Origin of the sequence: Pantoea sp. LS15, from assembly GCF_012241585.1 — a bacterium.
Taxonomy (GTDB): Bacteria; Pseudomonadota; Gammaproteobacteria; order Enterobacterales; family Enterobacteriaceae; genus Enterobacter.
The window spans coordinates 1-43,278 of record NZ_JAAVXA010000021.1 but is presented as its reverse complement, the minus strand read 5'-3'; the positions used below and the strand labels follow the sequence as shown (position 1 = coordinate 43,278).

Sequence of the window (43,278 nt, the reverse complement as noted above, 5' to 3'; positions counted from 1 at the left end):
GTACATCCACTACTACAACAACGAACGAATCAAGCTAAAACTAAACGGCCTGAGTCCGGTACAATACCGAACTCAGGCCATGTCAGCCGCCAGTTAAGAAAGTGTCCAATATATGGGGTTCACTTCACGGGGCGGCCTTAACGCTACTTGTCCTGCGCTATCGTGGTTAAAGCAACAAACGCATCCGGTTCATCACTCTTTACTACGAGTACGCTGGCGACAATGAACGCGATGCATATATAGCGTTTCATTATGCGGTCCCTGCAGCTAACCGCTCCACCGTTCACCACCGGTGATAAGTCGGTGGACACAAGCTCTGACGAAAGCCTGATTTACGGTTGTGGTGACGCCTTTCCCGGGACCGGTGCCCATGTGCGAGATGGCGGAAAGGGACGCTGCATACTAGTTGGCCGTAGCGTAAAACGTAACCCATGGAAGTGATTTCTAAGAATATATTTAGGGAGTTGCAGTTTGATTACATAAGGACCTGAGATATTCTTGTAAGCCTCTGACGAGAGCTTGAAAACCACCCAACGGACCGCGAATCCCGAGGGACAAAAAAACCGCCACATTGCTGTTGGCGGTTTTTTTATTGCTGTGTGTAATCTTTGTATCAGTAGAAATCGCAGGTCGCTTTCTCTGCCTGGTCCATCCACACCGGCTTCTCACTGGTTTTCGCCCAGACGCGGTGCAGATAGCTGTAAAAACGTGCGCGATCTTTCCAGAACAGCATCACCGGCAGAGCCAGCACACCAGCCACTACGGCGAAAGTGCGACGCATGAAAACGATATGAGCCGGAAACTCTTTATAAAGATCCATATTTTTCTCCCCTATAGTTGGCCGGAAACGTCATCCGGAAAATTCAAAATCTGTGACCTGGATAAAATAATATCGCTTTGTTTGTAATTTTACTACTCATCCGACCACTTATTTTTGTCCGTTTAGTGAAAATTTACACTCGCGCCGTAATTAAGTTACAAAAAAGTTAACAGTTTACTTATCAATGGTTAAATTGTGGGCTTTGTCATTTTTATACTTTTTTTACACCCGCCCTCCCCATTTTTGCGAAATCTTTGCGCCAGAAATCCTACCGTTAACACAACAACAAAAGTCACCCGGAGGTGGATTGTGAGTGCAGGTCTTATTGCCGGCATCGTGCTGGTGTTCCTGTTATTGGGTTATCTGGTTTATGCCCTGATTAATGCGGAGGCATTCTGATGGCTGCTCAGGCGTTTTTGCTTATTGCCAGCTTCTTAGTGGTATTGTTCGTTCTGGCAAGGCCAGTGGGAACAGGACTGGCACGGCTGATCAACAACGTACCTTTGCCGGGCACGGGAAGCGTTGAAAAAGGGATCTGGCGTGTACTGGGAGTACGTGATCAGGAAATGAACTGGCGTCAATATCTGACAGCCATTCTGCTGCTGAATATCGTTGGGCTTATTGCCCTTTTTGCCATGCTGATGTTGCAGGGTATCCTGCCGTTCAATCCGCAACAATTACCAGGCCTGTCCTGGCATCTTGCGTTGAACACGGCAGTCAGCTTTGTCACCAATACTAACTGGCAATCCTATGCCGGTGAAACCACGCTCAGCTATTTCAGCCAGATGGTCGGTTTAACCGTGCAGAACTTCCTCTCGGCGGCCACAGGTATCGCCGTTATCTTCGCGCTGACGCGTGCTTTTGCACGTCAAAAAATCAGTACGTTGGGTAACGCCTGGGTGGACCTGACGCGCATCACGCTGTGGATCCTGCTGCCGATTGCTCTGCTGATCGCGCTGTTCTTTATTCAGCAAGGCACCCTGCAAAACGTGCTGCCTTACGCGCCTTATACCTCACTGGAAGGTGCAAAACAGCTCCTGCCGATGGGGCCGGTAGCATCGCAGGAAGCCATTAAGATGCTCGGAACTAACGGTGGCGGCTTCTTTAATGCCAACTCGTCTCATCCGTTTGAAAACCCAACCGCCCTGACCAATTTTGTGCAGATACTGGCGATTTTCCTGATCCCTGCCGCACTCTGCTTTGCCTTTGGTGATGTGGTCAATGATCGCCGTCAGGGACGTACGCTGCTGTGGACCATGTCGCTGATCTTCGTGGTCTGTGTTGCGCTGGTCATGTGGGCAGAATGGCAGGGTAATCCACATTTCCTCTCACTGGGTGCTGATAGCGCGATCAACATGGAAGGTAAAGAGAGCCGCTTTGGCATTCTCGCCAGTAGCCTGTATGCCGTCGTCACCACAGCGGCATCCTGCGGGGCGGTAAATGCTATGCATGATTCCTTTACGGCACTGGGTGGCATGATCCCAATGTGGCTGATGCAGATAGGCGAAGTGGTATTTGGCGGGGTAGGTTCTGGTCTTTACGGCATGCTGCTGTTTGTGCTGCTGGCGGTGTTTATTGCCGGTCTGATGATTGGACGAACCCCGGAATATCTCGGTAAAAAAATCGACGTTCGCGAGATGAAATTAACTGCACTGGCGATTCTGGTCACCCCTGCTCTCGTGCTGCTCAGCGCGGCGCTGGCGCTGATGACCGAAGCCGGACGCAGCGGCATCTTTAATCCAGGTATTCACGGTTTTAGCGAAGTGCTGTATGCCGTCTCCTCTGCTGCTAACAACAACGGTAGCGCCTTTGCCGGCTTGAGCGCCAACTCGCCATTCTGGAACTGCCTGCTGGCGTTCTGCATGTTCTTTGGTCGCTTTGGCGTCATTGTGCCGGTCATGGCCATTGCCGGATCGCTGGTGAGTAAAAAAATTCAACCGACCACCACTGGCACATTGCCGACCCACGGCGCGCTGTTTATCGGCCTGTTGACAGGCACCGTGTTGCTGGTCGGCGCCCTGACCTTTATCCCCGCCCTCGCGTTAGGCCCGGTCGCGGAATTCCTCTCTTTACGCTGATTTTGCGGAGAAATTGTCATGAGTCGTAAACAACTGGCCCTGCTCGAACCGTCATTAGTTCGCCAGGCGCTTATGGATGCGGTGAAAAAGTTGAGTCCGCGCGTCCAGTGGCACAACCCGGTGATGTTTATTGTCTGGGCGGGCAGTGTTCTGACCACCGCCCTGGCGATTGCCATGGGAACGGGCCACATGCCGGGAAATACGATGTTTACCGGCGCCATCAGCCTGTGGCTGTGGTTTACCGTGCTGTTTGCCAACTTTGCAGAAGCACTGGCGGAAGGCCGGAGTAAAGCGCAGGCCAACAGCCTGAAAGGGGTAAAAAAGACCGCCTTCGCGCGCAAGTTGCGTGAACCGAAATACGGTGCACAGATGGATCACGTTCCGGCGGATGAACTGCGTAAGGGTGATGTGGTACTGGTGGAAGCCGGCGACATTATCCCTTGTGACGGTGAAGTGATTGAAGGCGGCGCATCTGTGGATGAAAGCGCCATCACCGGTGAATCCGCGCCGGTTATCCGTGAGTCCGGCGGTGATTTCGCCTCCGTGACGGGCGGGACGCGCATTCTCTCCGACTGGCTGGTGATCCAGTGTAGCGTTAACCCAGGGGAAACATTCCTCGACCGGATGATCGCCATGGTGGAAGGCGCGCAGCGTCGTAAAACACCTAACGAAATCGCACTGACCATTCTGCTCGTGGCCTTGACGATCGTCTTCCTGCTGGCAACCGCGACGCTGTGGCCGTTCTCCGCCTACGGTGGCACTGCGGTGACCATTACCGTTCTGGTGGCGCTGCTGGTCTGCTTGATCCCAACCACGATTGGCGGCCTGTTGTCGGCTATCGGTGTGGCAGGTATGAGCCGTATGCTTGGTGCCAACGTCATCGCTACCAGTGGACGTGCCGTTGAAGCCGCTGGTGACGTAGATGTGTTGCTGCTGGATAAAACCGGGACCATTACCCTCGGCAACCGCCAGGCATCAGAGTTTTTACCCGCCCCAGGCGTGGATGAAAAAACGCTGGCAGATGCCGCGCAACTCTCTTCTCTTGCCGATGAAACCCCGGAAGGCCGCAGTATCGTGATTCTCGCCAAGCAGCGCTTTAACCTGCGCCAGCGCGACGTTCAGAGTCTGCATGCCACTTTCGTGCCCTTCACGGCGCAAACCCGCATGAGTGGGATTAACATTCAGGATCGCATGATCCGTAAAGGCTCCGTTGATGCGATTCGTCGCCATATTGAAGCCAACAACGGTCATTTCCCACCGGAAGTAGACAACCTGGTTGAGAGCGTTGCTCGTCAGGGTGCCACACCGCTGGTGGTGGCAGAGGGAGCGCATGTTCTGGGGGTGATTGCCCTGAAGGATATCGTCAAAGGCGGCATCAAAGAACGTTTTGCCCAGTTGCGTAAAATGGGGATCAAAACGGTGATGATCACCGGGGACAACCGTCTTACTGCCGCGGCGATTGCCGCCGAAGCGGGAGTCGATGATTTTCTTTCCGAAGCAACACCGGAAGCCAAACTGGCATTAATTCGCCAGTACCAGGCGGAAGGTCGTCTGGTGGCAATGACCGGGGACGGTACCAACGATGCCCCGGCCCTGGCGCAGGCCGACGTGGCAGTGGCGATGAACTCCGGTACCCAGGCGGCAAAAGAGGCGGGCAACATGGTCGATCTCGACTCTAACCCGACCAAGCTAATTGAAGTGGTGCACATCGGCAAACAGATGCTGATGACGCGCGGTTCGTTGACCACGTTCAGTATCGCCAATGACGTGGCAAAATATTTCGCCATTATTCCGGCCGCATTTGCTGCGACCTATCCACAACTGAATGCGCTGAATGTGATGCACCTGCACTCTCCGGCCTCGGCCATTCTGAGCGCAGTGATCTTTAACGCCTTGATTATTGTCTTCCTGATCCCGCTGGCGCTGAAAGGCGTGAGCTATAAACCGCTCACTGCGGCCGCCATGCTGCGCCGCAACCTGTGGATTTACGGCCTGGGCGGACTGGTGGTGCCTTTCATCGGCATCAAGGTTATCGACCTGCTGTTGACGCTGTTCGGCCTGGTTTAAAAGGTGAATCAAATGACGATGTTACGCCCCGCTATACTTCTGTTTATTCTGCTGTCTCTTATTACTGGCGGGCTGTATCCGCTGGTGACCACCGCGCTGGGCCAGTGGTGGTTTAAGGATCAGGCCAATGGCTCGCTGATTATGCAAAACGGTGAAAATCGCGGTTCGCGCCTGATTGGACAGAACTTTACGGATGCCCGTTACTTCCAGGGACGCCCTTCCGCCACTGCCGAAAGCCCGTATAATCCGATGGCTTCCGGCGGCAGCAACCTGGCAGGCAGCAACCCAGAGCTGGACAAAGCCGTCGCTGAACGAGTGGCAGCCCTGCGCACCGCCAATCCGCAGGCCAGCCGTGAGGTTCCCGTGGAACTGGTGACGGCCTCTGCCAGCGGGCTGGACTATAGCCTGACGCCAGCAGCAGTGGCATGGCAGATCCCGCGCGTCGCCGCTGCCCGTCAGTTGACCGTCGAGCAGGTCAGCCAGCTGGTTGCTGAGCACACGCAGAAACCACTGGTCAGTTTCATTGGCATGCCTGTGGTAAATATTGTTGAGCTGAATCTGGCGCTGGACGCGCTAAGGAAAAACTAAATGACCGACGAGCCCATGCGCCCGGATCCGGACAGGCTGCTAGAACAGACGGCTGAAGCCCATCGTGGCAAATTGAAAATCTTCTTCGGTGCCTGTGCAGGCGTCGGGAAAACCTTTGCCATGCTGACAGAAGCCCAGCGGCTGCGGGCACAGGGGCTCGATATTCTGATCGGCGTGGTGGAAACCCACGGACGCAAGGAGACAGCCTCACTGCTGAAGGGGCTGGCTACCCAGCCGCCCCGACGCATTAGCCACCGTGGTCGGTTAGTCACTGAATTCGATCTCGATGCCGCCCTCGCCCGTCGTCCCGCGCTTATCCTGATGGACGAACTGGCGCACAGCAATGCGCCAGGCTCACGCCATCCGAAACGCTGGCAGGATGTTGAAGAGTTACTTGAAGCCGGTATCGATGTATTCACGACGGTAAATGTTCAGCACCTCGAAAGCCTGAACGACGTGGTCAGTGGCGTGACCGGTATTCAGGTACGTGAGACCGTGCCTGATCCTTTCTTCGATTCCGCGGACGAGGTGGTGCTGGTCGACCTTCCGCCAGATGATTTGCGCCAGCGCCTGCACGAAGGCAAAGTCTATATCGCCGGCCAGGCCGAGCGCGCTATCGAACATTTCTTCCGCAAAGGCAACCTGATTGCCCTGCGCGAACTGGCTTTACGCCGAACCGCTGACCGTGTTGACGATCAGATGCGTGCCTGGCGTGATCTGCAAGGCCAGGAACGCGTCTGGCATACGCGGGATGCCATCCTGCTGTGTATTGGTCACGGCAGCGGCAATGAAAAACTTGTCCGCACCGCCGCTCGCCTTGCGGCCAAATTTGGCAGTGTCTGGCATGCCGTGTATGTCGAAACGCCGCAGCTTCACGCGCTACCTGAAAACCAGCGCCGGGCAATTCTGAGTTCGCTGCGCCTGGCCCAGGAGCTGGGCGCGGAAACGGCGACCCTATCCGATCCTCAGGAAGATAAAGCTATTCTGCGCTACGCGCGTGAGCACAACCTAGGAAAAATCGTGATTGGTCGTCGCCAGAATCGTCGCTGGTTTAGCCGCGAATCTTTTGCCGACAAACTGGCCCGCCGAGCACCCGATCTTGATCTGGTAGTCGTGGCGCTGGATGACAAACCCACACCGTTACCCAACCGCGCGCCTGACAGCCGAACCTTTGCTGATAAATGGCGAATTCAGCTTCGCGGTTGCTTTGTCGCCGTGATGCTTTGCGCCCTGATTACCGTGATTGCCAGCCAGTGGCTGATTGCCTTCGACGCCGCTAACCTGGTGATGATTTATCTGCTCGGCGTGGTGGTGGTGGCGCTCTTTTACGGACGCTGGCCGTCAGTACTGGCGACAGTGATTAATGTCATCAGCTTTGATCTGTTCTTTATTGCCCCCAAGGGAACGCTTGCTGTGTCGGATGTGCAATACATCCTGACCTTTGCCGTGATGCTTACTGTCGGGCTGGTGATCGGTAATTTGACGGCGGGTGTACGCTATCAGGCGCGTATTGCCCGTTATCGCGAACAACGCACGCGTCATCTCTATGAGATGTCGAAATCGCTGGCGGTGGGCCGCACGCCGCTGGATATCGTGCAGACCAGTGAGCAGTTTATTCGCTCGACGTTTCATGCCAGCAACCTGATTTTACTCCCGGACGAACACGGCAAGCTGCGCCCACTGACGTCGGTCTCAGGCATGACCCCCTGGGATGAAGCCATCGCGCGCTGGAGCTTTGATAAGGGGTTACCTGCAGGCGCGGGGACAGACACCCTGCCCGGTGTGCCTTATCAAATTTTGCCGCTGCGCAGTGCCGATAAAAACCAGGGGCTGGTTATCGTTGAGCCGTCAAATCTGCGTCAACTGATGATCCCTGAGCAGCAACGACTGCTGGAAACCTTTACGCTGCTGGTTGCCAGCGCACTGGAACGGCTGGCGCTGACTGCCAGCGAAGAACAGGCTCGTCTGGCAAGCGAGCGTGAGAGTATTCGTAACTCATTGCTTGCGGCGCTCTCTCACGATCTGCGGACCCCGCTCACCGTCCTGTTTGGTCAGTCAGAAATCCTGACCCTGGATTTGGCGGCAGAAGGGTCTAAACATGCCCTTCAGGCCAGTGAGATCCGTCAGCATGTACTGAATACCACGCGTCTGGTGAATAACCTGCTTGATATGGCGCGTATTCAGTCAGGTGGATTTAACCTCAAAAAAGAGTGGCTCACGCTCGAAGAGGTAGTTGGCAGCGCGCTGAAAATGCTGGAGCCAGGCCTTGGCGGGCGCCATATTGCATTGAACATGCCCGAACCGCTTACCTTAATTCACGTTGATGGTCCGCTGTTTGAACGGGTGCTGATCAACTTGCTGGAAAATGCCGGTAAGTATGCGGGATCCAGCGCCCAGATTGGGGTCGATGCGACAGTGGAAGATCAGACGCTTCGTCTTGAAGTCTGGGATACCGGGCCAGGTATTCCTGCCGGACAAGAACTGGCCATTTTCGAAAAATTCGCGCGTGGTAATAAGGAGTCGGCCATTCCGGGCGTTGGGTTGGGTCTGGCCATTTGCCAGGCGATTATTGATGTCCATGGCGGGACCATTTCCGCAGAGAACCGTCCGGATGGGGGGGCGCGTTTTTGTGTTACACTTCCTCTGGAAACCCCACCAGAACTTAATGAATTACCAGAGGATTTGTGATCAACGTTCTGATTGTTGAAGATGAGATCGCCATTAGCCGGTTTCTGCGTGCTGCGCTGGAAGGAGATGGCTTGCGCGTTCATGATGCCGGCACACTCCAGCGAGGGTTGATTGAAGCCGCCACGCGCAAGCCGGACCTGGTGATACTCGATCTGGGGTTGCCGGATGGTGACGGTATCGATTTTATCCGTGAAGTACGTCAATGGAGCCAGATGCCCATTCTGGTGCTTTCAGCACGTACTGAAGAGACGGATAAAATCGCGGCGCTGGACGCCGGAGCAGATGACTACCTTATTAAACCTTTCGGCATAGGCGAGCTCCAGGCTCGCCTTCGTGTGGCGCTGCGTCGTCACAGCGCCACCACGCCCGCCGATCCCACCTACACGTTTGGTGATATCCAGGTTGACCTTGCCGCCCGGCGCATTGTGCGTGGTGAGGAGGAGATCCATCTTACCCCAATAGAATTTCGACTGCTTGCCGTGTTGCTCAATAACCACGGGAAGGTGCTCACCCAACGCCAACTACTGAGCCAGGTGTGGGGGCCAAATGCCGTGGAGCATAGTCACTATTTACGCATATATATGGGACACCTTCGTCAGAAACTCGAAGTCGACCCCGCTCGCCCTCGTCATTTATTAACTGAAACCGGTATCGGTTATCGGTTTATGCTTTGAATAACTATTCATTTTATTTATAAATAAAACCAAGCTCACTTATTAAATATTCGAAAAATAACCCACTGGTTATTTTTCTGTCTTATTTTTGCTCATTCAAAACATTAAAAGCACAACCCATTAACGCTTAACCAACAAATCAGCATTTTGATCTGCGATATTCATCAAAAACGAATATTTATTTCTGATTTGATCGGTTAATGGTGATCTTCTTCACAGTTCATAGCCCTTTCCTGGATAAAATGACCATGCTTTCAATTACTGAAAGGAAAATGAAACATGGAAAACAATAATCGTTTAATGCCCCATATAAGGCGGACAACACATATCATGATGTTTGCCCACCGAAACTGCTTTGACTTTCATCTCTTTAATGCCCGGTAGTCCTTCGACTTCTGGCGCACCCGCTTACAGGTTATCCTGAAACTCGTTTATTTACAGTCAATTGTCTGTGAACCCGTGCGCTTATTCATCTTAATTCAGACTCATCTGCAACCGGGCAGACTGAATTTCAATCATCAAAAAGCAATTCACTGATTTTAATCAGCGGTCACTCTTTGCTTTTTTTCCGGAAAATTATCGATTTCTTTTTTACAGGGAATCGAGGGACTTCTATTACCTAAAATAAAGAGAGAAAAATGAAAAATTTAAAAATCGCAGCCAGCCGTGCATGCCCGGATTGCTTTACCACCCAGCGTGAACTCGTGGATGTCAGAGCCTCTGATTATATTGATGTTGCCGCTATTGTTCTGGCGGTCAGCGATATTTCCAGCGGCATTCTGGAAGAAATAGAAGCCACCGGGTTTGGCATTCCTGTTTTTGTCGCAACGCACAAAGAAGAGATCATCCCGGCAGACTATTTATCGCGCATTCACGGCGTTTTCGAACATTCAGACACCAGCAACGACTATTATGGACGTCAACTGGAAGCGGCGGCCCAGAAGTATGAAACCCAGTTGCGCCCACCGTTTTTCCGCGCCCTGGTTGACTACGTGAAACAGGGCAACAGTGCATTTGACTGCCCGGGGCATCAGGGTGGGCAGTTCTTCCGCCGCCATCCTGCCGGTAATCAGTTTGTCGATTTCTTTGGCGAGACGCTCTTCCGTTCCGATCTGTGCAACGCCGACGTAGCGATGGGCGATCTGCTGATCCATGAAGGTGCACCGTGCATTGCACAGCAACATGCGGCGAAAGTCTTTAATGCTGATAAGACCTACTTCGTGCTGAATGGAACGTCATCATCCAACAAAGTGGTGCTTAACGCCCTGCTCACCCCTGGCGACCTGGTCCTGTTCGACCGTAACAACCATAAATCGAACCATCACGGTGCCCTCCTCCAGGCAGGTGCAACACCGGTCTATCTGGAAACTGCGCGTAACCCGTACGGCTTTATCGGGGGTATTGACGCCCACTGCTTTGAAGAGAGTTATCTGCGCGAGCTGGTATCAGAAGTCGCACCAGGCAGAGCACGTGATGCACGTCCGTTCCGCCTGGCTGTGATCCAGCTAGGTACTTACGATGGCACCATTTATAACGCTCGCCAGGTGGTGGATAAGATTGGCCCTCTGTGTGACTACATCCTGTTTGACTCGGCCTGGGTAGGTTACGAGCAGTTTATTCCGATGATGGCCGACTGCTCTCCACTGCTGCTGGAACTGAACGAAAACGACCCGGGCATTCTGGTGACCCAGTCCGTGCATAAACAGCAGGCTGGCTTCTCGCAAACCTCGCAGATCCACAAGAAAGACAGTCACATCAAAGGTCAACAGCGCTATGTGCCCCATAAGCGTCTGAATAATGCCTTTATGATGCACGCCTCCACCAGCCCGTTCTATCCGCTGTTTGCCGCACTGGATATCAACGCTCGCATGCATGAAGGCCAGAGTGGCCGCAACATGTGGATGGACTGCGTGGTCACCGGTATCGAAGCGCGTAAGCTGATCCTGCAGAACTGTCAGTATCTGCGTCCATTCGTGCCAGATATGGTGGATGGTCGTCCGTGGGAAAGCTGGGAGACGGCGGAAATCGCTACCGATCTGCGCTTCTTCCATTTTGTTCCCGGTGAGAACTGGCATGCTTTTGAGGGCTACGCCGAACATCAATATTTTATCGATCCGTGCAAACTGCTGCTGACCACGCCAGGCATTAACGCGCGTACCGGCGAGTATGAGGATTTCGGGGTACCTGCCACAATCCTTGCCAACTTCCTGCGTGAAAACGGCATTGTGCCGGAGAAATGTGACCTCAACTCGATCCTGTTCCTGCTCACCCCAGCAGAGGATATGGGCAAGCTCCAGCAACTGGTGGCACAGCTGGTGCGCTTCGAAAAACTGCTCGAGAGCGATGTTCCGCTGAAAGACGTCCTGCCTTCTCTTTACAAACAACATCCTGAGCGTTACGCAGATTACACCCTGCGCCAGATTTGCCAGGAGATGCATGACCTGTATGCCCGTCACAACGTGAAACAGCTGCAAAAAGAGATGTTCCGCAAATCTCACTTCCCACGCGTGATGATGAACCCACAAGACGCGAACTACGCCTATCTGCGCGGTGAAGTTGAACTGGTGTCCCTGCGCGACGCGGAAGGTCGCATCGCCGCCGAAGGTGCACTCCCTTATCCACCAGGAGTGTTGTGTGTTGTCCCAGGGGAAGTCTGGGGCGGTTCCGTACTGCGCTACTTTGCTGCACTGGAAGAAGGCATCAACCTTCTGCCGGGCTTCGCACCGGAACTGCAGGGTGTGTATGTCGAGGAGTGTGAAGGTCGCAAAGAGGTTCGTTGCAACGTCATCAAACAACCCACCGCTCAGCCTGCACTGCTGAAAGGAGAAAAATTATGAGTAAATCCAATAAAATGGGCGTGGTGCAGCTGACCATCCTCACCATGGTGAACATGATGGGGTCAGGGATCATCATGCTGCCGACCAAGCTTGCAGAAGTGGGAACCATTTCGATTATCTCCTGGCTGGTGACCGCCGTAGGGTCAATGGCACTGGCATGGGCCTTTGCCAAATGCGGGATGTTCAGCCGCAAGTCAGGCGGGATGGGGGGCTATGCAGAATACGCCTTTGGTAAGTCAGGCAACTTTATGGCCAACTATACCTATGGTGTGTCATTGCTGATCGCCAACGTGGCGATTGCCATTTCCGCTGTGGGTTACGGTACGGAGCTGTTTGGTGCCACTCTGAGCCCGGTACAAATTGGGCTGGCGACCATCGGTGTGCTGTGGATCTGCACCGTGGCTAACTTTGGCGGTGCGCGTATCACCGGGCAACTCAGCAGCATCACTGTCTGGGGCGTGATTATCCCGGTTGTTGGCCTGTGCATCATTGGCTGGTTCTGGTTTAGCCCAACGCTGTATGCTAATTCCTGGAACCCTCACCATGTACCGTTCTTTACCGCAGTGGGTTCTTCCATTGCCATGACGCTTTGGGCATTCCTCGGTCTGGAATCTGCCTGCGCGAATGCGGAAGTGGTTGAGAACCCTGAGAAGAACGTCCCGATTGCGGTCCTTGGCGGAACGCTGGGCGCGGCGGTGATCTATATCGTCTCGACTAACGTGATTGCCGGGATTGTGCCAAACATGGATCTGGCTAACTCTACGGCGCCGTTTGGTCTGGCCTTCGCGCAGATGTTCACCCCGGAAGTCGGGAAAGTGATCATGGGTCTGATGGTCATGTCCTGCTGCGGTTCACTCCTCGGCTGGCAGTTCACCATCGCTCAGGTCTTTAAATCCTCGGCTGACGAAGGGTATTTCCCGAAAATCTTCTCCCGCGTCACCAAAGCGGATGCACCGGTGCAGGGCATGCTGGCGATTGTCATCTTCCAGAGTGGATTATCGCTGATGACCATTAGCCCGTCGCTGAACAGCCAGTTCAACGTGCTGGTTAACCTGGCGGTCGTGACGAACATCATTCCGTATATTCTGTCGATGGCGGCGCTGGTGATTATTCAGAAGGTGGCGAAGGTGGATCCACGCAAAGCGCGGGCGGCCAATATCGTGGCGCTGATTGGGGCAATCTACAGCTTCTATGCACTCTACTCATCCGGCCAGGAAGCGATGCTTTACGGCGCAATGGTCACCTTTATGGGCTGGACGCTGTACGGTCTGGTGTCACCACGGTTCGAGTTAAAGAATAAGCACAGCTAAAAAAAAGGGAGCCATTCGGCTCCCTTTTTCATTCTTACGCGTTTTTCAACACTTCACTGACAATCTCTACCGCTTCTTTCTCAATCTGCTGACGATGTTCAGCGCCGAGGAAGCTTTCGCAATAGATCTTGTACGCATCTTCGGTACCGGATGGACGCGCGGCGAACCAGCCATTTTCAGTCATCACTTTCAGACCGCCAATAGAGGCTCCGTTACCCGGTGCAGCCGTCAGGCGTGCAGTGATCGGGTCGCCAGCCAGCGTGCTCGCACTGACCATCTCCGGAGAGAGTTTGGACAGGGCGGCTTTCTGAGCTGAAGTCGCGCTAGCCTGGATACGGTTATAGCTTGGTGCACCAAAGCGTGCAGCCAGCTCATTGTAGTGTTCCTGCGGGTTTTTACCGGTGACAGCGGTAATTTCCGCCGCCAGCAGGCACATAATGATGCCGTCTTTATCGGTTGACCATGGCGTGCCGTCGAAACGCAGGAAAGATGCCCCCGCGCTCTCTTCACCGCCAAAGCCGAAGCTGCCGTCATGCAGACCGTCAACAAACCATTTGAAACCAACAGGCACTTCCACCAGCTTACGACCCAGCGCGTCGACCACACGGTCGATCATCGCAGAGGAGACCAGCGTTTTACCCACAGCAACCTCTTTGCCCCACTGCGGACGGTGCTGGAACAGGTAGTTAATCGCCACCGCCAGGTAATGGTTCGGGTTCATCAGCCCTGCCGGGGTGACGATACCATGACGGTCGTAATCCGGGTCGTTGGCAAATGCCAGATCAAATTTGTCGCGCAGCGCCAGCAGACCCGCCATTGCACATTCTGAGGAGCAGTCCATACGGATTGCACCGTCTTTATCCAGATGCATAAAGCGGAAGGTCTGATCGACGTGATCGTTCACGATGGTCAGATCCAACTTGTAATGCTCAGCAATGCGTTTCCAGTACTCAATACCGGAGCCACCGAGCGGATCCACACCCAGTTTCAGACCGGCTTTCTGAATCGCCGCCATGTCGACGATATCCGCCAGCCCTTCAATAAACGGCTGCACCAGATCCTGCTCTTTCACATGACCTGATGCCATCGCAGCATCCAGAGAAATACGTTTCACACCTTTCAGGCCATCGGCTAACAAGGCGTTAGCACGATCTTCCACCACTTTGGTGACGTTAGTATCAGCCGGGCCGCCATTAGGCGGGTTGTATTTGATACCACCGTCTTCCGGCGGGTTATGGGATGGCGTGATAACGATCCCGTCAGCCAGCGCGCCCCCTTTCTTGTTGTGCACAAGAATGGCGTTAGACACCGCAGGCGTTGGCGTGAATCCGTTATTCTCCTGAATAATCACATCAACGCCGTTGGCGGCCAGCACTTCCAGAACAGAAATGAATGCCGGCTCAGACAAAGCATGGGTATCTTTTCCCACATAGCATGGACCGGTAACGCCATTTTTGGCGCGCTCTTCCGCAATGGCCTGAGCAATGGCCAGAATGTGCGGTTCGTTAAAGCTATGGCGCGCCGCGCTACCGCGGTGACCAGATGTACCAAACTTCACGGCGTGTTCTGCATTGCCCACAACCGGCTTCAGAACGTAATACTGCGCGGTCAGCTGAGCGACATTAATCAAATCGCTTTGTTGTGCAGGTTGGCCTGCACGGCTGTGATTTGCCATTACCGGGTCCTTCTGATGCAAGGGTTAAATTGTACCGCAAACCTTTTCAATCAATTCCGCCGGGAACTGCATAGACTGCATGATGTGTTCAATCATGCTGCACTTGCGGCCCGTATTGGTATTGGTGATCACCCAGTACGGAGTGCCAGGGACATGTTTGGGTTTGGTTTGGTTGCCATTTTGCAGCAGCGTCTGCTCGTCACCCGCGAAATAGACGCGAGTACGACCGTGCAGCGACTCGGTCGCTTCAGCAAACGCTTTGTTATCCAGTGAGTAGAGTGTAGACAGCACCAGCATAAAGCGGTTAACCGCCTTTTTTTGCTCCGCATATTCATCGGACAGCAGCAGCTCGCGCATCGCCCGCACTTTATCTTTTGCCGGTGTCACGGCAGGTTTTACTTGTGCAACAACGCTCGGCTGAGACACGACATCTTTGGTAACTGGGGTGACAGGCTGTGAAACGGCGGAAATTTTAAGCATACGCCGTAAAATGTCGGACGCACTCTCCCCGATATGCCGCGTCTGGCTGGCAATATACTGATAGAGTTCGTCATCAACTTCGATTGTTTTCATCTTAATCCAGTGCGATATCTTATCTGAATACAAGTCATTGGGATTATAAGGTCAAATCCCAACAGCGGATAGCGTCAAACCAGGTTGGCGGCAAAAGTCAGATTAAACTGGAACCTTGCAGCCGGGCGGCAGAATGGTCAACATGATACCCTAACCTGACATACGTAAAAAAAGAACTTTGCCATGAAATTGAATACCCGAGCGCAAACTGCACAATCGCCGAACAATAATTCTCCCATCGTACTGGTTCACGGACTTTTTGGCAGCCTGGATAACCTGGGCGTCCTGGCGCGCGATCTGGTTAGCGATCACGACATTTTGCAAGTCGACATGCGCAATCACGGCCTTTCAGAGCGCTCAGAAGAGATGACCTACGCGGCAATGGCGCAGGATCTGCTGGATACGCTGGATGCCAACAACCTGCAAAAAGTAACCCTCATCGGGCATTCAATGGGCGGTAAAGCGGTGATGGCCCTGACGGCGCTGGCACCTGAGAGAATTCAGGGTCTGGTGGTGATCGATGTTGCTCCGGTGGATTACGACGTTCGCCGCCATGACGAAATTTTCGCGGCGATCAACGCGGTAACAGCGGCTGGTGCCGCAACGCGTCAACAAGCGGCTGCCGTCATGCGTGAGCATCTTGATGAAGAAGGTGTCGTGCAGTTCCTGCTGAAGTCATTTGTTGACGGACAATGGCGTTTTAACGTGCCAGTGCTCTGGGAGCAGTACAACAATATCGTAGGCTGGGAAACGGTACCTACCTGGCCACACTCTACCCTCTTTATTCGTGGCGGCAACTCGCCTTACGTCACCGACGCGTACCGCGACGCATTGCTGGCACAATTCCCGCAGGCTCGTGCCCATGTCATCGCCGGGGCTGGACACTGGGTTCACGCGGAAAAACCTGACGCCGTATTGCGCGCCATTCGCCGCTATCTTGCTGATACTGCAAATTGATTAAAAAGAGAGCGACTGGAAGGCTGCAGGCTTCCAGTCGTTGGCGTGCCGTTTTTGGTGATGTATGATGGCGCGCTTATCGCCCGGGCATTAGCAGGGCGGCTTGTTTCCCCCGAAGTCTCAGAATCATGGCCAAAGAACAAACGGACCGTACGACACTAGATCTGTTCGCGAATGAGCGTCGCCCGGGACGACCGAAAACGAATCCGCTTTCGCGCGATGAACAGCTGCGTATCAATAAACGCAATCAGCTTAAACGCGATAAAAATCGTGGGCTTAAGCGTGTCGAACTGAAGCTCAACGCCGACGCCGTCGATGCGCTTAACGAGCTGGCTGAGGCGCGTAATATCAGCCGCAGCGAGCTCATTGAAGAGATGTTGATCGCTCAACTTGAGACATTGCGCAGCCAGGCATAAGTCTGAAAATCCCCTTTATCACCTTTTTCATGTAGCACAGAGTGCAGTCCTGCGCGATAGCTGTTTCCGCAGGGTTGCCAGTTCTGCTATTATTGCCCTTATCCGTGGCCGAATTGCGCCACCATACTATTAAGTTTCAAGAGGTTATTTTACTCATGGCAATCATCGGCATTTTCTTCGGCAGTGATACCGGCAATACCGAAAACATCGCAAAAAACATTCAAAAACAGCTCGGTAAAGACGTTGCTGATGTGCATGACATCGCCAAGAGCAGCAAAGAAGATCTCGAAGGCTATGACATTCTGCTGCTGGGTATTCCAACCTGGTACTACGGTGAAGCCCAGTGCGACTGGGATGATTTCTTCCCGACGCTGGAAGAAGTTGATTTCAACGGCAAGCTGGTTGCCCTGTTTGGCTGTGGCGATCAGGAAGACTACGCGGAATATTTCTGTGATGCGCTGGGTACCATCCGCGACATCATTGAGCCAAATGGTGCGGTTATCGTCGGCCACTGGCCAACGGCGGGCTACCACTTTGAAGCCTCTAAAGGCCTGGCTGATGATGATCATTTCGTGGGTCTGGCCATCGACGAAGACCGCCAGCCAGAACTGACCGCAGAACGCGTTGAGAAATGGGTTAAGCAGATCCGTGAAGAACTGCACCTGGATGATATTCTTAACGCTTGATTTTTATCGTGGCGCAACTGCGGTTGCGCCCGAGCCTCAGGTCGTACCGATTAAATTAATTGCTACAATCTTTTAACTTTTTCGCCCAGACCTGTACAATGTCTCCCTGATAAAATGTGGTTTCTATTGAGCAAGTTTGTCGGTGATACCCCATTTTTATAAGCATATTTTGCCTGAGACTTGCTGTTTTCATTTAGACATGGCAGTTCTATAATGAGACGCATTATCCAAGGTGCATTTTCTGTCACTTCCTACAGAAGTGATTCGTTTAGCAACAGGACAGATTCCGCATGACTGACAACAATACCGCATTAAAGAAGGCTGGCCTGAAAGTTACGCTTCCTCGGTTAAAAATCCTTGAAGTGCTTCAGGGTCCAGACAATCACCATGTCAGTGCGGAAGACCTTTATAAACGCCTTATTGACATGGGTGAAGAAATTGGGCTCGCTACCGTCTATCGCGTGCTGAACCAGTTTGATGACGCGGGCATTGTTACCCGTCATAATTTCGAAGGCGGTAAATCTGTATTCGAACTGACCCAGCAACAGCACCACGATCACCTGATCTGCCTCGACTGTGGCAAGGTCATTGAATTTAGCGATGACTCCATCGAAGCGCGTCAGCGTGAAATTGCGGCTCGTCATGGCATCCGCCTGACCAACCACAGCCTGTACCTGTATGGTCACTGTGCTGAAGGTGATTGCCGCGAAGACGATCACGCGCACGACGCTAAATAACTCAAGCTTTCATACTCTGAGCCAGCCGCAAGGTTGGCTTTTTTTTGCCTGCTATTTGACGCAAAAAAGCCCGGTAGCGTTGTGCTACCGGGCATGATGACAGCAAATTATTTGCTGTTGTTACTGCGGATCTCTTTCCAGATCTGGTCGCAACGCTTCGCCACTTCCTGATCGTTTCCGGTTTTACGTGCCTGAATACAGGCCTGGTAATCCATCACGCGAACGTTTTCCTGTGTGGCGAACTGCTCATGTGCCTTCTCTTTCTTCAGCACATTCAGCACACTCTGACAGGCTTCGATCTTCTCCGGTGAACCTTCCGCCGTGTTGATGCAGGCGCTATACGCCTCTTTAAGACGCGAGTCCTCTTTCGGTGCCTGCTCCTGCGCACACCCCACCAGCCCCGCAGCCAGCAACGCGACGATTACGATATTTTTCATCATGTTCAGTCTCCATTAGAAGATGGTGAATGGAGCGATAACCATGAATTTCACGTCACGCTCATCCTGGAAGATGTTGCCGTAACCACCCGCATAGCTTGGAATGTCGGAGTGATTGTCATACTGGGTGAAGTGCAGTTTGAACATCGTGCCTTTGGCGCGGCCGTCCTGCAGGGTATAGATGGCATCCAGGCTGTAAGAAGACTCTTTCAGGCGATAGTTTGGATCGTAGTAAGCATCCGGTGTGGCCATATCTGCAGGTTTTGCATCCCAGGCATAAGCGTACGATGCACCCACCGCCCAGCCAGGCAGATTCCAGTTTTTCAGGTCATACATTGCACCGAAGAACACCGCTTTTTCGCCGTCGGCGTTGAAGTCAGAGCGGTTATCCCACCAGATATCAAGACGACCGTTAGACGATGCATAGGTTGGGGTCATACGCTGCAGGAAGTACCCCTGCTGCCCTTCTGCCTTCACCCATGTTCCTTCCAGGCGCAAATCGACCTGACCGACTTTGTAGCCGAAGGTGAGAGCCTGCAACCACGCGGTGCCGTCATAGATATCATTGACGCCACCATTACTGACTTTGTCGCGCGTACCGTAGAACTGGTAGCTGGTGCTCAGCGGGCTACCCGCGATATCAAATTTATAGCTGGCCTTGGCAAAGTACTGATCGATGTAACCTTGAGCCTGGCCGAATGCCGCCTCAAGTACCAGGTCGTTTTTAAAGTCGTATTTAGCACCCAGTGAATGGAGATAATCTACTTTGGTTTTCTTATCGTTCTGGTAGAACTTGTCCATTTCAATGTGCCATGGTGCTTTGTACTCGTTGGTCCACATATAGGAGAAGCTCAACGCACCTGCATCACCGTAATCAAAGTTGGCACCCGCTTCCGCCCCCTGGTAAGTACCCGGCATAAAGCTCCAGTGTGGTGCTAACAATGTCTGACCGGTTGGCTGAATATAACCACCGCGCGCCCATACCGGGCCGTATTTGAATTTCGCTGCTGCCTTATACAGGCTGATACCGCTTTTATCTCCTGACCAGTCTTCTTTATAGGCTTTATTACTGGAGGAGAATGCGATTTCGTTCGGGTGGGCACTGTCGCCGTTTTCTGCCATTTCAATTGCCGTGAATGCAGCAATATCCAGACCAAACATATCGGCAGCATAACCAGACTGGAAATCCAGATTGGCGTTCCAGGTGGAGTGAGAAAGGTTGGTTTTGTATTTATCTTCAGTGACGTCTTTACGATCACGCTCACGCTGCCAGTAGTAGATCCCCCCTGTTAGGGTTGAGTCATCAATAAAACCTGCTGCCTTCGCCTCTGGTGCAATCACCAGACCCGACATTGCTGTCACACCGGCAATAGCCAGCGCCAGCGCACTACGTTTGCCACTGAACGTACGCATAGATTATTCCTCTTTGACGAATTAAAACGCCTTAAACGGCGAAAAATATAAAAGACCTAATGGTCAGGGGTAGTTAGAAATACCCTCGAATTAACTACCGCCTTTAGGTTATTTTTCGCGACGCGAATTATCAATGCTTTTCAGCGAGCAAAAGTCAGGATTATGACGAAGTGCACATAATTGGTAGTGATTTGTAACATCTGTGCCAATGCGAGGATTTACAGGGAATAACGCGTATTTTGAGGCTGCGTCGACCGTTTATTCTGTGTATTTTTTGTCCTTAAGGCTATTCGTAAATATTGAAACTTTTTTTGAGTAAAATAAGTAGCACCTCATTGACCTGAATTTCGCACATACTTTATTTGAGCTGCGCGTTAATGGCCTGATCGTTAAATAAAAAAACGCCGCTTATCGCGGCGTTTGTCTCTCATTGACCAGAATGGCAATATTATTCGCCGATCTTAGCCCAGGTGTCACGCAGACCAACAGTACGGTTAAACACCGGTTTTTCCGCCGTGCTGTAACGGCTATCCAGGCAGAAATAACCTTCGCGTTCGAACTGGAACGCTTTACCCGCTTCAGCCGCTTTTAAAGACGGCTCGGCATAACCCTGTTTAATCACCAGAGATTCCGGGTTGATCGTCGCCAGGAAGTCTTCGGCAGCACCAGGGTTAGGGACACTGAACAGACGATCGTACAGGCGAATTTCAACAGGCAGCGCGTGTGCAGCGCTTACCCAATGGATAACGCCTTTCACTTTGCGGCCATCTGCTGGATCTTTGCTCAGGGTTTCAGCATCATAAGAACAGAAGATGGTAGTGATATTACCTTCCGCATCTTTCTCTACGCGCTCGGCCTTGATGACGTAGGCATTACGCAGACGCACCTCTTTACCCAATACCAGGCGCTTGTACTGCTTGTTCGCTTCTTCGCGGAAGTCAGCACGATCGATCCAGATTTCAGCGCTGAACGGTACGTCACGGCTACCCATTTCCGGTTTACTCGGATGGTTAGGCATGGACACCAGCTCGCTTTCACCCTGCGGGTAGTTTTCGATAACCAGTTTCACTGGGTCGATAACCGCCATTGCGCGCGGTGCGTTTTCGTTGAGATCTTCACGAATGCAGGATTCCAGAGACGCCATTTCAATGGTGTTATCCTGCTTAGTCACACCGATGCGTTTGCAGAACTCACGAATAGAAGCCGCGGTGTAACCACGACGACGCAGACCAGAGATGGTCGGCATACGCGGATCGTCCCAGCCTTCAACGTGCTTGTCGGTCACCAGCAGGTTCAGCTTACGCTTGGACATCACGGTGTATTCCAGATTCAGACGAGAGAACTCGTACTGACGTGGATGCACAGGGATAGTGATGTTATCCAGTACCCAGTCGTACAGACGACGGTTGTCCTGGAACTCCAGCGTACACAGAGAGTGAGTAATGCCTTCCAGCGCATCGCTGATGCAGTGGGTAAAGTCGTACATCGGGTAGATGCACCACTTGTTACCGGTCTGGTGATGTTCCGCAAACTTAATGCGGTACAGCACCGGGTCGCGCATCACGATGAACGGAGATGCCATGTCGATTTTGGCACGCAGACAGGCTTTGCCTTCTTCGAAACCACCGGCACGCATTTTTTCAAACAGCGCCAGGTTCTCTTCCACGCTGCGATCGCGGTATGGGCTGTTTTTGCCCGGCGCGGTCAGCGAGCCGCGGTATTCACGGATCTCATCGGCAGACAGCTCGTCGACGTACGCCAGACCTTTGTTAATCAGCTCTACCGCATAGGCATACAGCTGATCAAAATAATCAGAGGAGTAGCAGATGTCGCCAGACCAGTTGAAGCCCAGCCATTGCACGTCATTCTTGATGGACTCAACGTATTCGATGTCTTCTTTTACTGGGTTGGTGTCATCGAAACGCAGGTTGCACTGCCCCTGGTAGTCCTGGGCAATGCCAAAGTTCAGGCAGATAGATTTCGCGTGACCAATATGCAGGTAACCGTTCGGCTCCGGCGGGAAACGCGTATGAATTGTGGTGTGCTTACCACTGGCCAGATCTTCATCGATGATCTGACGAATAAAGTTACTCGGGCGGGCTTCTGCCTCACTCATCGTGGATTCCTCAAAGCGTAAACAACGTATAACGGCATATGATCTTATAAGCCGGACGTAGTGACAACCCTTAAAACGGCTCTGAAGAAAATAATGGGGGCATTTGCTGCAAAAAAAAGCGGCGAGGGATATCCCCCGCCGCTTAAGGCATGACTCTACTCAGGAGCGATTACTTGCCTTTAATCTCATACAGTGGTGTTTGACCCGCAACCACCTGACCTTTCGCCTGAATGACCAGGCCACTGAAGTCATCAATGTTGCTGCAAACAACCGGACTAATCATTGAGCGCGCGTTGGCGTTCAGGAAGTCCAGATCCATTTCCAGGATTGGCTGCCCTGCGACCACTTCAGCACCCTCTTCCACCAAGCGAGTAAAGCCCTGGCCGTTCAGCGCAACGGTATCAATACCCATGTGGACAACGATCTCAGCACCATTCTCGGTTTCGAGGCAGAACGCATGGTTGGTATTGAAGATTTTTACGATGGTACCGGCTGCTGGTGACACCACGGTTTTTTCCGTTGGCTTCACAGCGACACCGTCACCGACCGCTTTGCTGGCGAAGGCTTCGTCAGGTACCTGCTCAATGGCAACCACGTCACCAGTCACTGGGGAAACCAGTGCGGCAATCGTTTTAGCATTTGGTACTGCCTGCGGTTTTACTGCAGCAGGTGAAGCGGCTGGCGCAGCACTTGCTTCCGCAGCGGCTACCGGACCTGTCGTTTTCATGGCATTGGCAATTTTTTCCGCCACAAAGCCAACGATAATCTGCACGCTGGTTTTGTTCAGACGGATAACACCGGATGCACCCAAGCGTTTAGCCAGCGCTTCGTTCACCAGAGAAGAGTCTTTTACGTTCAGACGCAGACGGGTGATACATGCGTCGATACCGGTCAGGTTGTCAGAACCACCGACAGCGGCGATGTATTGACGCGCCAGACCTGCAACATCCTGGTCTTTGTCCGCACTCACATTCACATCCTGACCATCCGCTTCGCTACCGGCAACAGCCAGCTCACGACCCGGGGTCATCAGGTTGAATTTGGTGATAGTGAAACGGAACACCATGTAGTAGATCGCGAAGAACACCAGACCTTGCGGGATCAGCATCCACCAGTGGGTCGCCAGTGGGTTACGGGACGACAGCACCATATCCACCAGACCGGCACTGAAGCCGAAGCCCGCAATCCAGTGCATGCTGGCAGCAATGAACACAGAGATACCCGTCAGCACAGCGTGGATCACATACAGCACAGGTGCCACGAACATGAAGGAGAATTCCAGCGGTTCAGTGATACCGGTGAAGAAAGCTGCAAATGCACCCGCCATCATGATACCCAGAACTTTCGCTTTGTTCTCTGGACGTGCGCAGTGGTAGATAGCCAGCGCTGCACCTGGCAGGCCGAACATCATGATTGGGAAGAAGCCCGCCTGGTAACGACCGGTGATACCGACAACCGCTTTACCTGCTTCGATGGACTGTGCGCCACCCAGGAAGTTAGGAATATCGTTAATACCGGCAACATCGAACCAGAATACGGAGTTCAGCGCGTGGTGCAGACCGACCGGGATCAGCAGACGGTTGAAGAACGCGTATACGCCCGCACCGACAGAGCCCAGCTTCTGGATGTGCTCACCGAAGTTCACCAGACCGTCGAAGATCATCGGCCAGACGTACATCATGATGAACGCAACAACGATCATCACAAACGAGGTCAGGATGGGGACCAGACGGCGACCGCTAAAGAAGGAGAGCGCTTTTGGTAGCTCTACGCTGCTGAAGCGGTTATACAGTTCAGCGGAGATGATACCTACAAGGATACCGACAAACTGGTTGCTGATCTTACCGAATGCCGCCGGAACCTGGTCCGCCGGAATTTTTTGGATCATGGCCACCGCTGCTGGTGAGCAGAGAGTGGTTAACACGAGGAAACCGACAAAACCGGTCAGCGCAGCGGCACCGTCTTTGTCTTTAGACATACCGTAAGCCACACCAATCGCGAACAACACGGACATGTTGTCGATAATGGCGGAGCCTGACTTGATAAAGAACGCCGCCAGCGCGCTGGTATTACCCCAGCCGTTGGGGTCGATCCAGTAGCCGACACCCATCAGGATGGCTGCGGCAGGCAGCGTGGCGACCGGCACCATAAGTGCGCGACCAACCTTTTGTAAATAACCTAGAATACTCACTTTCTTCCCCCTATGAGACCCCGTTTAAGGCATGTTCTCAGCTCTGTTTTTTATTGTGTCACGAACTATAAATACAGTTGATGATTCACTGGCATTGTGAGTGTGTGAAAAATTAATTCGTATCGCAAATTAAACACGTATTTTTTGTGATTTTTGTCACCAAATATCGTTATTAACCCTCCCTTACACTGGCTAACAGCGAAAACTTATTTTATCATTCAAAAAATCAAGACGGATTGATCCGGCCTGAAAGATTCCAGGTTACGCTTAATTCAGGTTCCGATAGCCATCCGCCCACTCTTCTACTTTAACTCTTGAGGTGAACAATGAGACTGATTCCCCTGGCAACTGCTGAACAAGTTGGTAAATGGGCCGCTCGCCATATCGTTAACCGTATTAACGCATTTAAACCTACTGCTGATCGTCCTTTCGTTCTTGGCCTTCCGACTGGTGGCACACCACTGACCGCGTATAAGGCACTGGTTGAGATGCATAAAGCAGGCCAGGTTAGCTTTAAACATGTTGTGACCTTCAATATGGACGAATATGTTGGCTTACCGAAGGATCACCCGGAAAGCTACCATAGCTTTATGCACCGCAATTTCTTTGATCACGTTGATATTCCATCTGAAAATATTAACCTGCTGAATGGAAACGCGCCTGATATTGACGCAGAATGTCGTCAGTATGAAGAAAAAATCCGTTCCTACGGTAAAATCCACCTGTTTATGGGTGGTGTAGGCAACGATGGTCATATCGCGTTTAACGAACCGGCGTCTTCTCTGGCTTCCCGTACCCGTATTAAAACGCTGACCCATGACACGCGCGTGGCAAACTCCCGCTTCTTTGACGGTGACGTTAACCAGGTTCCAAAATACGCCCTGACTGTAGGTGTAGGTACCCTGCTGGATGCCGAAGAAGTGATGATTTTGGTCCTGGGCGGCGTGAAAGCGCAGGCGCTCCAGGCTGCCGTTGAAGGCAACGTTAACCACATGTGGACCATCAGTTGCCTGCAGCTGCATCCGAAATCAGTCATCGTTTGTGACGAACCGTCCACGATGGAGCTGAAAGTGAAAACGCTGAAATACTTCAACGAATTAGAAGCAGAGAACATCAAAGGTCTGTAATTGAATAACCGCCTCTTCATCAAGAGGCGGCCGCTTTTTTTAACCGGGGGTCGTTATGTACGCTTTAACCCACGGTCGGATTTATACCGGCCATGATATTCTGGATGACCATGCGATTGTTATCGCTAATGGCCTGATTGAACGTGTTTGCCCGCTGGCAGAACTGCCGCCGGAGATTGAACAGCGCTCACTCAATGGAGCAGTAATCTCCCCCGGTTTCATCGACGTACAGCTCAACGGCTGCGGCGGTGTGCAATTCAATGACACTGCGGATGCGGTGACGGTAGAAACGCTGGAGATCATGCAAAAAGCCAACGAGAAATCGGGCTGCACCAGCTATCTACCAACGCTCATCACCAGCAGTGATGACCTTATGAAACAGGGCATCCGCGTGATGCGTGAATACCTGGCAAAACACCCGAATCAGGCGCTGGGTCTGCACCTTGAAGGGCCATGGCTGAATATGGTTAAAAAAGGGACGCATAACCCGAATTACGTGCGTAAACCTGATGCGGAGCTGGTTGATTACATGTGTGCTAACGCCGATGTGATCACCAAAGTGACGCTGGCGCCTGAAATGACAGGTACGGATGTCATCAGCAAACTGGCTGCCGCCGGGATTATCGTTTCAGCGGGTCACTCAAACGCGACGCTGAAAGAAGCCAAAGCGGGTTTCCGCGCGGGCATTACCTTCGCCACGCACCTCTACAACGCAATGCCGTATATAACCGGTCGTGAACCGGGTCTGGTCGGAGCGATTCTGGATGAACCAGACGTCTACTGCGGTATTATTGCTGACGGCTTACATGTCGATTACACCAACATTCGTAATGCTAAACGGCTGAAAGGTGACAAGCTTTGTCTGGTCACCGATGCCACGGCGCCAGCAGGTGCAAATATTGAGCAGTTCATTTTTGCCGGTAAAACAATATACTACCGCAATGGACTGTGTGTGGATGAGAACGGCACGCTGAGTGGTTCTGCCCTGACCATGATTGAAGGGGTACGCAACCTGGTTGAGTATTGCGGTATTGCCCTCGATGAAGTGCTGCGTATGGCAACGCTTTATCCGGCGCGCGCAATGGGCGTTGATAAACAGCTTGGCGGAATTGCACCAGGTATGGTTGCAAACCTGACGGCATTCACACACGATTATAAAATTATTAAGACCATCGTTAATGGTAACGAGGTCGTCACTGAGTAAGTAAAAGTATGACACCAGGCGGACAAGCTCAAATCGGTAATGTCGATCTCGTTAAACAACTTAACAGCGCGGCAGTTTATCGCCTGATTGACCAGCACGGGCCAATCTCACGCATTCAGATAGCCGAACAAAGCCAGCTTGCTCCCGCCAGCGTGACAAAAATTACACGTCAGCTTATTGAGCGCGGCCTGATTAAAGAAGTCGATCAACAGGCCTCCACCGGAGGCCGCCGCGCTATCTCTATTATTACCGAAACCCGCAATTTTCAGGCGATTGGCGTCCGCCTTGGCCGTCATGACACCACGCTTACGCTCTACGATCTGAGTAGCAAAGCCATTGCAGAAGAGCACTACCCCCTTCCGGAACGCACTCAGGAGACCCTGGAACACGCGCTGCTGAATACCATCGCGCAGTTTATTGAAAGCTGTCAGCGTAAAATCCGTGAACTCATCGCCATCTCCGTGATTCTGCCTGGTCTGGTCGACCCGGAAAGCGGTGTGATCCGCTATATGCCGCACATCCAGGTTGAAAACTGGGGGCTGGTCGATGCGCTGGAAAAGCGCTTTAAAGTGACCTGTTTTGTAGGCCATGACATTCGCTCTCTGGCGCTGGCGGAGCACTATTTTGGTGCCAGTCAGGACTGCGAAGACTCTATTCTGGTGCGCGTTCACCGCGGTACAGGTGCAGGCATTATCTCTAACGGGCGTATTTTTATTGGTCGCAACGGTAACGTCGGCGAGATCGGCCATATTCAGGTCGAGCCGCTTGGCGAACGTTGCCACTGCGGAAACTTTGGTTGTCTTGAGACCATTGCCGCCAACACGGCCATTGAGCAGCGTGTTCGCCATTTGCTTGAACAGGGTTATCAAAGCCGCGTCACACTGGACGATTGCAAGATAGGAACCATCTGTAAAGCAGCAAATAAAGGCGACGCGCTGGCCTGTGAGGTGATCGAGCAAGTTGGACGTCACCTGGGCAAAACCATTGCTATCGCGATTAACCTGTTTAACCCGCAAAAAGTGGTGATCGCCGGTGAAATTGTTGAAGCGGAAAAGGTACTGCTGCCCGCCATTGAGGGCTGTATTAATACCCAGGCGCTGAAAGCATTCCGCCAGAATCTCCCGGTCGTTCGTTCAAAGCTTGACCATCGTTCAGCGATTGGCGCATTCGCGCTGGTAAAACGTGCGATGCTCAACGGCATTCTGTTGCAGCATTTGCTGGAAAGTTGATCGAACCTTATAGTAACGCCTTCTTTTTTTGATGTCGGACTGTCCATGACCATTAAGAATGTAATTTGTGATATCGACGGCGTGCTGATGCACGACAACGTTGCTGTGCCAGGTGCTGCGGAGTTTCTTCACCGCATCATCGACAAAGGAATGCCTCTGGTTCTTCTCACGAACTACCCTTCTCAGACCGGTCAGGATCTGGCGAACCGTTTTGCCACAGCCGGTGTCGACGTGCCGGACAGTGTGTTTTATACCTCGGCGATGGCAACGGCTGATTTTCTGAAACGTCAGGAAGGAAAAAAAGCCTACGTGGTCGGTGAAGGCGCGCTGATCCACGAACTGTACAAAGCCGGTTTTACCATCACCGATGTGAACCCAGACTTTGTGATTGTGGGTGAAACGCGCTCCTTTAACTGGGAGATGATGCATAAAGCGGCATACTTTGTCGCCAGCGGCGCGCGTTTTATCGCCACCAACCCGGATACACACGGTCGTGGCTTTTATCCGGCATGCGGCGCGCTCTGCGCCGGTATTGAGAAAATCTCTGGTCGTCAGCCGTTTGTAGTCGGGAAACCTAGCCCGTGGATCATCCGTGCCGCACTGAACAAAATGCAGGCTCACTCTGAAGAAACCGTCATTGTCGGCGACAATCTCCGCACCGATATCCTGGCCGGTTTCCAGGCAGGTCTTGAAACTATTCTGGTGCTCTCTGGCGTCTCTCAGCTTGATGACATTGATTCGATGCCGTTCCGGCCGAGTTGGATTTACCCCTCCGTCGATGAAATTGACATTATCTGATACCAAACCACGCCTCAGGGCGTGGTTTTTCATTTACAGCCCTGCCAAATAAGACCCCATCTAACAAAAAACACGTTTTATTGAATAATCATCAATAAAAGCATGCCTGACATACTCTTTTTTCACTATTCAGCAATTACCATTGCACTATTTCCGTTTTCGCCCGTAAAACGCTTGCGCACCCTGTCCCTTTGCGGCATTTTCATAAGCAAGCAACATCACAATGCAACAGGGTTAACGGAGAAGGTTATGTGTTCTATTTTTGGCGTACTGGATATTAAAACTGACGCGGGCGAACTGCGTAAAAAAGCACTCGAATTGTCCCGCCTGATGCGCCATCGCGGCCCGGACTGGTCCGGCGTTTACGCCAGCGATAAAGCCATTCTGGCTCACGAACGTCTGTCGATCGTAGACGTCAACGCTGGTGCTCAGCCGCTGTATAACGAGAAAAAAACGCACGCGCTGGCTGTCAACGGTGAAATCTACAACCATCAGGCACTGCGTGCAGAGTACGGCGACCGCTACGCGTTCCAGACCGGTTCTGACTGTGAAGTGATCCTCGCGCTGTATCAGGAGAAAGGGCCGGAGTTCTTGGACGACCTGCAGGGTATGTTTGCCTTCGCACTGTACGACAGCGAAAAAGACGCTTACCTGATTGGCCGTGACCACATTGGTATTATCCCGCTGTACATGGGCCATGATGAACACGGCAACTTCTATGTTGCCTCTGAAATGAAAGCGCTGGTGCCGGTTTGCCGCACCATTAAAGAATTCCCTGCAGGTAGCTACCTGTGGAGCAAAGACGGCGAGATCCGTCAGTATTATCAGCGCGACTGGTTCGAGTACGACGCGGTGAAAGACAACGTCACCGATAAAGCGGAGTTGCGCCAGGCGCTGGAAGACTCCGTTAAAAGCCACCTGATGTCAGACGTGCCATACGGCGTGCTGCTCTCCGGCGGTCTGGATTCTTCCGTGATCTCCGCGATCACCAAGAAATTTGCCGCCCGTCGCGTGGAAGATCAGGAACGCTCTGAAGCCTGGTGGCCTCAGTTGCACTCCTTTGCTGTTGGTCTGGAAGGCGCTCCTGACCTGAAAGCCGCGCAGGAAGTGGCAAACCATCTTGGTACTGTGCACCACGAGATTCACTTCACAGTGCAGGAAGGCCTGGATGCGATCCGCGATGTTATCTATCACATTGAAACCTATGACGTGACCACCATCCGCGCCTCTACGCCGATGTATCTGATGTCGCGTAAAATCAAAGCGATGGGCATCAAGATGGTGCTGTCTGGCGAAGGTTCTGACGAAGTGTTTGGCGGCTACCTGTACTTCCATAAAGCGCCGAACGCCAAAGAGTTGCACGAAGAGACAGTGCGTAAACTGCAAGCGCTGCATATGTTTGACTGTGCGCGTGCCAACAAAGCGATGTCGGCCTGGGGTGTTGAAGCGCGTGTTCCGTTCCTGGATAAGAAATTCCTCGACGTCGCGATGCGTATCAACCCGCAGGACAAGATGTGCGGCAACGGTAAAATGGAAAAACATATCCTGCGCGAATGTTTTGAATCCTACTTGCCAGCTAGCGTGGCATGGCGTCAGAAAGAGCAGTTCTCTGACGGTGTAGGTTACAGTTGGATTGACACCCTGAAAGAGGTGGCGGCAAAACAGGTTTCCGACCAACAACTGGAAACGGCGAGCTTCCGCTTCCCGTACAACACGCCGGGGTCTAAAGAGGCGTACCTGTACCGTGAGATCTTTGAAGAACTCTTCCCGGTTCCAAGCGCGGCCGAGTGTGTACCAGGTGGTCCTTCCGTCGCCTGCTCTTCAGCAAAAGCAATTGAATGGGATGAGTCTTTCAAGGCAATGAACGATCCATCAGGACGTGCTGTAGGCGTTCACCAGTCAGCATATAAATGATTGTCTGAATGACTAACAGGCCCTCCGGGGCCTGTTTTTTTTGCATTGTATTAAGCTGGACAAAAACGATTAATAACCAATAATTGCCGAATATTCGGTCACGCTGTTCGCAACCTAACCAAACAGTCACATTCCGGCCATTTTCGTTGAAAAAGGTGTTGACGCTGCAAGGGTCTATACGCATAATGCGCCCCGCAACGCCGATAAGGTAACGCGAAAAAAAGATGGCTACGTAGCTCAGTTGGTTAGAGCACATCACTCATAATGATGGGGTCACAGGTTCGAATCCCGTCGTAGCCACCATCTTTTTTGCGGGAGTGGCGAAATTGGTAGACGCACCAGATTTAGGTTCTGGCGCCGCAAGGTGTGCGAGTTCAAGTCTCGCCTCCCGCACCATTCCCAGGTAAGCGTTGCACGGATGGGGTATCGCCAAGCGGTAAGGCACCGGTTTTTGATACCGGCATTCCCTGGTTCGAATCCAGGTACCCCAGCCATATTTCTTCGATTTTGCGGTTCTCCGCGGTATTGGGGTATCGCCAAGCGGTAAGGCACCGGTTTTTGATACCGGCATTCCCTGGTTCGAATCCAGGTACCCCAGCCATCGAAGATTGCAGTACTGGCTACGTAGCTCAGTTGGTTAGAGCACATCACTCATAATGATGGGGTCACAGGTTCGAATCCCGTCGTAGCCACCAAATTAGTAATCTGTCGGGTAATTCGATAGACTAGAAAAAATTGTTGGGGTATCGCCAAGCGGTAAGGCTCTGGTTTCTGATACCAGCATTCCGAGGTTCGAATCCTCGTACCCCAGCCAATTTAAAAAAGTCGTTAAACACTGTTTAACGCAATTGGGGTGTCGCCAAGCGGTAAGGCTCTGGTTTCTGATACCAGCATTCCGGGGTTCGAATCCCTGCACCCCAGCCACTTAGTAACAAAAAAGCCCGCTCTGCGGGCTTTTTTGTTTTTGTTGCTAGTATTGTACGGCCTGATTCCCTCTCCCACGGGGAGAGGGAATAAAGTTTAGAGTCCGAGGGCGTATTTCAACGCCTGACGCTTCAGACCACCGGCACGTTCAGCCGCCATTAATCCAATATTACGCAGAATACGCACCGGCCCTACGTCATTGCTGAACCCGGCATAGAACAGATCCATCCCTGATTGCATGATGAAGTTATCCGCCATACGCCGCATCTGGTAACGCTTAAGTACCTGATGGCTTGACCAGTCCTCGGCGTGCCCGCGAGCACTACTCAGCACATCCAGTAAGGCATCAACATCACGATACCCCAGGTTTACCCCCTGCCCTGCCAGCGGGTGAATGGTATGCGCCGCATCTCCTACCAGTGCCAGCCCTTCGCGAGCGTATTGCAATGCGTGTCGACGAGTCAGCGGGAACGCTCCTGCCGCAACCGGCGTCACATATCCCAGGCGGCTCGGGAAGTGGCGCATAATTTCGTCTTGCAGTTGTGCCATCGAAAGACCCTGCAACTGACGAATACGCGCCGGTTTGTCGTACCACACCAGCGACGCCCAGTTATCGAACAACGGTAAAAACGCGTGCGGACCATTCGGTGTAAAGTGCTGCCAGGTGCTCTCTCCTGGGGCATTCTCACACTGAACAGTAATCAGCATACAGGACTGTTGATACTGCCAGGCATGAACCCCAATCCCCGCCATCTCTCTGACCTGTGAGTTGGCACCATCAGCACCCACCACCAGCTTCACGGCTAATTCATCATCATTATCCAGCGTCAGGCGATATCTATTGCCATGACGATGCAGGGCTTTGAGTGACGATGGGACACGCAACGTTACCTTCGGGTGTGTCTCCAGCGCCTGCCAGAGCGCCCGCTGGAGGACGTTGTTTTCCACCATATAGCCCAGACGGGGCAGTTTGAGTTCAGCGGCATCAAACGCGACGTGGGCATTTTCCCACTCCCACGTTTCGAGACGGCTGTAAGGGTGAGCACGCATCGTCAGCACCGTGTCCCAAACGCCCAGTCCGCGCAGAAGATCAACTGAGGCGGCACTGATCGCGGAAATACGCACATCCGGCTTTGCCGTCGGGTCAAACGTAGCAGGAGCAGCCTGCTCGATAACCGTTACCTCAAATCCCTGCTGCGCCAGCCCCAGCGCCAGTGCGCCGCCGACCATACCGCCGCCGACAACGGCGATTTCGGTTTGTTGGAGTGTCATGGTCAATTTTCCTTATTGCAGAATCCCTTAAGTTTACCGGATTTTGGGGTCAGGAGGTTGACAACCTTCATACTGGTCACAACCGCACCAAAGCATTACAATACGCGGCTTGCAATCCTGAGCTGAGCAAGTCGATGACTAAAAAACTCCATATAAAAACCTGGGGCTGTCAGATGAACGAATACGATTCATCCAAGATGGCCGATCTGCTGGATACAACCCACGGATACCAGCTGACTGAAAATGCGAAAGAAGCCGATGTGCTGCTGCTAAACACCTGTTCTATTCGTGAAAAAGCGCAGGAAAAAGTCTTTCATGTGTTAGGTCGCTGGAAACTTCTCAAACGAAAAAATCCGGACCTGATCATAGGTGTTGGCGGTTGTGTTGCGTCGCAGGAAGGGAAACTGATCCGCCAGAGAGCCCCGTATGTGGATATTGTCTTTGGCCCTCAGACCCTCCACCGCCTGCCTGAGATGATCAATCAGGTTCGCGGCAATCGTAGCCCGGTTGTTGACGTCAGCTTCCCGGAGATTGAAAAATTTGACCGTCTGCCTGAGCCGCGCGCTGATGGCCCGACCGCTTTTGTCTCTATCATGGAAGGCTGCAACAAATACTGTACTTACTGCGTGGTGCCTTACACGCGCGGTGAAGAGGTCAGCCGTCCGGCGGATGACATTCTGTTTGAAGTCGCGCAGCTTGCCGCGCAGGGCGTACGCGAAGTGAACCTGCTGGGCCAGAACGTTAACGCCTGGCGCGGTGAGAACTATGACGGCAGCACCGGCAGCTTTGCTGAACTGCTGCGTCTGGTTGCTGCCATTGATGGCATCGACCGCATTCGCTTCACCACCAGCCACCCGATGGAATTTACCGATGACATCATCGATGTTTATCGCGACACGCCGGAACTGGTGAGCTTCCTGCACCTGCCTATCCAGTGTGGTTCTGACCGCGTGCTGAACCTGATGGGGCGCCCACATACGGTACTGGAGTACAAATCCACGATCCGTAAACTGCGTGAAGCCCGTCCTGATATCCAGATTAGCTCGGACTTTATCGTTGGTTTCCCTGGCGAAACTGCCGATGACTTTGAGCGCACCATGAAGCTCATCGGCGACGTGAATTTTGACGTTAGCTACAGCTTCATCTTCTCTGCACGTCCTGGAACACCTGCGGCAGATATGGTTGACGATGTGCCGGAAGAAGAGAAAAAGCAGCGTCTGTATATTCTGCAGGAGCGTATCAACCAGCAGGCCAATGCCTGGAGCCGCCGTATGCTTGGTACTGTCCAGCGTATTCTGGTTGAAGGCACCTCACGCAAGAGCATTATGGAACTCTCCGGTCGTACCGAAAATAACCGCGTGGTGAACTTCGAAGGCACCCCGGATATGATCGGTAAATTCGTGGACGTCGAGATTGTGGAAGTGTTGACCAACTCGCTGCGTGCGAAGGTGGTACGTACCGAGGACGACATGGGTCTGCGTATAGCAGAATCTCCGGAATCCGTCATTTCCCGTACCCGTAAAGAAAACGATTCTGGCGTGGGTATCTATCAGCCTTAATGCGTTCAGGCCTGCCTTTCTGGCAGGCCTTGTAATTCCCCTCTTCGCCCCCAATATCCATCGCAATGCTTGCGCCTTTATTCTGTGGCGTGAATAATTTCGGTAATGACAGTTTATGATGCCAGCCCGACTAAACACTCAAAGAGGAACGGTTTGAATATAGACACGCGTGAAATTAGCCTTGAGCCAGCAGACAACGCTCGCCTGCTGAGCCTGTGCGGGCCGTTTGATGACAACATCAAACAACTGGAGCGACGTCTGGGTATCGAAATCAATCGTCGCGATAATCATTTCAAACTGACCGGACGCCCTATCTGCGTCAACGCCGCTGCGGATATTCTGCGTAGTCTGTATGTGGATACCTCCCCAATGCGCGGCGAAATTCAGGATATCGAACCAGAACAGATCCACCTCGCCATTAAAGAAGCGCGAGTGCTTGAGCAGAGCGCAGAAAGTGTGCCTGACTACGGCAAAGCGATTAACATCAAAACCAAACGTGGCGTGATTAAGCCGCGTACGCCAAATCAGGCGCAGTACATCGCGAATATCCTCGACCATGACATCACCTTCGGCGTAGGACCGGCCGGTACCGGTAAAACCTATCTGGCGGTCGCCGCGGCAGTAGATGCGCTGGAGCGTCAGGAGATCCGCCGTATTCTGCTGACCCGCCCTGCGGTTGAAGCAGGCGAGAAACTGGGCTTCCTGCCAGGCGATCTGAGCCAGAAAGTCGACCCGTACCTGCGTCCTTTATACGATGCGCTATTCGAAATGCTCGGGTTTGAAAAAGTTGAGAAACTTATTGAGCGTAACGTTATCGAAGTTGCTCCGCTCGCTTATATGCGCGGCCGTACACTGAACGATGCGTTTATCATTCTCGATGAAAGTCAGAACACCACCATCGAACAGATGAAGATGTTCCTGACGCGTATCGGCTTTAACTCGAAAGCGGTCATTACCGGTGACGTCACCCAGATCGACCTGCCGCGCAGCACCAAATCTGGCCTGCGTCACGCCATTGAGGTGCTGGCCGAGGTCGAAGAAATCAGCTTTAACTTCTTCCACAGCGAAGACGTCGTACGCCACCCGGTTGTCGCGCGTATTGTTAACGCCTACGAGGCCTGGGAAGAAGCCGATCAGAAGCGTAAGGCCGAACTGGCAGCAGAACGTAAGCGCGAAGCGCAGGAGCAAGAACAAAAATGAGTCAGGTGATCCTCGATTTACAGCTGGCCTGTGAAGATAACTCCGGCATGCCAGAAGAGGCGCAGTTTCAGAAATGGCTGGATGCCGTTATCCCCCAGTTTCAGGAAGAATCAGAAGTCACGATTCGCCTGGTGGATGAAGCCGAAAGCCATGAGCTTAACCTGACCTATCGTGGGAAAGATAAGCCGACTAACGTGCTCTCTTTCCCGTTCGAAGCCCCACCGGGCATTGAGATGCCGCTGCTGGGCGATCTGATCATCTGCCGCCAGGTGGTTGAGCAGGAAGCCAAAGAACAGCAAAAACCCCTTGAAGCCCACTGGGCGCATATGGTGGTACATGGCAGCCTGCATCTGCTCGGCTACGATCATATAGAAGATGACGAAGCAGAAGAGATGGAGTCCCTCGAGACAGAGATAATGCTTGCTCTGGGCTATGAGGATCCGTACATTGCCGAGAAAGAATAGTCAGTCTCCACACTGACTAACATGCCGCCACGTAAGGAAATCGCGTGGCGGTAAACGTTGAACTAACAAGAGAACCCTTAACAAACGCCATGAGCGACGACAATTCACACAGTAGCGACACGACAAACGGTAAAAAGGGATTTTTCTCCCTCATTCTGAACCAGCTTTTCCACGGCGAACCGAAAAACCGTGATGAACTGCTGGAGCTGATTCGTGATTCCGGGCAAAACGACCTTATCGATGAAGATACGCGCGAAATGCTCGAAGGGGTCATGGACATCGCCGACCAGCGTGTTCGCGATATCATGATCCCCCGTTCGCAAATGATCACCCTGAAACGTAACCAGCCCCTGGACGAGTGCCTCGATGTGATTATCGAATCCGCTCACTCACGTTTCCCGGTCATCAGCGAAGACAAAGATCACATCGAAGGGATTTTGATGGCGAAAGATCTGCTGCCGTTTATGCGCAGCGATTCTGACGCTTTCAGCATGGAAAAAGTGTTACGCCAGGCCGTGGTTGTGCCGGAAAGTAAACGTGTGGATCGGATGCTGAAAGAGTTTCGCTCTCAGCGTTACCACATGGCGATTGTTATTGATGAATTTGGCGGTGTGTCGGGTCTTGTCACGATCGAAGATATTCTTGAGCTGATCGTGGGAGAAATCGAAGATGAGTATGACGAAGAAGAAGATATCGACTTCCGTCAACTGAGCCGCCACACCTGGACTGTGCGTGCGCTGGCCTCGATTGAAGACTTTAACGACGCCTTCGGTACCCACTTCAGCGATGAAGAGGTCGATACCATTGGCGGTCTGGTGATGCAGGCCTTTGGCCACCTCCCGGCGCGCGGTGAGACCGTTGACATCGACGGTTACCAGTTCAAGGTGGCGATGGCCGACAGCCGACGTATTATACAGGTTCATGTCAGAACGCCGGATGACTCACCGGTGCCAAAACTGGAAGATTAATGTAAATGGCATTTGCCCCACTGCTTGAACGCCAGCGCGTCCGTTTGCTGCTGGCGCTGTTACTCGGAGCCAGCGGTACGCTGGCTTTTTCTCCTTACAATTTCTGGCCCGCCGCCATACTCTCCCTGATGGGGTTACAGGGGCTTACCCTGAATCGTCGTCCGGTGCAGGCCGCTGCGATTGGCTACTTCTGGGGATTGGGGCTGTTTGGCTCCGGTATCAACTGGGTCTACGTCAGCATTGCTCAGTTTGGCGGTATGCCTGGGCCGGTGAACGTTTTCCTGGTCGTCCTGCTCGCCGCCTATCTCTCGCTCTATACCGGTCTGTTCGCCGGCATTCTTTCTCGTCTGTGGCCAAAAACGACCTGGCTGCGCGTCGCCATTGCGGCGCCGGTTGTCTGGCAAATTACCGAGTTCCTGCGTGGCTGGGTATTGACCGGGTTCCCATGGCTGCAGTTCGGTTACAGCCAGATTGACGGGCCGCTGAAAGGCCTGGCACCGGTGATGGGCGTTGAGGCGATTACCTTCCTGCTGATGGTTGTCAGCGGCCTGCTGGTACTGGCGTTGGTCAAGCGCTGCTGGAAGCCGCTGGTTGTGGCACTGGTACTGTTCGCACTGCCCTTCCCGCTGCGCTATATCCAGTGGTATACCCTGGAGCCAGAACGCGCTACGCAGGTTTCCATGGTGCAGGGAGATATCCCACAGGCCATGAAGTGGGATGAAAAGCAGCTTCTGAATACGCTGAAAATCTACGCCAACGCGACCGAAGAGGTCATGGGCAAATCACAGCTGATTATCTGGCCGGAATCTGCAATCCCGGACCTGGAAATAAACCAGCAGCCATTCCTGAACATGATGAACGATCTGCTGCTCGCGCGCGGCAGCACGCTGATTACCGGTATTGTTGATGCACGCCTGAATCAGCAGAACCGTTATGACACCTATAACACCATCATTACCCTCGGCAAAGATAGCGAATACAGCTACAACTCCACTGACCGGTACAACAAGAATCACCTGGTTCCGTTTGGTGAATTTGTCCCGCTGGAGTCGATTCTGCGTCCGCTGGCACCGTTCTTTGACCTGCCGATGTCCTCTTTCAGCCGTGGTCCATACGTTCAGCCACAGCTGCATGCGCACGGTTTTGCCCTGACCACAGCCATTTGCTACGAAATTATCCTCGGCGAGCAAGTACGCGATAACTTCCGCCCGGACACGGACTTCCTTCTGACCATCTCCAATGATGCGTGGTTTGGTAAGTCGATTGGCCCATGGCAACACTTCCAGATGGCGCGGATGCGTTCCCTGGAGCTGGCGCGTCCACTGCTGCGTAGCACCAACAACGGCATCACCGCCGTAATTGGTCCACAGGGTGAAATTCAGGCCATGATCCCGCAATTTACCCGTGAAGTGCTGACCACCAAAGTCACGCCAACTACGGGCCTGACGCCGTACGCTCGTACCGGCAACTGGTCACTGTGGATCCTGACCACGCTGTTTGGTTTTGGCGCAGTGCTGATGAGTCTTCGTCAGCGTCGTAAATAACCTTACCTTCTGTTGCCGGGTGGTGCTGACGCTTACCCGGCCTACTTTTCCATACTGTAGCCACTACCCGACAATTCCCTCCAGACTCCAATTCTGGCACGCCTATTGCTTTGTTTATTCAAGTAAACGCAGTTTGGCTTAACGTGCAACCTGGTCGCACCAGCGCAGATCATCGGTAGCACCGAAACGGTGCAACGAGAGATTTTTGCCTCTGAATGGTGCGGCGCGCTTCGCAAAAATAAACAATAACGCAGCAAAATCTTTACATTAAGCCAGACTAAATGTTAACAAGCTTGCATAACACTGCACTCGCATAGCGCGAGATATAACAACATCACAATGGGTATCAATGCGTCACTGGCGCTGATAAAAAAGGAGTTGGGTATGCAATTACGTAAACTGGCCACAGCAATGCTGGTTATGGGGATGTCTGCAGGCGTGGTTCACGCTGAAGACGCTCCGGCTGCCGGAAGCACTCTCGACAAGATTGCCAAAAACGGCGTGATCGTGGTCGGCCACCGTGAATCTTCTGTTCCGTTCTCTTACTACGACAACACGCAAAAAGTCGTGGGTTATTCGCAGGATTACTCCAACGCCATCGTTGAAGCCGTGAAGAAAAAGCTGAACAAACCTGACCTGCAGGTGAAGCTGATCCCAATCACTTCACAAAACCGTATTCCACTGCTGCAAAACGGCACCTTCGATTTTGAGTGTGGCTCCACCACCAACAACCTTGAGCGTCAGAAACAGGCTGCTTTCTCTGACACCATCTTCGTGGTAGGTACCCGTCTGCTGACCAAAAAAGGCGGCGAGATTAAAGATTTTGCTGATCTGAAAGGCAAAGCGGTCGTTGTCACCTCCGGTACCACCTCAGAAGTGCTGCTGCACAAACTGAATGATGAGAAGAAAATGGATATGCGCATCATCAGCGCGAAAGACCATGGCGACTCCTTCCGTACCCTGGAAAGTGGCCGTGCTGTCGCGTTTATGATGGATGACGCCCTGCTGGCGGGCGAACGCGCGAAAGCGAAGAAACCGGACAACTGGGAAATCGTCGGCACTGCACAGTCGAAAGAAGCTTATGGCTGCATGCTGCGTAAAGACGATGCTGAGTTCAAAAAACTGATCGATGACACCATCGCCCAGGCACAAACCTCCGGCGAAGCGGAAAAATGGTTCGATAAGTGGTTCAAGAACCCAATTCCACCAAAAAACCTGAACATGAACTTTGAACTGTCTGACGACATGAAAGCGCTGTTCAAATCACCAAATGACAAGGCTCTTAACTAATTAGAACAACAGGGGCGGGATATCCTGCCCTCTCGATTGTCGGGAAGCATGGACAGACTATACGTTGAGTGGTCGTTCCCCACTCAGCGCGAAAAATAAGCTTCTCACCAATCTTCGAGGGTAGCGCTGCTACCCTTTTTTTTCTGGAGTTTATTATGTCAATAGACTGGAACTGGGGCATATTTCTGCAACAAGCCCCGTTCGGCAACACCACCTATCTTGGCTGGTTATGGAGCGGCTTTCAGGTCACTGTGGCTTTATCCATAACGGCATGGATTATCGCGTTTCTTGTCGGCTCACTGTTCGGTATTTTGCGTACCGTCCCTAACCGTTTTCTTTCAACCCTCGGCACTTTGTATGTGGAACTGTTCCGTAACGTTCCGCTGATTGTGCAGTTCTTTACCTGGTATCTGGTGATTCCGGAACTGCTGCCGGAAAATATTGGTATGTGGTTCAAGTCGGAACTGGATCCTAACGTACAGTTCTTTGTCTCCTCGATGCTCTGCCTGGGGCTGTTTACCGCTGCCCGCGTGTGCGAGCAGGTGCGAGCCGCCATTCAGTCATTGCCGCGTGGACAAAAAAATGCAGGCCTGGCGATGGGATTAACACTGCCACAAACCTACCGTTATGTGCTGCTGCCTAACGCCTACCGCGTTATCGTTCCACCGATGACCTCTGAGATGATGAACCTGGTGAAAAACTCGGCCATCGCCTCGACCATCGGCCTGGTGGATATGGCTGCGCAGGCGGGTAAGCTGCTGGATTATTCCGCTCATGCGTGGGAATCCTTCACCGCGATCACGCTCGCCTATGTTCTGATTAACGCTTTCATCATGCTGGTGATGAACCTGGTTGAACGCAAAATCCGCCTGCCGGGTAATCTGGGGGGCAAATAATGTACGAATTTGACTGGAGTTCCATTGTTCCATCCATGCCATATCTGCTTGATGGCCTGGTGATTACCTTAAAAATCACCGTTATCGCCATCATCATCGGTATTGTCTGGGGTACCCTGCTGGCGGTCATGCGCTTGTCGAGCTTTAAGCCGCTCGCCTGGTTCGCAACGGCCTACGTTAACGTTTTCCGCTCCATCCCACTGGTGATGGTTCTGCTGTGGTTTTACCTGATTGTTCCTGGCTTCCTGCAAAACGTACTGGGACTGTCACCGAAAACCGATATCCGCCTGATCTCCGCGATGGTGGCGTTCTCCATGTTTGAGGCTGCTTACTATTCAGAGATTATCCGTGCGGGTATCCAGAGTATTTCTCGTGGGCAATCCAGTGCCGCACTGGCACTGGGGATGACACACTGGCAGTCCATGCAGCTCATCATTCTGCCGCAGGCGTTTCGCGCCATGGTTCCGCTCCTGCTGACTCAGGGCATCGTACTGTTCCAGGATACCTCTCTGGTATATGTACTCAGCCTGGCAGACTTCTTCCGTACCGCCTCCACCATCGGTGAGCGTGATGGTACGCAGGTAGAAATGGTGCTCTTCGCGGGTGCGGTCTATTTTGTGATTAGTTTAAGTGCGTCGCTGTTGGTCAGTTGGCTGAAGAAAAGGACGGTATAATGATTTCCCTGAAAAATGTTTCTAAATGGTATGGGCACTTTCAGGTGCTGACCGACTGCTCCACCGAAGTGAAAAAAGGCGACGTGGTGGTAGTGTGCGGACCGTCAGGTTCCGGTAAATCCACGCTGATCAAAACCGTCAACGGACTGGAGCCGGTGCAGCAGGGTGAGATCGTCGTCAATGGCACTAAAGTCAATGACAAAAAAACCAATCTCGCCCAGCTTCGCTCTCACGTTGGCATGGTGTTCCAGCATTTTGAGCTGTTCCCTCACCTCTCCATTATTGAGAACCTGACACTGGCGCAGGTAAAAGTGCTTAAGCGCGATAAAAAAGCGTCGCGCGAGAAAGGGCTGAAACTCCTGGAACGCGTTGGGCTCTCTGCGCATGCCGATAAATTCCCGGCACAACTTTCGGGTGGCCAACAGCAGCGTGTGGCGATCGCCCGCGCGCTGTGCATGGATCCGGTGGCAATGCTGTTTGATGAGCCAACATCGGCGCTCGATCCAGAGATGATCAACGAAGTGCTGGACGTCATGGTCGAACTGGCACACGAAGGGATGACCATGATGGTGGTGACCCACGAAATGGGCTTCGCCCGTAAAGTGGCAAACCGCGTGATCTTTATGGACGAAGGGAAGATCGTGGAAGACTCACCGAAAGAAGAGTTCTTCGCTAACCCGAAATCAGAACGTGCGAAAGATTTCCTCGCGAAAATCCTGCACTAATACTCTCAGTGCGCAATCTGCGGATTGCGCACTGCTTCACGCTTTAGCCCACATCTTCTCGCCGGCGTCACATTACAGCGTTAACCTTGTCACAAAATAACGCTATAAATGGAGAACGCTATGGCACAACCCATCATTCTCGATTGCGATCCGGGTCATGATGACGCGATCGCTCTCGTCCTTGCACTTGCCTCCCCTGAGCTGGATGTCAAAGCCGTAACCTCTTCTGCCGGAAACCAGACACCCGATAAAACCCTGCGTAACGTCCTGCGCATGTTGACACTGCTTAAACGCAGCGATATTCCTGTCGCCGGCGGGGCTGTGAAACCTCTGATGCGCGAGCTGATCATTGCCGACAACGTTCACGGTGAAAGCGGACTGGACGGTCCGGCACTGCCGGAGCCGGGTTTCGCCCCGCAACACTGCACTGCCGTGGAGCTGATGGCGAAGGTGCTTCATGAAAGTGCCGAGCCGGTAACGCTGGTGGCAACCGGACCGCAAACCAACGTTGCGCTGCTGCTTAACAGCCATCCGGAACTGCACAGTAAAATTTCCCGTATCGTGATAATGGGTGGAGCAATGGGGCTGGGCAACTGGACGCCCGCGGCGGAGTTCAACATCTTTGTCGACCCGGAAGCCGCTGAGATTGTCTTCCAGTCCGGCTTACCAATTGTGATGGCGGGGCTGGACGTTACCCATCGCGCGCAGATTATGGCGGCCGATATTGAGCGTTTTCGCTCGGTGGGCAATACGGTCGCGACAACCGTGGCCGAACTGCTCGACTTCTTTATGGAGTATCACAAAGCCGAGAAGTGGGGCTTCCACGGCGCGCCCTTGCATGATCCATGCACCATTGCCTGGCTACTGAAGCCGGAGATGTTTACCACAGTGGAACGCTGGGTCGGTGTGGAGACGCAGGGGAAATATACCCAAGGGATGACGGTAGTGGATTACTACTCACTGACGGGAAATGCGCCGAATACCACGGTGATGGTGGATATCGATCGGCAGGCGTTTGTGGATTTGCTGGCGGAGAGACTCAAGTACTACGCTGCGGCCTAATACCCTCGCCCTCTCCCACTGTACAGTCCGGGGACATGGTGAACACTTGTTCGGGGACATGGTAGACACTTACAACTAAGGCATAAGAACCCGTTAATGGAGTCGCTTATGCCCTGGGATGCGAGAGATACCATGTCATTACGTACCGAGTTTGTTTTGTTCGCC

37 protein-coding genes and 7 tRNA genes are annotated in these 43,278 nt (G+C 52.8%); 36 read left to right on the top strand and 8 right to left on the bottom strand.

Annotation, left to right across the window (positions count from 1 at the left end):
* On the top strand, positions 1-97 hold a 97-nt coding region (locus tag HED65_RS21400), incomplete at its 5' end, for an IS3 family transposase (protein ID WP_147279780.1).
* 516 nt (positions 98-613) lie between these two features.
* Here the strand turns inward: HED65_RS21400 and HED65_RS21395 are convergent.
* Positions 614-820 carry a YbfA family protein gene (locus HED65_RS21395; RefSeq protein ID WP_028019445.1) on the bottom strand — a complete coding sequence of 69 codons (207 nt, stop codon included), beginning with the start codon at positions 818-820 and terminating at the stop codon, positions 614-616.
* A gap of 309 nt (positions 821-1,129) precedes the next feature.
* Here HED65_RS21395 and kdpF point away from each other — a divergent pair, with 309 nt between their 5' ends.
* From kdpF to potE, 9 genes are all read left to right on the top strand, one after another.
* Positions 1,130-1,219, top strand: coding sequence for a K(+)-transporting ATPase subunit F (kdpF, locus tag HED65_RS22850; RefSeq protein ID WP_014069365.1), 90 nt, complete (start codon positions 1,130-1,132; stop codon positions 1,217-1,219).
* Positions 1,219-2,898, top strand: a complete 1,680-nt coding sequence (kdpA, locus tag HED65_RS21385) for a potassium-transporting ATPase subunit KdpA (protein ID WP_114980071.1) — start codon at positions 1,219-1,221, stop codon at positions 2,896-2,898. Before kdpF ends, kdpA begins: the two co-directional genes overlap by 1 nt.
* Before the next feature lie 18 nt (positions 2,899-2,916).
* Complete coding sequence (gene kdpB, locus HED65_RS21380) at positions 2,917-4,965, top strand: potassium-transporting ATPase subunit KdpB (protein ID WP_114980070.1); 2,049 nt, start codon at positions 2,917-2,919, stop codon at positions 4,963-4,965.
* Positions 4,966-4,977: 12 nt separating this feature from the next.
* Entirely contained in the window at positions 4,978-5,553 is a 576-nt protein-coding gene (kdpC, locus tag HED65_RS21375) for a potassium-transporting ATPase subunit KdpC (RefSeq protein ID WP_114980069.1), read from the top strand.
* Positions 5,554-8,241: a two-component system sensor histidine kinase KdpD gene (gene kdpD, locus HED65_RS21370; RefSeq protein ID WP_114980068.1), complete on the top strand. Its 2,688-nt coding sequence runs from the start codon at positions 5,554-5,556 to the stop codon at positions 8,239-8,241. It abuts the gene before it with no gap.
* A complete protein-coding gene (gene kdpE / locus HED65_RS21365; protein WP_028019450.1) occupies positions 8,238-8,915 on the top strand; it encodes a two-component system response regulator KdpE in 678 nt (225 codons plus the stop codon). The genes kdpD and kdpE overlap by 4 nt, the downstream gene beginning before the upstream one ends.
* A gap of 279 nt (positions 8,916-9,194) precedes the next feature.
* The gene (gene speFL / locus HED65_RS21360; protein ID WP_003858645.1) at positions 9,195-9,299 is read left to right on the top strand and encodes a leader peptide SpeFL; all 105 of its coding nucleotides are present in this window, start codon (positions 9,195-9,197) and stop codon (positions 9,297-9,299) included.
* Between the two features lie 254 nt (positions 9,300-9,553).
* Positions 9,554-11,752 (top strand): ornithine decarboxylase SpeF, encoded by a 2,199-nt coding sequence (speF, locus tag HED65_RS21355; protein ID WP_114980067.1) that lies wholly within the window; start codon positions 9,554-9,556, stop codon positions 11,750-11,752.
* Positions 11,749-13,062, top strand: a complete 1,314-nt coding sequence (gene potE / locus HED65_RS21350; RefSeq protein WP_014831099.1) for a putrescine-ornithine antiporter — start codon at positions 11,749-11,751, stop codon at positions 13,060-13,062. The genes speF and potE overlap by 4 nt, the downstream gene beginning before the upstream one ends.
* A gap of 34 nt (positions 13,063-13,096) precedes the next feature.
* On the opposite strand, the gene pgm is transcribed toward potE, so the two are convergent.
* The gene (pgm, locus tag HED65_RS21345) at positions 13,097-14,737 is read right to left on the bottom strand and encodes a phosphoglucomutase (alpha-D-glucose-1,6-bisphosphate-dependent) (RefSeq protein ID WP_114980066.1); all 1,641 of its coding nucleotides are present in this window, start codon (positions 14,735-14,737) and stop codon (positions 13,097-13,099) included.
* A gap of 24 nt (positions 14,738-14,761) precedes the next feature.
* The gene (gene seqA, locus HED65_RS21340; protein ID WP_114980065.1) at positions 14,762-15,310 is read right to left on the bottom strand and encodes a replication initiation negative regulator SeqA; all 549 of its coding nucleotides are present in this window, start codon (positions 15,308-15,310) and stop codon (positions 14,762-14,764) included.
* Positions 15,311-15,493: 183 nt separating this feature from the next.
* Here seqA and ybfF point away from each other — a divergent pair, with 183 nt between their 5' ends.
* From ybfF to fur, 4 genes are all read left to right on the top strand, one after another.
* Positions 15,494-16,267 (top strand): esterase, encoded by a 774-nt coding sequence (ybfF, locus tag HED65_RS21335; protein WP_114980064.1) that lies wholly within the window; start codon positions 15,494-15,496, stop codon positions 16,265-16,267.
* A 128-nt stretch (positions 16,268-16,395) separates the two neighbouring features.
* Positions 16,396-16,683 carry a LexA regulated protein gene (gene ybfE / locus HED65_RS21330; protein ID WP_014883017.1) on the top strand — a complete coding sequence of 96 codons (288 nt, stop codon included), beginning with the start codon at positions 16,396-16,398 and terminating at the stop codon, positions 16,681-16,683.
* A gap of 155 nt (positions 16,684-16,838) precedes the next feature.
* A complete protein-coding gene (gene fldA / locus HED65_RS21325) occupies positions 16,839-17,369 on the top strand; it encodes a flavodoxin FldA (RefSeq protein WP_008501067.1) in 531 nt (176 codons plus the stop codon).
* 290 nt (positions 17,370-17,659) lie between these two features.
* Positions 17,660-18,106 (top strand): ferric iron uptake transcriptional regulator, encoded by a 447-nt coding sequence (gene fur, locus HED65_RS21320; protein WP_014169146.1) that lies wholly within the window; start codon positions 17,660-17,662, stop codon positions 18,104-18,106.
* A gap of 107 nt (positions 18,107-18,213) precedes the next feature.
* On the opposite strand, the gene chiQ is transcribed toward fur, so the two are convergent.
* From chiQ to nagE, 4 genes are all read right to left on the bottom strand, one after another.
* On the bottom strand, positions 18,214-18,543 hold the full coding sequence (gene chiQ / locus HED65_RS21315; RefSeq protein WP_114980073.1) for a ChiQ/YbfN family lipoprotein: 330 nt from the start codon (positions 18,541-18,543) through the stop codon (positions 18,214-18,216).
* A gap of 15 nt (positions 18,544-18,558) precedes the next feature.
* Positions 18,559-19,956 carry a chitoporin ChiP gene (chiP, locus tag HED65_RS21310; protein WP_028019457.1) on the bottom strand — a complete coding sequence of 466 codons (1,398 nt, stop codon included), beginning with the start codon at positions 19,954-19,956 and terminating at the stop codon, positions 18,559-18,561.
* 448 nt (positions 19,957-20,404) lie between these two features.
* Complete coding sequence (gene glnS / locus HED65_RS21305; protein WP_114980063.1) at positions 20,405-22,072, bottom strand: glutamine--tRNA ligase; 1,668 nt, start codon at positions 22,070-22,072, stop codon at positions 20,405-20,407.
* 169 nt (positions 22,073-22,241) lie between these two features.
* Positions 22,242-24,263 (bottom strand): N-acetylglucosamine-specific PTS transporter subunit IIBC, encoded by a 2,022-nt coding sequence (nagE, locus tag HED65_RS21300; protein WP_114980062.1) that lies wholly within the window; start codon positions 24,261-24,263, stop codon positions 22,242-22,244.
* Positions 24,264-24,589: 326 nt separating this feature from the next.
* On the opposite strand from nagE, the gene nagB reads away from it, so the two are divergent.
* From nagB to HED65_RS21240, 12 genes are all read left to right on the top strand, one after another.
* Positions 24,590-25,390, top strand: coding sequence for a glucosamine-6-phosphate deaminase (gene nagB, locus HED65_RS21295; RefSeq protein WP_023310765.1), 801 nt, complete (start codon positions 24,590-24,592; stop codon positions 25,388-25,390).
* 55 nt (positions 25,391-25,445) lie between these two features.
* Positions 25,446-26,594, top strand: a complete 1,149-nt coding sequence (nagA, locus tag HED65_RS21290; RefSeq protein ID WP_114980061.1) for an N-acetylglucosamine-6-phosphate deacetylase — start codon at positions 25,446-25,448, stop codon at positions 26,592-26,594.
* Between the two features lie 8 nt (positions 26,595-26,602).
* Positions 26,603-27,823 carry a DNA-binding transcriptional regulator NagC gene (gene nagC, locus HED65_RS21285; RefSeq protein ID WP_021242995.1) on the top strand — a complete coding sequence of 407 codons (1,221 nt, stop codon included), beginning with the start codon at positions 26,603-26,605 and terminating at the stop codon, positions 27,821-27,823.
* A 45-nt stretch (positions 27,824-27,868) separates the two neighbouring features.
* Positions 27,869-28,621 (top strand): ribonucleotide monophosphatase NagD, encoded by a 753-nt coding sequence (gene nagD, locus HED65_RS21280; protein WP_023310763.1) that lies wholly within the window; start codon positions 27,869-27,871, stop codon positions 28,619-28,621.
* Positions 28,622-28,870: 249 nt separating this feature from the next.
* The gene (gene asnB / locus HED65_RS21275) at positions 28,871-30,535 is read left to right on the top strand and encodes an asparagine synthase B (RefSeq protein WP_114980060.1); all 1,665 of its coding nucleotides are present in this window, start codon (positions 28,871-28,873) and stop codon (positions 30,533-30,535) included.
* 226 nt (positions 30,536-30,761) lie between these two features.
* Positions 30,762-30,838 (top strand) — tRNA-Met (locus HED65_RS21270).
* Positions 30,839-30,846: 8 nt separating this feature from the next.
* A tRNA-Leu gene (locus HED65_RS21265) sits at positions 30,847-30,931 on the top strand.
* Positions 30,932-30,954: 23 nt separating this feature from the next.
* Positions 30,955-31,029, top strand: a tRNA-Gln gene (locus tag HED65_RS21260).
* Between the two features lie 32 nt (positions 31,030-31,061).
* Positions 31,062-31,136, top strand: a tRNA-Gln gene (locus HED65_RS21255).
* Between the two features lie 17 nt (positions 31,137-31,153).
* A tRNA-Met gene (locus HED65_RS21250) sits at positions 31,154-31,230 on the top strand.
* 44 nt (positions 31,231-31,274) lie between these two features.
* A tRNA-Gln gene (locus tag HED65_RS21245) sits at positions 31,275-31,349 on the top strand.
* Positions 31,350-31,384: 35 nt separating this feature from the next.
* Positions 31,385-31,459, top strand: a tRNA-Gln gene (locus HED65_RS21240).
* Between the two features lie 96 nt (positions 31,460-31,555).
* Here HED65_RS21240 and ubiF read toward each other — a convergent pair.
* Positions 31,556-32,731 carry a 3-demethoxyubiquinol 3-hydroxylase gene (ubiF, locus tag HED65_RS21235; RefSeq protein ID WP_114980059.1) on the bottom strand — a complete coding sequence of 392 codons (1,176 nt, stop codon included), beginning with the start codon at positions 32,729-32,731 and terminating at the stop codon, positions 31,556-31,558.
* A 134-nt stretch (positions 32,732-32,865) separates the two neighbouring features.
* On the opposite strand from ubiF, the gene miaB reads away from it, so the two are divergent.
* The 10 genes from miaB (at position 32,866) to rihA (ending at position 43,113) form a co-directional block, all read left to right on the top strand.
* A complete protein-coding gene (gene miaB / locus HED65_RS21230; protein ID WP_114980058.1) occupies positions 32,866-34,290 on the top strand; it encodes a tRNA (N6-isopentenyl adenosine(37)-C2)-methylthiotransferase MiaB in 1,425 nt (474 codons plus the stop codon).
* Positions 34,291-34,443: 153 nt separating this feature from the next.
* Positions 34,444-35,490: a PhoH family protein gene (locus HED65_RS21225; RefSeq protein ID WP_028019464.1), complete on the top strand. Its 1,047-nt coding sequence runs from the start codon at positions 34,444-34,446 to the stop codon at positions 35,488-35,490.
* Positions 35,487-35,954: an rRNA maturation RNase YbeY gene (gene ybeY / locus HED65_RS21220; protein WP_003858677.1), complete on the top strand. Its 468-nt coding sequence runs from the start codon at positions 35,487-35,489 to the stop codon at positions 35,952-35,954. The genes HED65_RS21225 and ybeY overlap by 4 nt, the downstream gene beginning before the upstream one ends.
* Positions 35,955-36,043: 89 nt before the next feature.
* Positions 36,044-36,922, top strand: a complete 879-nt coding sequence (gene corC / locus HED65_RS21215; RefSeq protein ID WP_114980072.1) for a CNNM family magnesium/cobalt transport protein CorC — start codon at positions 36,044-36,046, stop codon at positions 36,920-36,922.
* A 5-nt stretch (positions 36,923-36,927) separates the two neighbouring features.
* Positions 36,928-38,466, top strand: coding sequence for an apolipoprotein N-acyltransferase (gene lnt, locus HED65_RS21210; protein ID WP_114980056.1), 1,539 nt, complete (start codon positions 36,928-36,930; stop codon positions 38,464-38,466).
* 384 nt (positions 38,467-38,850) lie between these two features.
* Positions 38,851-39,756 carry an amino acid ABC transporter substrate-binding protein gene (locus HED65_RS21205; protein WP_014069338.1) on the top strand — a complete coding sequence of 302 codons (906 nt, stop codon included), beginning with the start codon at positions 38,851-38,853 and terminating at the stop codon, positions 39,754-39,756.
* A 155-nt stretch (positions 39,757-39,911) separates the two neighbouring features.
* Positions 39,912-40,652, top strand: coding sequence for a glutamate/aspartate ABC transporter permease GltJ (gltJ, locus tag HED65_RS21200; protein WP_028019467.1), 741 nt, complete (start codon positions 39,912-39,914; stop codon positions 40,650-40,652).
* On the top strand, positions 40,652-41,326 hold the full coding sequence (gene gltK / locus HED65_RS21195) for a glutamate/aspartate ABC transporter permease GltK (protein WP_014883002.1): 675 nt from the start codon (positions 40,652-40,654) through the stop codon (positions 41,324-41,326). The genes gltJ and gltK overlap by 1 nt, the downstream gene beginning before the upstream one ends.
* Positions 41,326-42,051, top strand: a complete 726-nt coding sequence (locus tag HED65_RS21190; protein ID WP_014883001.1) for an amino acid ABC transporter ATP-binding protein — start codon at positions 41,326-41,328, stop codon at positions 42,049-42,051. The genes gltK and HED65_RS21190 overlap by 1 nt, the downstream gene beginning before the upstream one ends.
* A 120-nt stretch (positions 42,052-42,171) precedes the next feature.
* Positions 42,172-43,113 carry a pyrimidine-specific ribonucleoside hydrolase RihA gene (rihA, locus tag HED65_RS21185; protein ID WP_114980054.1) on the top strand — a complete coding sequence of 314 codons (942 nt, stop codon included), beginning with the start codon at positions 42,172-42,174 and terminating at the stop codon, positions 43,111-43,113.
* Positions 43,114-43,278: the final 165 nt, after the last annotated feature.

Coding starts and splice junctions, on each gene's coding strand:
- HED65_RS21395 (WP_028019445.1), bottom strand. CDS start 820: ATGGATCTTTATAAAGAGTTTCCGGCTCATATCGTTTTCATGCGTCGC.
- kdpA (WP_114980071.1), top strand. CDS start 1,219: ATGGCTGCTCAGGCGTTTTTGCTTATTGCCAGCTTCTTAGTGGTATTG.
- kdpB (WP_114980070.1), top strand. CDS start 2,917: ATGAGTCGTAAACAACTGGCCCTGCTCGAACCGTCATTAGTTCGCCAG.
- kdpC (WP_114980069.1), top strand. CDS start 4,978: ATGACGATGTTACGCCCCGCTATACTTCTGTTTATTCTGCTGTCTCTT.
- kdpD (WP_114980068.1), top strand. CDS start 5,554: ATGACCGACGAGCCCATGCGCCCGGATCCGGACAGGCTGCTAGAACAG.
- speFL (WP_003858645.1), top strand. CDS start 9,195: ATGGAAAACAATAATCGTTTAATGCCCCATATAAGGCGGACAACACAT.
- speF (WP_114980067.1), top strand. CDS start 9,554: ATGAAAAATTTAAAAATCGCAGCCAGCCGTGCATGCCCGGATTGCTTT.
- potE (WP_014831099.1), top strand. CDS start 11,749: ATGAGTAAATCCAATAAAATGGGCGTGGTGCAGCTGACCATCCTCACC.
- pgm (WP_114980066.1), bottom strand. CDS start 14,737: ATGGCAAATCACAGCCGTGCAGGCCAACCTGCACAACAAAGCGATTTG.
- seqA (WP_114980065.1), bottom strand. CDS start 15,310: ATGAAAACAATCGAAGTTGATGACGAACTCTATCAGTATATTGCCAGC.
- ybfF (WP_114980064.1), top strand. CDS start 15,494: ATGAAATTGAATACCCGAGCGCAAACTGCACAATCGCCGAACAATAAT.
- ybfE (WP_014883017.1), top strand. CDS start 16,396: ATGGCCAAAGAACAAACGGACCGTACGACACTAGATCTGTTCGCGAAT.
- fldA (WP_008501067.1), top strand. CDS start 16,839: ATGGCAATCATCGGCATTTTCTTCGGCAGTGATACCGGCAATACCGAA.
- fur (WP_014169146.1), top strand. CDS start 17,660: ATGACTGACAACAATACCGCATTAAAGAAGGCTGGCCTGAAAGTTACG.
- chiQ (WP_114980073.1), bottom strand. CDS start 18,543: ATGAAAAATATCGTAATCGTCGCGTTGCTGGCTGCGGGGCTGGTGGGG.
- chiP (WP_028019457.1), bottom strand. CDS start 19,956: ATGCGTACGTTCAGTGGCAAACGTAGTGCGCTGGCGCTGGCTATTGCC.
- glnS (WP_114980063.1), bottom strand. CDS start 22,072: ATGAGTGAGGCAGAAGCCCGCCCGAGTAACTTTATTCGTCAGATCATC.
- nagB (WP_023310765.1), top strand. CDS start 24,590: ATGAGACTGATTCCCCTGGCAACTGCTGAACAAGTTGGTAAATGGGCC.
- nagA (WP_114980061.1), top strand. CDS start 25,446: ATGTACGCTTTAACCCACGGTCGGATTTATACCGGCCATGATATTCTG.
- nagC (WP_021242995.1), top strand. CDS start 26,603: ATGACACCAGGCGGACAAGCTCAAATCGGTAATGTCGATCTCGTTAAA.
- nagD (WP_023310763.1), top strand. CDS start 27,869: ATGACCATTAAGAATGTAATTTGTGATATCGACGGCGTGCTGATGCAC.
- asnB (WP_114980060.1), top strand. CDS start 28,871: ATGTGTTCTATTTTTGGCGTACTGGATATTAAAACTGACGCGGGCGAA.
- ubiF (WP_114980059.1), bottom strand. CDS start 32,731: ATGACACTCCAACAAACCGAAATCGCCGTTGTCGGCGGCGGTATGGTC.
- miaB (WP_114980058.1), top strand. CDS start 32,866: ATGACTAAAAAACTCCATATAAAAACCTGGGGCTGTCAGATGAACGAA.
- ybeY (WP_003858677.1), top strand. CDS start 35,487: ATGAGTCAGGTGATCCTCGATTTACAGCTGGCCTGTGAAGATAACTCC.
- corC (WP_114980072.1), top strand. CDS start 36,044: ATGAGCGACGACAATTCACACAGTAGCGACACGACAAACGGTAAAAAG.
- lnt (WP_114980056.1), top strand. CDS start 36,928: ATGGCATTTGCCCCACTGCTTGAACGCCAGCGCGTCCGTTTGCTGCTG.
- HED65_RS21205 (WP_014069338.1), top strand. CDS start 38,851: ATGCAATTACGTAAACTGGCCACAGCAATGCTGGTTATGGGGATGTCT.
- gltJ (WP_028019467.1), top strand. CDS start 39,912: ATGTCAATAGACTGGAACTGGGGCATATTTCTGCAACAAGCCCCGTTC.
- gltK (WP_014883002.1), top strand. CDS start 40,652: ATGTACGAATTTGACTGGAGTTCCATTGTTCCATCCATGCCATATCTG.
- HED65_RS21190 (WP_014883001.1), top strand. CDS start 41,326: ATGATTTCCCTGAAAAATGTTTCTAAATGGTATGGGCACTTTCAGGTG.
- rihA (WP_114980054.1), top strand. CDS start 42,172: ATGGCACAACCCATCATTCTCGATTGCGATCCGGGTCATGATGACGCG.